This window comes from Proteiniphilum acetatigenes DSM 18083 (genome assembly GCF_000380985.1).
Lineage (GTDB): Bacteria > Bacteroidota > Bacteroidia > Bacteroidales > Dysgonomonadaceae > Proteiniphilum > Proteiniphilum acetatigenes.
This window is the reverse complement of record NZ_KB905696.1, coordinates 315,563-373,233: the sequence shown is the minus strand read 5'-3', so window position 1 is coordinate 373,233 and position 57,671 is coordinate 315,563. Positions and strand designations below refer to the sequence as shown.

At 41.9% G+C, this 57,671-nt stretch carries 49 protein-coding genes, 1 tRNA gene and 6 pseudogenes (2 of these 56 running past the window's edge); 19 read left to right on the top strand and 37 right to left on the bottom strand.

The window, feature by feature from the left end:
• The 4 genes from F597_RS0109995 to F597_RS21950 all read left to right on the top strand — a co-directional run.
• Positions 1–1,104 carry the 3' portion of an ABC-F family ATP-binding cassette domain-containing protein gene (locus tag F597_RS0109995; RefSeq protein ID WP_019539599.1) on the top strand. Its footprint begins 816 nt before the window's first position, so 1,104 of the gene's 1,920 nt are visible here — the last part of the coding sequence; its start codon lies beyond the left edge, outside the window; the stop codon is at positions 1,102–1,104.
• Positions 1,105–1,219: 115 nt separating this feature from the next.
• Positions 1,220–1,762 carry a 1-acyl-sn-glycerol-3-phosphate acyltransferase gene (locus F597_RS0109990; protein WP_019539598.1) on the top strand — a complete coding sequence of 181 codons (543 nt, stop codon included), beginning with the start codon at positions 1,220–1,222 and terminating at the stop codon, positions 1,760–1,762.
• Between the two features lie 121 nt (positions 1,763–1,883).
• Positions 1,884–2,378 carry a hypothetical protein gene (locus F597_RS0109985; protein WP_019539597.1) on the top strand — a complete coding sequence of 165 codons (495 nt, stop codon included), beginning with the start codon at positions 1,884–1,886 and terminating at the stop codon, positions 2,376–2,378.
• Between the two features lie 35 nt (positions 2,379–2,413).
• Positions 2,414–4,216 (top strand): HAD-IA family hydrolase, encoded by a 1,803-nt coding sequence (locus tag F597_RS21950; protein WP_019539596.1) that lies wholly within the window; start codon positions 2,414–2,416, stop codon positions 4,214–4,216.
• A 115-nt stretch (positions 4,217–4,331) separates the two neighbouring features.
• On the opposite strand, the gene dinB is transcribed toward F597_RS21950, so the two are convergent.
• The gene (gene dinB / locus F597_RS0109975; protein ID WP_081624357.1) at positions 4,332–5,417 is read right to left on the bottom strand and encodes a DNA polymerase IV; all 1,086 of its coding nucleotides are present in this window, start codon (positions 5,415–5,417) and stop codon (positions 4,332–4,334) included.
• 163 nt (positions 5,418–5,580) lie between these two features.
• On the opposite strand from dinB, the gene F597_RS0109970 reads away from it, so the two are divergent.
• Positions 5,581–6,204 (top strand): YiiX/YebB-like N1pC/P60 family cysteine hydrolase, encoded by a 624-nt coding sequence (locus tag F597_RS0109970; RefSeq protein WP_026327344.1) that lies wholly within the window; start codon positions 5,581–5,583, stop codon positions 6,202–6,204.
• A 64-nt stretch (positions 6,205–6,268) separates the two neighbouring features.
• Here F597_RS0109970 and F597_RS0109965 read toward each other — a convergent pair whose 3' ends face one another.
• From F597_RS0109965 to F597_RS0109935, 6 genes and pseudogenes are all read right to left on the bottom strand, one after another.
• On the bottom strand, positions 6,269–6,454 hold the full coding sequence (locus F597_RS0109965) for a hypothetical protein (protein WP_019539593.1): 186 nt from the start codon (positions 6,452–6,454) through the stop codon (positions 6,269–6,271).
• Positions 6,455–6,644: 190 nt separating this feature from the next.
• Positions 6,645–7,706 (bottom strand): winged helix DNA-binding domain-containing protein, encoded by a 1,062-nt coding sequence (locus tag F597_RS0109960; protein ID WP_019539592.1) that lies wholly within the window; start codon positions 7,704–7,706, stop codon positions 6,645–6,647.
• Between the two features lie 532 nt (positions 7,707–8,238).
• A complete protein-coding gene (arsB, locus tag F597_RS0109955; RefSeq protein ID WP_019539591.1) occupies positions 8,239–9,285 on the bottom strand; it encodes an ACR3 family arsenite efflux transporter in 1,047 nt (348 codons plus the stop codon).
• Positions 9,286–9,296: 11 nt separating this feature from the next.
• Positions 9,297–9,733, bottom strand: a pseudogene (locus tag F597_RS20520) (arsenate reductase ArsC).
• Between the two features lie 176 nt (positions 9,734–9,909).
• Positions 9,910–10,233 (bottom strand): ArsR/SmtB family transcription factor, encoded by a 324-nt coding sequence (locus F597_RS0109945; RefSeq protein WP_026327343.1) that lies wholly within the window; start codon positions 10,231–10,233, stop codon positions 9,910–9,912.
• A 292-nt stretch (positions 10,234–10,525) separates the two neighbouring features.
• The gene (locus F597_RS0109935) at positions 10,526–11,671 is read right to left on the bottom strand and encodes an aldo/keto reductase (protein WP_019539587.1); all 1,146 of its coding nucleotides are present in this window, start codon (positions 11,669–11,671) and stop codon (positions 10,526–10,528) included.
• A gap of 237 nt (positions 11,672–11,908) precedes the next feature.
• On the opposite strand from F597_RS0109935, the gene F597_RS0109930 reads away from it, so the two are divergent.
• Entirely contained in the window at positions 11,909–12,805 is an 897-nt protein-coding gene (locus tag F597_RS0109930; protein ID WP_019539586.1) for a helix-turn-helix domain-containing protein, read from the top strand.
• Here the strand turns inward: F597_RS0109930 and F597_RS0109925 are convergent.
• From F597_RS0109925 to F597_RS0109890, 8 genes are all read right to left on the bottom strand, one after another.
• Positions 12,802–13,146: a four-helix bundle copper-binding protein gene (locus tag F597_RS0109925; protein ID WP_019539585.1), complete on the bottom strand. Its 345-nt coding sequence runs from the start codon at positions 13,144–13,146 to the stop codon at positions 12,802–12,804. The two genes, F597_RS0109930 and F597_RS0109925, sit on opposite strands and share 4 nt — an antisense overlap.
• Positions 13,147–13,246: 100 nt before the next feature.
• On the bottom strand, positions 13,247–13,444 hold the full coding sequence (locus F597_RS0109920) for a CsbD family protein (RefSeq protein WP_026327341.1): 198 nt from the start codon (positions 13,442–13,444) through the stop codon (positions 13,247–13,249).
• Between the two features lie 86 nt (positions 13,445–13,530).
• Positions 13,531–14,226: an L-2-amino-thiazoline-4-carboxylic acid hydrolase gene (locus F597_RS0109915; RefSeq protein ID WP_019539583.1), complete on the bottom strand. Its 696-nt coding sequence runs from the start codon at positions 14,224–14,226 to the stop codon at positions 13,531–13,533.
• Between the two features lie 76 nt (positions 14,227–14,302).
• A complete protein-coding gene (locus F597_RS0109910; RefSeq protein WP_019539582.1) occupies positions 14,303–14,869 on the bottom strand; it encodes a Crp/Fnr family transcriptional regulator in 567 nt (188 codons plus the stop codon).
• A gap of 123 nt (positions 14,870–14,992) precedes the next feature.
• The gene (locus tag F597_RS0109905; RefSeq protein ID WP_044060178.1) at positions 14,993–15,694 is read right to left on the bottom strand and encodes a type 1 glutamine amidotransferase; all 702 of its coding nucleotides are present in this window, start codon (positions 15,692–15,694) and stop codon (positions 14,993–14,995) included.
• Between the two features lies 1 nt (position 15,695).
• Entirely contained in the window at positions 15,696–16,175 is a 480-nt protein-coding gene (locus tag F597_RS0109900; RefSeq protein ID WP_026327338.1) for a DUF6265 family protein, read from the bottom strand.
• Between the two features lie 219 nt (positions 16,176–16,394).
• Positions 16,395–17,585, bottom strand: coding sequence for an RNA polymerase sigma factor (locus F597_RS0109895; RefSeq protein ID WP_019539579.1), 1,191 nt, complete (start codon positions 17,583–17,585; stop codon positions 16,395–16,397).
• A gap of 154 nt (positions 17,586–17,739) precedes the next feature.
• Entirely contained in the window at positions 17,740–18,081 is a 342-nt protein-coding gene (locus F597_RS0109890) for a YciI family protein (protein ID WP_019539578.1), read from the bottom strand.
• A gap of 350 nt (positions 18,082–18,431) precedes the next feature.
• On the opposite strand from F597_RS0109890, the gene F597_RS0109885 reads away from it, so the two are divergent.
• Positions 18,432–19,565 (top strand): ATP-binding protein, encoded by a 1,134-nt coding sequence (locus F597_RS0109885; protein ID WP_026327336.1) that lies wholly within the window; start codon positions 18,432–18,434, stop codon positions 19,563–19,565.
• 70 nt (positions 19,566–19,635) lie between these two features.
• A pseudogene (locus F597_RS22870) lies at positions 19,636–19,779 on the top strand (SAM-dependent methyltransferase); the annotation flags it as partial.
• A gap of 10 nt (positions 19,780–19,789) precedes the next feature.
• On the opposite strand, the gene F597_RS0109880 reads toward F597_RS22870, so the two are convergent.
• The 6 genes from F597_RS0109880 to arfB all read right to left on the bottom strand — a co-directional run bounded on the left by F597_RS0109880 (position 19,790) and on the right by arfB (position 29,076).
• Positions 19,790–20,389, bottom strand: a complete 600-nt coding sequence (locus tag F597_RS0109880; RefSeq protein ID WP_019539576.1) for an NAD(P)H-dependent oxidoreductase — start codon at positions 20,387–20,389, stop codon at positions 19,790–19,792.
• Between the two features lie 173 nt (positions 20,390–20,562).
• The gene (locus tag F597_RS0109875; RefSeq protein ID WP_019539575.1) at positions 20,563–21,789 is read right to left on the bottom strand and encodes a TlpA disulfide reductase family protein; all 1,227 of its coding nucleotides are present in this window, start codon (positions 21,787–21,789) and stop codon (positions 20,563–20,565) included.
• 149 nt (positions 21,790–21,938) lie between these two features.
• Positions 21,939–23,468 carry a SusD/RagB family nutrient-binding outer membrane lipoprotein gene (locus F597_RS0109870; RefSeq protein WP_019539574.1) on the bottom strand — a complete coding sequence of 510 codons (1,530 nt, stop codon included), beginning with the start codon at positions 23,466–23,468 and terminating at the stop codon, positions 21,939–21,941.
• Between the two features lie 92 nt (positions 23,469–23,560).
• On the bottom strand, positions 23,561–26,758 hold the full coding sequence (locus tag F597_RS0109865; RefSeq protein ID WP_019539573.1) for a SusC/RagA family TonB-linked outer membrane protein: 3,198 nt from the start codon (positions 26,756–26,758) through the stop codon (positions 23,561–23,563).
• 260 nt (positions 26,759–27,018) lie between these two features.
• A complete protein-coding gene (locus F597_RS0109860) occupies positions 27,019–28,314 on the bottom strand; it encodes an O-acetylhomoserine aminocarboxypropyltransferase/cysteine synthase family protein (RefSeq protein WP_019539572.1) in 1,296 nt (431 codons plus the stop codon).
• A 348-nt stretch (positions 28,315–28,662) separates the two neighbouring features.
• Entirely contained in the window at positions 28,663–29,076 is a 414-nt protein-coding gene (arfB, locus tag F597_RS0109855) for an alternative ribosome rescue aminoacyl-tRNA hydrolase ArfB (RefSeq protein ID WP_026327335.1), read from the bottom strand.
• 161 nt (positions 29,077–29,237) lie between these two features.
• On the opposite strand from arfB, the gene F597_RS0109850 reads away from it, so the two are divergent.
• Together F597_RS0109850 and F597_RS0109840 are read left to right on the top strand one after the other, a co-directional pair.
• Positions 29,238–29,882: a response regulator transcription factor gene (locus F597_RS0109850; RefSeq protein WP_019539570.1), complete on the top strand. Its 645-nt coding sequence runs from the start codon at positions 29,238–29,240 to the stop codon at positions 29,880–29,882.
• Positions 29,883–30,265: 383 nt separating this feature from the next.
• Positions 30,266–31,471, top strand: coding sequence for an NAD(P)/FAD-dependent oxidoreductase (locus F597_RS0109840; protein WP_019539568.1), 1,206 nt, complete (start codon positions 30,266–30,268; stop codon positions 31,469–31,471).
• A 53-nt stretch (positions 31,472–31,524) separates the two neighbouring features.
• Here the strand turns inward: F597_RS0109840 and F597_RS0109835 are convergent, their stop codons facing one another.
• Positions 31,525–31,941 carry a Fur family transcriptional regulator gene (locus tag F597_RS0109835; protein WP_019539567.1) on the bottom strand — a complete coding sequence of 139 codons (417 nt, stop codon included), beginning with the start codon at positions 31,939–31,941 and terminating at the stop codon, positions 31,525–31,527.
• Positions 31,942–32,073: 132 nt separating this feature from the next.
• The gene (locus F597_RS0109830; RefSeq protein WP_026327334.1) at positions 32,074–34,032 is read right to left on the bottom strand and encodes a heavy metal translocating P-type ATPase; all 1,959 of its coding nucleotides are present in this window, start codon (positions 34,030–34,032) and stop codon (positions 32,074–32,076) included.
• A 280-nt stretch (positions 34,033–34,312) separates the two neighbouring features.
• Here F597_RS0109830 and F597_RS0109825 point away from each other — a divergent pair, with 280 nt between their 5' ends.
• Entirely contained in the window at positions 34,313–35,950 is a 1,638-nt protein-coding gene (locus F597_RS0109825) for an ATP-binding cassette domain-containing protein (protein ID WP_019539565.1), read from the top strand.
• A gap of 111 nt (positions 35,951–36,061) precedes the next feature.
• The gene (locus tag F597_RS0109820) at positions 36,062–37,660 is read left to right on the top strand and encodes an ATP-binding cassette domain-containing protein (protein WP_019539564.1); all 1,599 of its coding nucleotides are present in this window, start codon (positions 36,062–36,064) and stop codon (positions 37,658–37,660) included.
• Between the two features lie 12 nt (positions 37,661–37,672).
• Here the strand turns inward: F597_RS0109820 and F597_RS20515 are convergent, their stop codons facing one another.
• Positions 37,673–38,581 carry a metallophosphoesterase family protein gene (locus F597_RS20515; protein WP_019539563.1) on the bottom strand — a complete coding sequence of 303 codons (909 nt, stop codon included), beginning with the start codon at positions 38,579–38,581 and terminating at the stop codon, positions 37,673–37,675.
• Between the two features lie 203 nt (positions 38,582–38,784).
• On the opposite strand from F597_RS20515, the gene F597_RS0109810 reads away from it, so the two are divergent.
• The 3 genes and pseudogenes from F597_RS0109810 to F597_RS23110 form a co-directional block, all read left to right on the top strand.
• Positions 38,785–41,313 (top strand): TonB-dependent receptor, encoded by a 2,529-nt coding sequence (locus tag F597_RS0109810; RefSeq protein WP_019539562.1) that lies wholly within the window; start codon positions 38,785–38,787, stop codon positions 41,311–41,313.
• A gap of 18 nt (positions 41,314–41,331) precedes the next feature.
• Positions 41,332–42,168 (top strand): class I SAM-dependent methyltransferase, encoded by an 837-nt coding sequence (locus F597_RS0109805; RefSeq protein WP_019539561.1) that lies wholly within the window; start codon positions 41,332–41,334, stop codon positions 42,166–42,168.
• A gap of 143 nt (positions 42,169–42,311) precedes the next feature.
• Positions 42,312–42,440: pseudogene (locus tag F597_RS23110) on the top strand (site-specific integrase); the annotation flags it as partial.
• Between the two features lie 220 nt (positions 42,441–42,660).
• On the opposite strand, the gene F597_RS20510 reads toward F597_RS23110, so the two are convergent.
• The gene (locus tag F597_RS20510; protein WP_019539560.1) at positions 42,661–44,091 is read right to left on the bottom strand and encodes an IS1182 family transposase; all 1,431 of its coding nucleotides are present in this window, start codon (positions 44,089–44,091) and stop codon (positions 42,661–42,663) included.
• 374 nt (positions 44,092–44,465) lie between these two features.
• Positions 44,466–44,670: pseudogene (locus F597_RS23030) on the bottom strand (transposase); the annotation flags it as partial.
• Between the two features lie 160 nt (positions 44,671–44,830).
• On the opposite strand from F597_RS23030, the gene F597_RS0109795 reads away from it, so the two are divergent.
• Genes F597_RS0109795 through F597_RS0109785 form a run of 3 tightly spaced genes read left to right on the top strand, consistent with a single transcriptional unit; the run spans position 44,831 to position 48,316 of the window.
• The gene (locus tag F597_RS0109795; RefSeq protein WP_245542019.1) at positions 44,831–47,176 is read left to right on the top strand and encodes an ABC transporter permease; all 2,346 of its coding nucleotides are present in this window, start codon (positions 44,831–44,833) and stop codon (positions 47,174–47,176) included.
• Between the two features lie 19 nt (positions 47,177–47,195).
• Positions 47,196–47,696, top strand: coding sequence for a glycoside hydrolase family protein (locus F597_RS0109790; protein ID WP_019539558.1), 501 nt, complete (start codon positions 47,196–47,198; stop codon positions 47,694–47,696).
• A 26-nt stretch (positions 47,697–47,722) separates the two neighbouring features.
• Entirely contained in the window at positions 47,723–48,316 is a 594-nt protein-coding gene (locus F597_RS0109785) for a lanthionine synthetase LanC family protein (RefSeq protein WP_157279073.1), read from the top strand.
• Between the two features lie 285 nt (positions 48,317–48,601).
• On the opposite strand, the gene F597_RS0109780 is transcribed toward F597_RS0109785, so the two are convergent.
• Positions 48,602–48,686 (bottom strand) — tRNA-Ser (locus F597_RS0109780).
• 136 nt (positions 48,687–48,822) lie between these two features.
• Between F597_RS0109780 and F597_RS22860 the strand changes: the two are divergent.
• Positions 48,823–50,079, top strand: a pseudogene (locus F597_RS22860) (DEAD/DEAH box helicase); the annotation flags it as partial.
• Positions 50,080–50,664: 585 nt separating this feature from the next.
• On the opposite strand, the gene F597_RS0109770 reads toward F597_RS22860, so the two are convergent.
• The 10 genes and pseudogenes from F597_RS0109770 to F597_RS0109725 form a co-directional block, all read right to left on the bottom strand.
• Positions 50,665–51,219: a 2-oxoacid:ferredoxin oxidoreductase subunit gamma family protein gene (locus tag F597_RS0109770; RefSeq protein ID WP_019539555.1), complete on the bottom strand. Its 555-nt coding sequence runs from the start codon at positions 51,217–51,219 to the stop codon at positions 50,665–50,667.
• A 17-nt stretch (positions 51,220–51,236) separates the two neighbouring features.
• Complete coding sequence (locus F597_RS0109765; protein WP_019539554.1) at positions 51,237–51,998, bottom strand: thiamine pyrophosphate-dependent enzyme; 762 nt, start codon at positions 51,996–51,998, stop codon at positions 51,237–51,239.
• A gap of 123 nt (positions 51,999–52,121) precedes the next feature.
• Positions 52,122–52,283: a hypothetical protein gene (locus F597_RS22570; protein WP_019539553.1), complete on the bottom strand. Its 162-nt coding sequence runs from the start codon at positions 52,281–52,283 to the stop codon at positions 52,122–52,124.
• A 14-nt stretch (positions 52,284–52,297) separates the two neighbouring features.
• Positions 52,298–53,380, bottom strand: a complete 1,083-nt coding sequence (locus F597_RS0109755) for a 3-methyl-2-oxobutanoate dehydrogenase subunit VorB (RefSeq protein ID WP_019539552.1) — start codon at positions 53,378–53,380, stop codon at positions 52,298–52,300.
• 37 nt (positions 53,381–53,417) lie between these two features.
• The gene (locus tag F597_RS0109750; RefSeq protein WP_019539551.1) at positions 53,418–53,648 is read right to left on the bottom strand and encodes a 4Fe-4S dicluster domain-containing protein; all 231 of its coding nucleotides are present in this window, start codon (positions 53,646–53,648) and stop codon (positions 53,418–53,420) included.
• A 100-nt stretch (positions 53,649–53,748) separates the two neighbouring features.
• Positions 53,749–54,537 (bottom strand): Rossmann-like and DUF2520 domain-containing protein, encoded by a 789-nt coding sequence (locus tag F597_RS0109745; protein WP_019539550.1) that lies wholly within the window; start codon positions 54,535–54,537, stop codon positions 53,749–53,751.
• 21 nt (positions 54,538–54,558) lie between these two features.
• Entirely contained in the window at positions 54,559–55,050 is a 492-nt protein-coding gene (locus F597_RS0109740; RefSeq protein WP_019539549.1) for a gliding motility lipoprotein GldH, read from the bottom strand.
• Positions 55,043–56,209, bottom strand: a pseudogene (locus F597_RS0109735) (PSP1 domain-containing protein); the annotation flags it as partial. The gene F597_RS0109740 and the pseudogene F597_RS0109735, both read right to left, overlap by 8 nt.
• A gap of 174 nt (positions 56,210–56,383) precedes the next feature.
• Entirely contained in the window at positions 56,384–57,493 is a 1,110-nt protein-coding gene (gene holB / locus F597_RS0109730) for a DNA polymerase III subunit delta' (protein ID WP_019539547.1), read from the bottom strand.
• Positions 57,493–57,671, bottom strand: the end of a protein-coding gene (locus F597_RS0109725) for a methylenetetrahydrofolate reductase (protein WP_019539546.1). Its footprint extends 772 nt past the window's final position; only the last 179 of its 951 coding nucleotides appear in the window; its start codon lies beyond the right edge, outside the window — the gene reads right to left on this strand; the stop codon is at positions 57,493–57,495. Before F597_RS0109725 ends, holB begins: the two co-directional genes overlap by 1 nt.

Genomic DNA, 57,671 nt, shown 5'->3' with positions numbered 1-57,671 from the left:
ACCGAAGAATTTATAGAACGATTCCGTTATAAGGCGACTAAATCGAACCAGGTACAGTCACGTATCAAACAATTGGAGAAAATAGAGAGGATCGAGGTGGATGAAGTAGATAACTCCCGCCTCAACCTGAGATTCCCTCCCGCACCACGCTCAGGTTCCTACCCCATCGTCATGGAAGAGGTATCGAAAAGCTATGGAGATCATCTTGTTTTCAAAAATGTCACCCTTACCATCGAACGGGGTGAGAAGGTAGCGTTTGTAGGAAAGAACGGCGAAGGAAAGTCCACCCTCGTCAAATGTATCATGAACGAGATCGGTCACGGCGGAAAACTGGAATTAGGACATAATGTGAAGATCGGTTATTTTGCCCAGAACCAGGCGCAGCTGCTGGATGAGGATAGGACGGTATTCGATACCATCGACTATGTGGCAGTAGGCGATGTCCGCACTAAAATACGGGACATCCTCGGCGCCTTTATGTTTGGCGGAGAAGCGTCGGACAAAAAGGTGAAAGTCCTGTCAGGAGGTGAACGAAGCCGCCTGGCAATGATCCGGCTGCTTCTGGAGCCGGTCAACCTGCTTATTCTGGATGAGCCTACCAACCACCTCGATATCGCCTCGAAAGAAGTACTGAAAAAAGCGATCAGTGAATTCGACGGCACTGCTATCATCGTATCGCACGACCGCGATTTCCTGAACGGACTGGTGAGCAAAGTATATGAGTTCGGCGGAGGAAAAGTGACGGAACACCTGGGTGGCATCTATGACTTTCTGGACAAAAAAAAGCTGGAAACCCTGCAGCAATTGGAGCTCTCCACAACTGCGGCAGCTAAAATGGAGAAGAAACAGGAGCAACCGTCGGAGAGCAAACTCTCTTATCAGGAACAAAAAGAGCTGAACCGGAAACAACGCAAGTTGGAGAAGCAGATTGAAGAGGCGGAAAAGAAGATAGAAGCGCTTGAAAAGAAGATCTCAGAGATGGAAGCAACACTCTCCACGCCGGAAGGTGCATCGGATATGGATTTGCTGCAGAAATACCTGGACACCAAAGCCCGACTGGATCAGACAATGCATCACTGGGAACAGTTGCAGAATGAACTCTGACCTGCAAATCAAGGATGATGCTACGGTTGTACGGGGCCCTACGGCGACCCGAACCGGAACAATCCTTCAAAACGGACTCCTACAAGCATACTAACCATTAAAAGAAACTGAGAGAATGAAACGGATCAGTAAATTTATCTTCAATAAAATCCTCGGCTGGCGGGTCAGGGGCGAATTTCCCGTTCTCTCCAGATGCGTGATCGCCGTGGCACCTCATACCAGCAACTGGGATTTCCTGATAGCAAAACTGGCTTATTCCTCTATCGGCAGAACAGCCAACTTCCTTATTAAGGCAGAATGGTTCGTCTTTCCTTTCAACTTATTTTTTAAGAGTTTAGGAGGTATCCCGGTAACCAGGGAAAAGAATTCCTCACTCACCGATACCCTGGCATCGGAATTCAACCGACGCGACCAGATGCAATTGGCCATTACTCCGGAAGGGACACGTAAGCCGGTGAAAGAGTGGAAAAAGGGATTTTACTATATTGCATATAAAGCGGGTGTGCCGATATTGTTGGTCGGTCTGGATTACAGCACAAAGGAAGCCCTGTCTCTTGGGCTCATCCATCCTTCCGGAGATTATGAGAAGGATCTCAAGGAGATAAAATCCCGTTACCAAGGTATTCAGGGCAAGAAACCCGGGAATTTTTTACTATAGGATATCAAGGCAATCAAAAATCCCGCCTGTTTACCCAAAGTTTAACTCCATATTTAAGATGGATACTATGACACCGGAAACAAATTCTGATCTAAAAACCAGACTATCTCAGCGGATAGGAATGCAAGACATTCATGAAATCACCTTTCTTGTCCAAAATAATAATCAGAAAAAGCAGGAATTGTATGAGTGCCTTTTCGACAATGATGACCGTATCGGTTATAATGCAGCCTGGGTGATGACGCATTTCTCCTCAGGCGAAAATATATGGCTGTATGATAAACAGGATGAATTGATCGACGCCCTACTGGTATGTGAACATCCGGGAAAACGAAGGCTGATCCTCTCTTTACTGTTCCGGCAACCATTACACAATCCGCCACGGATCGATTTGCTGGATTTCTGCCTGGAACGGATGATCTCGAAGCGGGAACTACCCGGCGTACAGTCCCTTTGCATGAAGCTGGCTTATGAACTTTGCCGCCTCACACCGGAATTATTGCAGGAACTTAAAACAATACTCGAAATGATGGAACACGATTTAGTTCCCGCTATACGTACTGTCCGCAAAAATATACTGAAAGCCATGCCGAAAGGGAAAAGCCTGCAATCTTAACTCCAAAATATTACCTTTACCGAAAATTGCATTCAATGAACTACACTGCCTACCTATTCGATTTCGATTATACGCTGGCCGATTCATCGCAGGGGATCCTTATATGTTTCAGGAATGTCCTTGATCGTCGACAATTCAGGGATGTCACTGACGATGCGATCAAACATACGATCGGAAAAACCTTAAAAGAATCGTTTTCTATTCTTACTGGCATAACCGATCCGGAACAATTGGCGTCCATGCAAAGAGAATATTCTGAAGAGGCAAATATCCATATGAATGCAAATACGGTTCTCTTCCCCGCAACTATTGCTGTTTTAACCAGACTGAGGGGACAGGGAGTGCAGATTGGAATTGTTTCCACAAAATTCCGTTTCAGGATACAGAGCTTCCTGAAAGATTATTTCCCCAATGATTTTTTTGATGTGATCATCGGGGGTGAGGATGTAGAATCGCATAAACCTTCGCCTGAAGGTATATTCCTCGCACTTGAACGATTAGGTTGCACTCCGGAGAAAACATTGTATGTTGGAGACTCTCTGGTCGATGCCGAGGCGGCACAAGCGGCCGGCGTGGATTTCGCCGGCGTGCTGACCGGAATGACAACAGCCGGGGAACTACGAGCCTTTCCGCACCGGGTCATATTGACTGATTTAAACGATTTGCTGTTCCCTCCAACACGGAAAATTTGGAAAAGTATTTACCATAGATACTTTCAACTCCGGAAATGGGTCGCATTCCAAAGGATGATCCACATCAAACAGATCAGGGGACGTTCCATATCTGAGGCTGCTCCGAAAGAAACCACCATTTGTAAAAACTGCGGACACACATTCACCGGAAACTATTGTAATCATTGCGCCCAAAGCAAAGAAGTACAGCGATTCAACTTCCGGTCAGGTATTTTACACGCATTGGGCGGATTAAGTAATATCGACCGAGGTTTCGGATACACATTACTTGAATTGCTATACCGGCCGGGATACATGATCAATGATTTCATTGCAGGAAAACGTGTCCGGTATTTTCGTCCTTTTCAGACACTTTTTGTATTGGCTGCCGTATATATTTTGCTGATTCAATTTATTGATCCTGATGCATTAAAAAAGGAAAATACTGTTAAATCGACAAAACAACAGGAAATAATAGATGCCAGAGATCAGTTACAAATGCAGCTGGACACCATGCAAGATGAAACCGGTAAAAAAGTATTGGAACAAGCTATCAGATATTTAAACAGACCTGTTGAGTTGGAATCCGGTCAATCAGGTACCCAAAAGTCCCAACCGGGCCATGATGGGAAAGAGAATACTGAACCCTCTCCTGATTGGATAGATAACATTGTAGATAATACAGTACATATTTCTGAAAGAAAACTGATAGAAAATCCTTTCATACAAAGGGTATGGAATATTCTGAAGAATTGGGCACATGGGAACAAGGCCGTCAGCATCATTTTTACTCTTCCTCTTTTTGCGTTGGCTACCCGTATGGCTTTTCGCAAACGGGTCTATAACCGTCATTATAATTATACTGAACATATTTTTGTGCAAACATATATTGCCAGTCAGATACTGCTTGTCAGCAGTATTTATTTGTTATTTCGCGGGAAGGCTGAAGTTGGCAATTTATATGATCTTTCCCTTTTGGGTATCTTTGTATTGTTTGTATGGGATTATAAGCAACTTTTCCGTGGTACCTGGTGGCAAACTATCAGACGGACAATGTTGATGTTCTTTTATAGTCTTCTGCTCATTATTTTCATAGCAATCATTCTCGTTGTTTTTATCATCGCAGTGGCATATCTTCTAAAATTATTTGGCTTTGGAAATGGATAATGGACAATGGATAATGGACAATGGATAATGGACAATGGACAATGGTAATGACAATGGTAATGACACTCGGTAACTGGTAATTAGTAATTGGTAATTGGTAATTAGTAATTCTTAATCAGTCCTTAAAATCGAGTGACAACTGAAACCCATCAATCAGAGGCTGAGTTGAGTCGACATCTGCATTTTTCAAGGTAAGCCCCATCAGCCGGATCTTTTTCTCTTCCAGATCATCGACCTGTAATAACAGTTCTTTACCCAATTCGAACAACTCACGGTAGGTCTTGATATAATAGCTCACGGTTCTGCTTCGGGTTATGATGGTAAAATCGGCATATTTGATCTTCAGCGTGAGTGTCCTGGCAAGAAATTTCCGTTTCTCGGCCCTTCGGGATACTTCCCGGGCAATCTCATCGAGTGCTGCCAGCATATCCACAACTTCATTCAGGTCTTCCAGAAAAGTCTCTTCGGCACCCAGCGATTTACGGACTCTCTCCGACTCCACCTCCCGGTCATCTACACCTCTGGCAAAATGATAATAGCCAATCCCTGCCTTCCCGAACTCGCGTACAAGATCGACTTCGTTCCACTGCTTCAGGTCGTATCCCGTGTTGATACCCAGTTCCACCATTCGTGCCGCCGTCACTCTCCCTACCCCGAAAAACTTACCTATAGGCAATTTCTCTATAAAATCTTCCGCCTTATCCGGTTCAATGACGAACAGCCCGTCCGGTTTATTATAGTCCGAAGCGATCTTTGCCAGGAATTTATTGTAGGAAACACCTGCAGAGGCAGTAAGGCGCGTACGGTTAAATATCTTTTGTCTGATCTCCTTCGCAATCATGGTCGCAGAACGCAATCCCCTATGGTTCACCGTCACATCAAGAAATGCCTCATCAAGAGAGAGAGGTTCCACCTTATCGGTATATTCAAGAAAGATCTGCATGATCTGGTTGGAGACGCTTCGGTAGACATCGAACCGGGGCATAACAAAAATAATATGAGGACATTTGCGGAGAGCCGTCACCGAAGCCATCGCCGAATGAACCCCATATTTACGTGCTTCATAACTCGCCGCCGCGACCACACCCCGTTTTTCACCATATCCCACCGCTACAGGCTTACCCCGAAGTTCGGGATTATCGCGCTGTTCAATGGATGCGTAAAAAGCGTCCATGTCGATATGGATTATTTTTCGGTTCATAGTAGCAAATGTAGTTTCAATTTATTAAAAATCAAAAAGAAAGAGAGAAAATAATTCAGATTTCAGTTCTGACAATTCCGGGTTTTCGACTATCAAGGTTTCATATTTGCAGGGAAAAGATTACCTTTGAATAGGAATGGTTTTATTTTCGTGTTTTATCAGAATGAAAAGAAGAAATATTATACTTTTTTGCTGTTTATTGGTATTGTCATATTCCTGTTCCAACAAGAATGAGATCAGGGATGGGGATCTTTTATTTATAGTGGCAGAGGATCACGGACTCTCCTCTGCCATCAGCCGGGTAACACAAACGGAAATGAAAACAAATTACGAACATGTCGCCATTATCCGGATCGATTCGGACACTATTTGGGTACTGGACGCTTCCCCGAAAGAGGGCACACGAAAAATATTATTGAAAGATTTTATGGATGAGCGGGGATCTGCCGTTTATCGTTACAGGTTAAAAGGTGAATATAGCAATAGTATCAACAGAGGATGGCCTCTGGCTGAGGAGATGTTAGGAAAACCCTATAATTTCTCCTATGTATGGAATGATACAAGCCACTATTGTTCAGAATTTATCTACAGGATGTTTGAAAATGACTCGATCTTCAAGTTGAACCCCATGACTTTTATCGATCCGGAGACAGGAGAATTCGATGCCACCTGGGTGGCACATTACGACAGCCTTGGAATGGCAATTCCGGAAGGGGAACCGGGATGCAATCCCAATGGATTGGCTGCAAGCGACAAACTGGAATTCTTAGGCCGGTTTCACCTTTGAGATGAATTGCCGGCCCTCCCGGCACTTATTCTATCTTTGACCCGGGAAAAATCAATATCCCCGATCAGGCCAGCAGGTATCTGAAAGCTTCATACACCAGGAATGCCGGCCATACAATCGCTTTCAGGAATCCCAGCACTCCCATCCAAAACGTCGTGGCGGTGGAGATAAAATAGATAGCTGCACCTATCAGCCCCAGTCCATAGACGGCATCGCTCGAAGAACCTGTTTTTCGCGTTTTCTCACACATAATAGTTGTATTTTATATTATTGATAATTAATATATTACATATCAACTTCCACAGTATGTAATCGCTACAAATTTAATCAAAATTTGGTAAAATAATCCAATTAACAAGTCTATCATTTAAAATCAAGCGCCGGAAATGTCCAAATTACGACGCCCCATTCTACATTCATAAAGATGAACCAAAGGATTACTATTCTTTAGAATAAAAACTCTCCAAGCGCTTTATTTCGGATTTGAAGAGGTCTTGTTTTCTTTTAGGTGTCTTTTCGAAAAAAGAGAGTTCTATGCGGGGAGAACCTTTTTGAGTGACTTTCCTCCATGAACCGATAATCTCCCCATTCAGTATAATCGTAGGGGAAAAGAGGCCGTTTTTTGTCATCACTTTACCATAGTGTGTGTCATCAATTATTTCGGAACGATCTTTATAACTCACTACAAATTCATCGAACGGAGGAAGCAACAAAGCATAGTTCTCATCCGCAGGTGGATTTTTAACATCGTTTTTCATCCAAAAATCGCGTCCGTTTATTGTCTCGCAAATAAAGTCTGCCTTTATCATTTCAATGGCTTGTCGGCATTGTGTCATAGTCAATCCCGACCACCAGACGAAATCATGGATGGTAGCCGGACCGTGGCTGGTAAAAAATCTCCGTGCCAAATATTCTAGTTCCTCTTCTTTGCTCAGAGTTTTCCGACGGGGAACCCACTCTTCAAACAGAGTGAAAGTCTGCTTATTTCCTTTTAGCCGGCCGTTAATCAGGATTCCTTCCATCTCGGCATAAGATATGGTTAACTGCAGGTGTCCGTCATCTAATATTATATCCTGTTCAAGCAAGGCATCTCCGATTTCCTGTTTAGTCAGGTGCTTCCCTCCTATCAGGACCCTTTCCAGTACAGGTACAGCCCGGTATATCAGAGACTCGTCTGCACCGAATGTTTTCGCATAGGAACGATAAATGGGTTTCAATCGTGGATTGGAAAGGTCGAACATCCAGTGAATATCTTCTGCCGACACAAAATGCCAGGTCGGACGTAAAATATGGGTACGGATAATCTTCCCTGCGTTCAATGCTTCGTCAATATCCTTTACATTCCTGTTTTCCAGGCGTGTACCAATCGCCCATTTAGCCATATCAAGCGCCTGGGACTGCATAGCTCCCATCCATGATACGATTTCGTGAGGATCTCCTATTTCATGGGATAAAAGCAACTGGTTATATAAACGGATATTGAGTAATTCTGACCTGTTCATTTGTATCTCGATGAATGCGTTTTGCAAATTTACAATTTAAATCGGGAAAACATCATCAATCTCATTCTGAGTTTAGACAAGACGGTAGACCTTGTGCATTTCCTCACCTTGTGCATTTCCTCACGACACATGCTCTCATCAGAAAATAAGCCGGAACAGAAACTCATTTTAAGTGAGTCTGCTTTAACCATATATACTATTCGTTCTTAATGCGGACGTTTAATGAATTTCTTTCTTTACATTCAAAGATACTGAATGTTTGAAAAATAGCAATGATCACACCTTAAAAACCTTTACTTTTACCAATTTCCAGTTTCAGTTTAACCTTTTCCCTATTACTTCCTGAAACTTCCTCTATTTTCTCTTGAATAATCTATAGGATATCCTGTCAATAATATTGCTAATTAGCTATGCTGCTTTACACCAACCTCTTGTCTCGTTGTCATTTATTCTTTATCAAAAGTTTAATTGAAACATGAAAAACATCAATAAAGTTTTATACTGTTCTATTTACGTAGAGCAAATAGAACCACTAATATATTACTTTAAACCATTCTCGTGTATTGTTCGCTATCCTGACAAGCATAAGCATAACAGGAACTTCGACTAATACTCCGACAACCGTTGCCAATGCCGCACCTGACTGCAGCCCGAAGAGTGAAATGGCAACAGCAACAGCCAGTTCAAAAAAATTGCTTGCTCCAATCATTCCTGCAGGTGCAGCAATATCATGGGGCAGTTTCCACCATTTTGCCCATCCATATGCTACAAAGAAGATGAAAACGGTTTGTATTATCAATGGGATGGCTATCAACAGAATATGCAGGGGATTATTTAATATGGTTTCTCCCTGAAAAGAAAAAAGAATGATCAGCGTAAGTAAAAGTCCGCCAATAGTGAAATTATTGAACTTATTGATAAAAACGTTATTGAAATATACTATCCCTTTTTTCTTTACCACGGTAGTACGGGTGATAACACCCGCCAGGAGGGGTATTACAATAAAGAGAAGTACTGAAATTATTAATGTATTCCAGGGTATGGAAATTCCGCCTATCCCCAATAAAAGCGCTACAATCGGTACAAATGCCACCAGTATAATCAAATCGTTTACAGCTACCTGTACAAGTGTATAGGCTGCATTTCCTTTGGTGAGATAACTCCATACAAACACCATGGCCGTGCAGGGCGCAGCTCCAAGCAATACGGTCCCGGCCAAATAATCTTCCGCTAATTTAGACGGGATGAATGCTTTGAATATTACAAAAAAGAATAAATAAGCTATCCCGAACATGGTAAAAGGCTTAATCAACCAGTTGGTAATACAGGTGATGATGATCCCTTTCGGACGTTTACCCACATCCTTGACGCTCTGGAAATCAACTTTGAGCATCATTGGAAATATCATTAACCATATCAAAACAGCTACCGGAATTGATACATTGGCATATTCAAACTTACTCAACGTTTCCGGGATGACCGGGAACCATTGTCCTATAGCAATCCCTACGACAATACAAATAGTCACCCATATGGTAAGGTATTTTTCAAAAACACCTATCCCTTGTTTCTTCTCCATTCTACTTATTATCAATTATGGCTGGATAACTCCGGCTTAATCTGATTTATATATAATTCCTGAAAACGCATCTTTATCTCATCCCTAACCCGTAGAAATTCATCCTTAACAAACTCAGGGGTTCCCGTAGCTTCGGAAGGATCATCAAACCCAATATGTAAACGATGTTTTACCTTGCCGGAAAATACCGGGCAGCTCTCTTTCGCGCTATCACATACCGTTATTACATAATCCCATTCCTGATCTTTGTATTTCTCAATACTCTGCGGAACGTGGTTACTGATATTTATACCTATTTCAGCCATCACCTGAATAGCCATTGCATTCACTTTTTCTGCAGGTTTGGTTCCTGCAGAAAGACTTGTAATGTATCATCAAAAGAGTGTAAGAAACCGTGAGCCATCTGGCTTCTGCAACTATTGCCGGTGCAAAGAATTAATATCTTCATTTGTTATATATTTTTTCAATTAATACAAGAAATATAATTGTACTTACCCTATTTGCTTACGACTTTCTGAGCTCCATTCATACCTTGAGCATCCTGTATCGAATACTTTTATTTTCATACAATTATAAATCGTAATTCGCCGAACAACAAACATTCTCATTAAAAAATATATGCTATTAACAGCATATATCTTTTGTGGCATATACACTAAAAAGGTCTGCGAACAGCTTACTGGCTATTTCCCAGTTCTCCTTATTAATGCAATACCTCACTTTTGGGGTTTCTATCTCCCCCTGAATTAAGCCTGCTTCCTTGAGTTCTTTCAGATGCTGGGATACGGTAGCCTTTGCTATCGGAAGTTCATCATGAATGTCACCAAAAAAACAACTTTCCTGCGATGCTAAAAATAGCAATATCGCAACACGGGTAGGATGTCCCATTGCCTTGGCAAAACGGGCGATAATCTCCTGTTCTTTAACGTTATTATTACTCTTTATCATCTGAAGCCCCATTAAATTGTTCGTAAAATTACGAACAATATTTTTAATGAGCAAATTTTCAATCTATTTTTTTTACGATTTTCTCAACATGATTGCCTGTAAATTTACTGAAATACAGCGCTTCGTCTAACTCATTTACTTTAATCTCTGTTGGTTTTTCAGCTATTGCCTTTATATTTTTGGTACGGGAGAGACAGACAATGAATGTTTAACTCCTCATCTGTTACATCTTGCCCCGTCTTCTTCTGAATATCAACAACTATCAATAGATTGATATATTCTAATTTTTTCTTCATTTATTCTCTTGTTGAGGATAGCCTCCTGAATAACGCTCGCCTACAATTTCTACTGTTGACAGATCATCAGCCAGTTTTTTCAGTTCATCGGGGGTGAATTTATATTCTGCCGCCCACATATTTTCCTGTAAATGGGCCAGTTTGGTCGTCCCGGGAATAGGAACGATGAATGGCTTCTGTGCCAGTAACCATGCCAGAGCGACCTGCGCTACGGTCAACCCTCTATGGTCACCAAACTCTTTCAGGATATCGATAATACCCCAGTTAGTAATGATATTTTCCGGCTGATACCGAGGTAACCCTGGCCGGTTATCATTATCGGGATTATAGCGGGTACGTTCGTTGATATACCCCGTAATAAGCCCGCGACTCAACGGACTATACGGAACAAAACCTATTCCCAGTTCTTCACACAGATCCAACACCTCGTTTTCAGGTTGACGTGTCATGGGGGAATATTCGCTTTGCAGTGCAGTCACAGGTTGTACCGCATGAGCCTTGCGAATAAGTTCAATACCATCGATGGTGTGGTTGAAATCTCTTTCACTCATTCCGAAATATTTCACCTTGCCTTTGGCAATCAGATCTTTTACAGTTCCGGCAACCTCTTCAATCGGCACATTAGGATCGACACGGTGTTGGTAGAGCAAATCAATATAGTCTGTCCGCAAACTTTTCAGCGAATGATCCACTACCTGTCTGATTCTGTCAGAACGACTATCAAGTCCTAATTCGGGTCTACCATCCTTGAATCCAAATTTGGTAGCAATAATAACATTTTGACGCACAGGCTCAAGTGCCTCCCCTACTAATTCTTCGTTGACTAATGGGCCGTAGGCTTCCGCTGTATCAAAAAAATTAACACCTATCTCCACAGCCCCTCGAATCATAGCGATCATCGCCTGTCTGTCGGGAATAAAACTCCGGTGATAGCTCATTCCCATGCAACCCAGTCCAAGTGCCGTCACTTCAAGTTCTCCCAATTTTCGGGTAGGGATATTTGTTTTACCGGTATTTTTTCCCGGTTCTTTATCAGCGGTCGATTGACTGTTACAACCTGAACCAAGTCCAATTGTACCGAACGCCATTGCAGAAGTAGCCAATGCCCCTGTAGTAATAAATTTGCGGCGATTTACATTCATACTTTTATCTTTTTCTATTTATAATTATAAATTGATGTGGATAACTATCCTTTTTGCAAATCAATGTTATAAAAACTCCTTTATCTCCAATTACCCATAACACAAAATTAGATTTAATTTCTCCACTTATCCATAGATAAATTACGGTTTCTTATACCATTATTACTGATTTAAGATATTGCATTACACTTCTTTGAATAAAAAACCATATTTTTGCCATGGTAAAAAGTTAAGAATATGACTAAAATTTTGAAGCTGGATTCTATTCAGGATTATCTTCATTTTCTTGGGATAGAAACGCTCCACTCGCTTATCAGTGTGATTGATTTCTCGACAGTAAAACCTTTGCGGCATATACGGAAAAATTATGGCTTCTATGCGGTGTTTCTAAAAGATGTTGATTGCGGCAACTTGCAGTACGGGCGCAACTATTACGACTATCAGGAAGGGACACTGGTATTTGTATCTCCCGGACAGATTGTAGGTAATGACGATACCGGGGAGGAGTACCAGTTTCAGGGATGGGCATTACTGTTTCACCCAGATTTGCTTCGGGGCACGTCTCTCGCTACCAGGATGAAAGAATATACATTCTTTTCGTACGAAGCCAACGAGTCGCTACATATGTCTGAACGTGAAAGGCATATTATCCTCAATTGCCTTAAAGAGATAAAAGAGGAGTTGGAACATTCCATCGACAAACACAGTCGATCCATTATTACAGCCAATATCGAAGTGTTTCTCAACCACTGTATGCGTTTTTACGACCGCCAGTTCGTAACACGCGAATATGTGAATAAAGATACTCTAAGCAGTTTTGAACAGCTACTCAACAGTTATTTCGAAACAAGTAAACCAGAGACAATAGGACTCCCGTCCGTGCAATATTTTGCGGAACAACTACATCTGTCTCCCAATTATTTTGGAGATCTGATCAAGAAAGAAACAGGTAAAACAGCACAAGAATATATTCAGCTGAAGTTGATAGAAAAATCAAAACAGAAACTTTCCGACTCCACCAAAACGGTTAATGAAGTCGCTTATGAGTTGGGATTCAAGTATCCGCATCACTTCAGTCGGTTGTTCAAGAAGGTGGCCGGTTGTTCTCCGACAGATTTCCGGTCACAGAATTAATGATGGTATCCTGCCATTTTCCGACATTCATCGGCGCATTTCCTGCAAGCCTCAGCACATTCCCGACAGTGATCGTGGTGAGAATGTTTTTCACATTCAGCTGCACATTGGTCGCATATTTCAGCGCATAGCCTGCATATTTCTTTCGACTTATCGCTGCCCAAACTCATCAATTGGGCGGCGGCATAACATATTGCAGCGCATTCCATATCCGTTTGGATACATTTTGCCATCATTTTCACGTCTTCCTCTTTCGTACATGAAGAAGCGCAATAATTACACGTGCTTGCACAGGCAAGACAAGCGTCAATACATGATTTATAATCCTGATATGCTGTCATAACTTTTGATTTTTTGGTGAATGGGTAAAGGTGTATTCGATAAGATAATAAGGGTAATTGCTCCGGTGGCAACTACCCTTATCGCTATAAAGTATCTGATTTAGAGTTTGTCTATTTGCCGGTTAAACCAGTCTCGGATTTCATCTCTGGCTTTACCGGTTTTTTGTTGGATTCTTCCATACAGTTCTTCTTCTTGGCCTTCTTCGTAAAGAAGATCGTCATCTGTCAGATCAGCCCATTCTTGCTTGGCACGACCTTTCAACTCATTCCATTTTCCTTTAAACCTTAAATTATCCATAACTATAGCCTTTAAAAGAGTTTCTTCATTGAAAGCTCTGTATATAAACAAGGCCAACTTTATGAATGTTCGTCTCTTCAGGCTCCTTAACCAGGTTCCATTTTATTTAACTTTTCTCTCCTTATAAACCAAAACTGGCAGGTGTTTCCTGTCGCAAAAGTAACCGGGCGGACAAATTGCATCCCGTGTCTTTCGTGATCGATACCGTTTATCCAAGCCAAATCCATTTCACACAGGATCGGCTGTAATTCTCTCCTGTCAAGCACTTTGAGAGTTTCATGGAACAGGCATCTTTTGATATGCAATACATAACCATATTCGTCGTCTATCGGGCGCTCAAACTCAAAGCTATTTCCGAAGTAATTCTCTTCCCTGTCTTTTGACGACTGTACAAGAGTCCGGAACGGATCCGCTGATTCGTCAAACTGTTTTTTTATTCCATGTACAAGATAGTTATACATAGGCTTATTGATACAATTATCAGTCAAAAGTATAGCCTTATTTTCTGTAATACCTAATGCTAAAAATGATTCAAAAGTAGCTACAGTTGTCAGTACAAAGGAAACATTACCTCTATCGGGATCACTTGTTATCAAATGTTCCACTCTATGCAGAGCACTCTCAAATTTTTGATAATAAATATCTCTGAATTTACTTTGTTCTCCATCATTTAGCACAGACTTCTCCTGCAAATAGCCAAATACACCCTGTTCGATCCAACGATAACTATCCATAGGCGAAAATGAATGTTTCTCGTCTTTAAAAAAGTTTTCTTTTTCCATGTTCTTAATTTGTTGATTATGACACAAAGTTATCATGGCTGAAAAAGAAAAAAGTTGCTCAATGGCAACTTTGCTATTATCGGACTTTTTTTCGCAGGCGGCTTAGTGAGTGTCGGGTTACACCAAGCATCGAGGATAAATCTTTCTGTTTGGTTCGTTGAATAAATTCAGGGTGACGGAATAATTTCTCGTATCTGTCCTGTGCTGTTTGAGCCTGAAATGATTTGACGGATTCGATCAGCTTAATAATGATTTGTTCCTGATTGTACAAGAGAAAATCCTTCCACCAATCATATTCTACTAATAGTCTCTCCATATCGGTTTTAGTTATTTGCAGAATTTCAGTATCTTCTATTGCAACAATACAGTATTTCGAAGAAGAAGCACCGGTATAGCTTTCCAGTTCGGTAAAAAAGTAATTATCAAATGCAAACCAACTCGTATATTCCTTTCCATCATTCAAAAAGAATATCCGCAAGGCTCCCTTGTTGACGAAATAATAATGACGACAAACCGTATGAAAATTGAGTAATATTTCATTCTTTTTCAGTTGCCTGCAATCAAAACATGCAGTTAATACGGATTCGTCAGGTATAAGACGAGGATTTGCCTTTTTGAGTTGTTGTATCAGTTTTTCTATCATAATTCAAAGCCAGTGTTACCATGTCGTAGCTTTGTCTGCAATACAGTACGAAGTTATTGCCTGTAATTTATTCCCGTAAAATTCATAGATATCATAAGTGAAAACGCAATCTAACTTTTCACACTATCCATCCAGTAAATTCTGCAAAATCCCTTCCATTATCCAATTGCAGTTATCAGCATAGATCATTGTTCCGGTTTTTATCTGCTCTCTGGTTTGTACCCAAGGGTTTTCACAGAGCTCATCGGCACAGTTTTCCGATATTAACCCGACCGTTTCTTCCGTTACTTCCAGGTGAAATTGCAGACCTATTACATTTTCATTGTAATAAAACGCCTGGTTGGTATTGGCGTCGGATGAAAGCAGGTTGAGTCCTTCCTTCGGTATTTCAAACCTGTCGCCATGCCAATGAAAAACGGTCGGATTGTCTTTGAACAACTCGTAAAACCATCCTAACTGCTTACTTTCTTGCGTGCACATTACAGGAAACCAACCGATTTCCTTATGTGCAGCTTTATCTACGTTAGTACCCAGACACTCAGCTATAAGTTGAGCGCCCAGACAAATACCCAATACTCTTTTACCGGATTGAATGCAGTTACTGATAAATGCTTTTTCTTCCTTCAACCAGGGGAAAGAGTCTTCGTCATATACACCCATCGGTCCGCCCATAACGATCAATACGTCTATATCTTCCGCTTCGGGCAAATGATAGCCAGATTCGTAAAAACGGGTGGATGCAATCGTGTGATTATTTTTCGTCAACCAGTTTCCAATATAACCCAATCCTTCAAAGGGTACATGCTGCAGGGAATGTACTTTCATATTACCTTTCAAATATAAACGGGATTTTTATTTCATCGTCTGCAATCTCCGCATTCAGTATATTATCTGTTTTCCAGTACCTGATCGTTTTAGGGAATTCATTCTGCCTGTTCTCACAAGTAAAAGAATTGTTTTCATAATCGATCACTTTGAAATCGGTAGATTCCTTATCACCCTTCATTTTCACCTGATAATACCAAACTCCATCAATGGGTGACAGGACCGTATTCTCTTTCCAAATCGTATCGTTATCTCTTAATGTAAAGCTCTCTCCTATATAAGTTGAGTCGTTCTCCTTTTTCCAATTTTCAAAAGTCCTTTTTCCCTCCTCATCATTGGTTCTATTCCATTCACCAAGTAAAAAATCAAAATCATATCCTGTATAGGATAGTGGTTTATTTGAGTTTTCGCTCTTATTGGAAGAACAGGCAATCATAAAGAGGGAGAGAAAGAGGATCATTATTCGGCTGATTGTTTGCATTTTATATCTATTTTAAAAGGGTTGTTATAGATATTGAACTCTAAACTGTCGGTTGTCGACAGTTTAGAACCGGAGTTTCAATTTATTAGGAACATCTGCAAAGTCGTTTTTGTTTTGTTGATTCAGAAAAAATCGTCAGATTTATATAAAGGAGATCAACCCGGCAAAGATGACCGGAGATTGCTTTGCAGAACGAGTACAAAACATTGCTTAACAGCGCTATATGCGATTATCCCCTTTCAGGCGATTGATCTCTTTTTGTAATGTTTGTTTTTCCATTTTGGATTTTGTAAGCCGGATGGCTTGTTCATATTGATTGACAGCCTTTTCAATATTTATATCGGCATACAGGTAACCCAACAACTCGTGATAGTGGTTGTTACCCGTAAGATTCAGCTTTTCTGCTTCAACAATGGCTTTTTCGTGTCCGTACACTTTAGCGAAAGCAAATGTCCGATTCAATGCAGCAACAGGAGAATATTCAATCAGAATGAGTTGATTATACAATTGCAGAATGTGCTGCCATTTGTTTTCATCAGCGGAGGCTGTATGCCAGTATGCAATACCCGCCTCAAGATGATATTTCGAGATTTCATTTCCATTGGTAGCACTTACCAGATAATAATTGGCCCGTTCAATCAGTGATCTATCCCAGAGACTTTTATCCTGTTTGTCGAAAAGAACGGTTTCTCCACTTCCATCTATCCGTGCGTCCAATCGTGAACTTTGAAAACACATCAACGCCAGTAGGGCATTGGTTTGAGATGTATCGGTTAAAGAATTTTCAGTCAATATAAGAGCCAGCCTTACAGCTTCGGAACATAACTCTTTCCGGATTAACCGATTATTGGTTTTGGAGAAATATCCTTCATTAAACAACAGGTATAACGTTTTCAAAACAATATCCAAACGCGATTTTATTTCGGCTTCACTTAAAGGCTTGATTTGAAAACTATCATTGCGGAGATTGGTTCTTGCCCGTTGTAACCGTTTCTTCATGGTTTCGGTTTTAGTCAGGAAAGCATTGGCAATTTCCTCCACGCTAAAACCACAAAGGATTTGCAACGCCAGACAGATTTGGGACTCCACTGAATTGACAGAATTGCAAACCGCAAAGATCATCGCCAGTTGGCTATCGGAAATAGTTTGATCGTCAAAATCAAAATCCTGACCTGCATCATCAGGACCTTTGAGTTTCACTGTTTCTCTGACTTCTGTTTCAAAAAAGGCAATACGTTTGAGATAATCTCTTGCCTTATTTTTAGCAACTGCATAAAGCCATGCTTCAGGATTTTCGGGAACACCATCAATTGCCCAGTTCTCCGATGCTTTCAGAAATGTATCGCTTGCAATATCCTCAGCAACCTCGATATGCTGTAAACCGAAACGGCTGCATAGCACAGCTGTCATTTTCGCATATTCCCGTCGGAATAAGTGAGGCAAAATTTCATTATACGATGGGATATCTCGCATGGAAGGATTTCAAACTATTTCATTTATTGTAAAAGTACAAAACAGCCGATATTGAGTTGGCTGTTTTGTCAAAAATTTCTCAACAACAGGATTAATCCCGTTTTAACACCTCGCGCACTTCAATATTTCCGCCGATTTTATAAATCGGATTGGCTTTTGCCATTTCCACCGCGTCATCGATGTTCTCTGCTTTTACCACTACATAGCCACTGATAAATTCTTTAATTTCAGTATAGGGTCCGTCCGTTACCAAATTACCTGGTTTCACGGTTTTGGCGCTCCCCTCCACAGGCAACAAGGTGTTACCTCTGTCCGCCAATTTATTCTGCGCAGCAATGCCGGCTAGCCAGTTCATCCGCTCCTGCATCTGTTCGGGAGAAGGCTTGAAATCCGAAATGTCTTTCAATCTAAAAATCAATACAAATTCTTTCATCGTTCAAAAATTTTATTGTTACTACATGATAATAACGATTGGTTTTTGGATATAGGGACAAATTTATACTGTTTTTTCAAGGAAGCATCTCACAGGGATAATATTTTAAATTTGTAGACTAATTTAGAGATAATGTAAACTCGGTTAGTTATGGTATATTTTAGATGTAAACTTCGTTAGTTAAACCTCCTAATATCTGTCAACCTTTTTCAGTTAAAGGCAAACCAGACCGGGAATTTAGATCATAATCGAAAGATTACGCCTAATATTTAGATTATAATCGAAAAATTACGCCTATATTTTAGAATAGAAAGTTTTTTTGCTACTTTTGAGGTTTAAATTGGTTAATTATGAAACTTCGGGATTTACAGCAAACTATTCAGAGCAGTTGCTTTAAAGGGAAAATCATACTTCTTTTAGGTGCTCGTCAGGTGGGAAAAACGACATTATTGAAAGAGGTCATTTCTCAAATTGACATACCATCCATCTGGTTGAACGTAGATGAGGCTGATATTTTACAGGCTTTTGAAACGGCAACCACCAGCACACAACTATTACAACTGATTGGAAAAAACAACAAACTGGTTGTAATAGATGAAGCCCAACAAATTACGGATATTGGCAAAAAACTAAAATTAATTTACGACACTAACCCCGATATCCAGATTATTGCTACCGGGTCCTCTTCTTTTGATTTACAGAATAAGATGGCAGAACCACTCACCGGGAGAAAACGAACATTTTATCTGTATCCTCTTAGTTATAAGGAAATAGCACAGGATCAGTCTGTTCTGGAAGCGAGAAGACTTTTGGAAACACGGCTGATTTTTGGCTCATATCCTGAAGTAGTAAACAATCCGGGTAGTGAAAAGAGTACACTTATTGAGATTGCGAATAGCTATCTGTATAAAGATATCCTGAAACTGGACAATATCCGTAAGCCTACTCATATTGAAAAATTGCTACAGTCTTTGGCGTTCCAGGCTGGCAGCGAAGTCAGCTACAACGAATTGGCCCAAACCATCGGGAATATAGATACTGCGACAGTAGAAAAATACATTGATCTACTTGAAAAAGCGTTTATCATATTTAAATTACCTGCTTTAAGCCGAAACCTGCGCAACGAAATTAAAAAAGGGAAGAAGTATTATTTTTACGACAATGGTATACGCAATGTACTTATTAATAACTTTTCCGGTATTGATTTAAGACAAGACAAAGGTGCCCTGTGGGAAAACTTCCTGATTTCGGAACGGATAAAAAACAATCACTATCAGGGACGATATACCAATATGTACTTCTGGCGAACGCATGATAAGGCGGAAATTGACTACATTGAAGAAGAAGACGGATTGCTGAGCGCTTTTGAATTTAAGTGGAAAGCACAAAAGGTTCGTTTTGCCAATTCCTTTCTGGAAGCATATCCTAACCACGAGACAGCAGTAATCAGCCGAGAAAATTTTGAACACTTTGTCGGCTTGTAATTATAATCATAACCTTCCAATCTCATATTTTGCCATCTTGAAAGAGCCTTTTAATAATTTGACCGTCGGCGGCAAATCATCTTTAAACCAGATTGAAACAGCTTTATTGGGCAACATAACGGGAAAGAAAATTCTGCACCTGCAATGTCATTTCGGGATGGATTCTATCTCACTATCCAGAATGGGTGCAAGTGTCGTGGGAGTTAATCGTTCATTAGCCCATACTAAATAGTCCGGATCACATTTTCCATATCCAGACGGAATTTAGGGGTTATCGAGGGCTGGTTGGCATCTTCTTTATCCCTGTAACCGATAGCGACAGCAAACAGTGTTTTGTACCCGTCCTGTTGTAAAATACGATCGTACGCTTCCGTTTGGATCCCTTCCATCGGGGTGGAGTCAATTCCCATGCTTGCACAGGCACTCAAAAAGAATCCTAAAGAAAGATACACCTGACACGATAACCACGATTTAATTTCCGACTCACCTTTGGGTTTTACCATACGGTTATAATAACCAGCCTTTTCAGATCCCAAAAGGGTAAGATTCCCGTTCTCAAAATCTCCCACATTCTCAATCACACTGAAAACAACTATATGACTGGCATCATTGATTTTCTGTTCGTTATGATAGGACACCTTCGACAACTCGCTCTTCGTTTTCTCCTCCGAAATAAAAGTAAATTTCCATGGCTGGCTGTTTATCGAGGAGGGACTTAATCGCAGGATCTCCTTCAACTGTTCGATCGTTTCATCGGCGATTTTCCCATTTGGATCATATTTTTTGGTGGTGTATCTGCTCTTTGCAATATCTAAAAAACACATATCATTAAAATTAAATTATACTATATTTTTTGCAGATACAAATATAGTGAAAGTTGAGAGGTAAGCCAAGCTTGCTTGAGCTTATCCGAGGTGCATCCTATATTCTACAAATATAACCCTAGTACACCTCCCGGCACAACAAAAAAGAATGATCAGGTGTAAAGGCCGCTACGTCATTCCGACAAAAGGCTATCTATCAAAGAATTGAAATCCTTCTTAAACTCTTCATAGAAAAGTCCCGTTGCCGGGCCGTTGAAACCGGTATGTATTTTACGCACTTCTCCTTTCTTGTCGATAAACAGCGTGGTAGGATAACTTGAAAAATTCTCCACTTCGGGAAGTGTATTGGCTACGCTTTCTCGTCCGACTTCCCCGCCAAACAGAATTTCGTAATTTGTACCGTATCTGTTCTTTAACCGGATCAAAGCGGTCTTCGCATAGTCGAAATCGTTCTTGCGCTCAAAAGCGATTCCTATAACCTCAACACCTCTGTCTTTGTTCTCATCATACCAGGGCGCCAGAAACTCCATTTCATCCAGACAGTTGGGACACCAACTTCCGAGAATGGATACGACCACTACTTTACCGCGATAGCGTTCATCGCTCAATGATATGTTCTGACCCTCAAGATTCGGCAGGTTGAAACCAAGGGAACTGTATCCCGGCTTTAATTTGGCCAATGAATAAGGATCTGCCAATTCGGCGTAATCATTTCTCGCACCAATGATTTCCGTCACGCCACGGGTAGTATAAAATTTCCCGTTAAAAGCCGAATCGTTTGAAAATTGAATCTCAATAAGGTATGGGCTTAAACCGCCGAAAGCAGAAAGATCAACACCCGATCCGGTATAGACTCCTTCCAGAAAACGCAAATCTCCCGAGTTAGTAAGGATAGAACCGGTTACAACATTCTTTTCCGATTTAAAAACTCCCACATTACGGGTCGTATCGCCTTTTTCACTGATGAAAAGTACATCCCATTTCCCATCGATACGGGTATCAGGTGTTATTTCAGCCGGACTAAAACGTTCTTTCACTCCGAATGTAGCATGGAATGGAACTCCGGGATCGTTCTCGATATAGTTTTTAATAAATTTTCCTTCGATAGCATCACCGGAAATAATCCCTTCTATATAAGCATCATAAGCTGCAATAGGGATGATAATCGTATCGGATTGAAAGCGGACGCTATCTAATTTCACCCGTTCCACGCCGTTCAGCAATGTAACCGAAGCTGTATCTGTACCGGCATCACTGACTTCAAAGAGAAAAGGAGCTTTCTTATTTTCTGCAACGGAAAGTTCCCCCTTCCAGATTCCGTTTTGCAAGGTATTTTGCTTTTGGCAGGACACTATCAAAAGCGCTGCCAATAAATAAACCGTCCATTGAATTTTTAGCATGATTTTTTCTTTTTTATTTAGAGAATATAAGATGCGCCTCGGAAAAACTCAAACGAGTTTGGTTTTTCGCTCGGCTTTCATTATATTTTACAAAGCTAAGAAACTGTTTTCAGTTTTACGAATGTCCGTTTTAAAAATTTCCTCAACGATCATTTGAAAACCCACAACCTGGTTTCAATTACGTCATTCCCCTGGGCTGCTATTGCATCCTGATAGCTTTGCAGATTGACGGTCTGCTCTTTGATTGGATAATATAATCTGGACGGAACGCCTCCATCACCGAACAAAGGTGAGAATGTATAAGTGACCGGCTGACCTTCAATCACTCCTGAAAAGATCACATCATCCTTTTTTATCAGGAAATCGGGATAACCGGTTCTGCGATAATCACTCCACGCTTCGAGAAACTGGGTGAACAGGGCAATATATTTCTGATTCAGCACATTCCGCTCGTTGGCCGGCGGCAGTTGCGACACATAAGCATTTATATCAGCAGAGGCAACACCCCATTTTTCGAGAGATGCTCTTACTCCGTTCACATAGTTAGCCTGACTCCAGTTATTGTATTCGGAGATTAAAAACTCCACTTCGGCATATTCCAATAATACCTCTCCATAATCAGCGGCGCTGTAGATACTTCCGGGAAGGCTGACATCACCTGCCGCAAAACTGCCTGCCTGCGCTTCAGTCAACCCGTAAGCCAATCCTTCATAAACACCAAGGTTATTTACTGATGCGTACTTACTTAGCCGCGGATCAGCAACCGGGAGCTGGTTGTTTTCACCTTTCAGCAAATCTATAAATGGTTTCGACAGGGCAAAATCGCGCCTGTTTGCAGTGACAGTAGCACGATAATAAGGTGCCTCGTTGGGTGCAGCGGCGGCATACTTGTAAACAGCATTGTCCGCATTGCTTGTGAACACGCCTTTCTCTAACGCATCGGCAAAATGTGATTGATAAAGGGAGTTGTTTTTTGTCTTTAAGCGGGTGGCAAACCGCAACCGCAATGAATTGGCAAACTTTGCCCATTTCGCATTGTCGCCACCATAGATAATATCCGATACACCAAACGTTCTCTCTTCCGAATATTTCAACAAAGTATCGCCCGCTTGTTTGAGTTCGTTGAGGATATCCGTATAGATCTTTTCCTGCGAAGCATATTTGGGCGTAATATTATCGGGATTCTGTTGCAATGCCTGAAAATCGGGATCATCGCTGCCGTAAGAATTATAAGGTACATCGCCGAAGATATCGGTGAGCGCATAGTATGCATACGATTTCAGGACACGACTGATCGCTATCTGGTTAGCATTCCTGCCCGCTCCGTCCGCCGTGACCAGATCTTTGGTGGCAGGATCAGTGTTCAGGTTGATAATTTCCTGCAGATTGTTCAGCACACTGTACAATCCGCTCCAAATATCCGCCGAATAGCCGAAAGGAATATCATAACGCGATTGGCTGGTATAGGTAATCTGGCTGATCTGTTGGACAAACAATGCCGAACTTCGTAACGATGCCTGTTCGCTTCTCACATTATCAGTCAGATGCTTTTGCGCCGTTGAGATCAACGAGGTAGTCGGAACCGACGAGGGCCGGTTAGGGTCGATATTCAGGTCTTCATCGATGCAGGATGTAAATCCGATTGCCGACAGGATAAAAAGTATATATAATGGTTTCATATGATTATTTTATTTCGGTATATGGAATTATTGATTTGCTAAATATCTTGAACTTTAAATTTTGAATCTTAAATCTTGAATTTTGAATCTATTTAAAACTTAATACTCAGATTAATTCCGTAAGTAAGAGGAGTCGGCATATTTCCGCCTTCAATTCCCTGTACGTTTCCACTGCTGTTCGTGAGTTCAGGATCGATAATTTTACTTTTCCTGTACAGGTAAAACAGGTTGCGTGCATAAAGCGAAGCCCCGATACTTTTAACCGGCGCATTTTCGGGTAATCTGAAATCATATCCTAACGACAATTCCCTGAGTTTAATAAATGTGGCATCGAAAATATCGAATGCTGTCGGCCCGTTGTAATGGTTTCTTGCCCATGCCTGCGCTGTCACATTTTGTGTGTTCTGGGCTGTATTGGTTACCGAATAAGTTCCGTCAGGATTGAATGTTACATCAGCAGTCACACCATCAGCGACAACCCCCGTTTCACGGATTCCATTGGCTGCCGTTTCCGGTAGGATTCCCGAATACATCGCCACCTTATAAGTTTGCGAGAAGAATTTACCTCCCACACGGGAGTCTATCAGGAAATTGAACCGCAAGTTCTTATACCGCAATCCGTTTTGGAAACTCCACAGGAAATCAGGTAAAACGCTGCCAAGTGGCACCAGTTGTTGTGTACGCATATAAAGTCCATCGTCACCGATCACCTTTTGTCCATCAGGAGCATACACGAAATCATAACCATACAATTGTCCGTAACTTTCACCCTCCTGGGCAACCAGACTGACCAGTGAAGTACTTAAATCGAGACGGCTTACGGCATCGGAAAGTTCGATGATCCTGTTGCTGTTTTTAGAGTAATTGACTGAAAAATTCCAGTCAAGATCGCGGGTTCTAACCGGATTCACTCCAAGAATCACCTCAACACCTTTGTTATTGATCTCACCGGCGTTAATCAACTTTGAAGAGTAACCGAACGCGTCGGAGGTAGGAAGCGAAATAATCTGATTGCGACTTGTATTGTTGTAATAAGTGAAGTCGATACTCAACAGGTTTTTGAACAGTTGGAGTTCTAACCCGGTTTCAAGTGAAGAGGTAATTTCGGGTTTGAGATTCAGGTTGTTCAACTGGTCCGGTAACGTATAGGCAATATTCCCGTTAATGGGTGTGATAGCCTGATATACTTTATAGAGCCGATAGGGATCGGTATCGTTCCCAACCTGCGCCCATCCCAAACGGTATTTTGCAAACGACAGCCATCTTTGTTCTCTCAAACCGGGTAGTTCACTCAGGATAACCGATGAAGTTACCGAAGGATAAAAATAGGAATTATGCCCTACAGGCAAAGTCGAGGACCAGTCGTTACGGAATGTACCGTCGAGATAAACAGTACTTCTCCATCCATAAGAGACACTTCCGAAAACAGAAGAGAGTTCTTTTTTGTATAATCCTGTTTCAGGGCTGATGACTGTAGAGGTAGCGTTATTCAGACTGTAGTAATTAGGCACAATCAATCCGCCCGAAGTAGATATATCGCTGATACGACGGTTCCTCTGTAGGAAGTTTGTCCCTAAATTGGCAACCAGTGAATGGACATCCCATGAACGATTGAGGGTAGTCAATAATTCGTAATTAAATTCGCCATACTTTTGGCTATATTCCTGGTACATGGATTGCGAACGGGAATTATACGCAATCCTGTCCTGAAAGTTGTACTGAAAAACATCGGCATAAATACGGCCGGTCACCGAAAACCATGATACGGGGGAGACTTGTATTCCGAAATTTCCGTACAATCTGTCCCTGTCTTCCTCAAGATAACTCTCATAGGCAGACCAGTAGGGATTGTCGATATATTTTGTCTTTTCATCTTCAACCGTGTTTCTATAACCGGTACGGTTCCATGCACGGGGCGTTCCGTCCGGGCGTTTGTATTCACTCAGTTTCTTGTAATCCACCTGCACCGCTCCCCATTGGTACGCTTCGAGGATGATATTCCGGTTGGATGCACCTGTCCACGGACGGCCTTTGGATACCGTCTTCAGGTAATTGGCACTTGCAAAGAACGAAACATATTCTCCGTCCACGTTTCCGGAAAGAATAAGCGAGTTCTTGTCGAGTGAAGCATTCGGAATAGTTCCCGTTACGTTTTTATTGGTGAACGATACCCGGAAAGCAGAATTTTCATTTGATTTGGAGAGCGAAATATTGTTTGTATTGGCAATCCCGGTTCTAAAGAAATAATTCACATCGTTCTCGGGATATACCCATGGTTCCGGTCTCAGGTATTGATCCGGATATTCGGGATCGAGATTGTACCAGTGCAACACAGGGGTACCGTCTAATTTAGGCCCCCAGCTTTCGTCGGCAGCATAATCCACTATATTATAGGTCTGGCCGTCGATGGTTGCCGTGGCAAAACTCATATTATACCCGCCACCGTATAATTTCTGGCGTTCCGGCAATCGTACCACATTTTCAAATTCCAGACCGGTATTGAGTTCAATAGCAATCTTACCGGCACTACTCTCTCCTTTTTTAGTGGTGATCAGAATCACCCCATTGGCAGCACGAGAACCGTAGAGAGCAGCTGCAGACGGACCTTTCAGCACGTTTACAGAGGCAATATCATCCGGATTAATATCCTGAATAGTACTACCGACATCTTTCCCTGCACTGCCGTGGATTGTAGAGGAGCTGTTCAGATCGCTGTTATCCAACGGAACACCATCAATAACATACAAAGGTTGGTTGTTTCCGGTGATGGAATTAATTCCGCGTAAGGTTATTCGTGAAGAACCACCAAGGTTACTTCCACCCGAGATAACCTGCAACCCTGCTATCTTACCGGAAAGGGCTGTCAACGGATTCGTCGGCCGCGTCTGAAATGCATCGGATGAAACATTCTGCACCGCATAACCAAGCGCTTTCCTTTCTCGGGGGATATTCAGGGAAGTAATCACCACTTCGCTCAATGTCGTAGTGCTTTCCTGCAGGATGATATCGATTCTTTCCGATTTTGATACCTGAACCTCCTGACTTGTAAAGCCTATGTAGGAAAATTCAAGGACTGTTCCACTTTCAATATTTATACTGTAATCACCGTCAATATCAGATACCGTTCCTACCGCGGGATTACCCTTATCCACAATGGTAACACCGACAAGCGGAATTCCTTGCGGATCAGTCACATTTCCGGTAACGGTAACCGTGCCTCTATTCTGTGCCGAAAGACTAAGCACAAAGAGGCTGAGAAATAGAACTAGACTTGCTTTGATAACCTTCATCTTCTTTCAATATTTATGTTAGAAAAATATCTTTAAATTCTCTGTTTTAATAGTTTGTGGAGTTTCTCTTCTAACTGTTGACTACAAATTGTTACCTATAAAAAACGGCTGACTCATTTTACTGATCAGCCGTTTCTTTTTATATACCTATGTACATAAGAGATACCGACTGTCGGGTAATTTGCGACAATTCATCATCGTGATATGCATACGCTTAGCGTTGAACAGGTACATCCGGTTGTTATTTAAAGGGTTTATTCTTAAATTTTGTCAAGTGCCTGCTGCAGGTCGGCTTTGATATCTTCGATATTTTCAATACCCACAGAAATACGAAGTAATCCGGGTTCCACACCGCTTGCTCTTTGGGCTTCAGGCGATAATTGTTCATGCGTAGTAGCTGCCGGATGAATGATAAGCGACTTAGCATCTCCAACGTTGGCAAGATGGCTTAACAACTGTACACTATCGATCAGTTTATCAGCATCCTCAGGTGCACCTTTCAATTTGAATGTAAGCACGGCTCCCGGTCCTTTGGGGAAATATTTCTGTGCCAAAGCATAATATTTACTGCTCTCCAATCCCGGATAGTTTACATATTCTACCTTCGGATGCTGCTCGAGCCATTCGGCCAGCGCCTGCGTATTCTCCACATGACGTTCCAGACGAAGCGACAGGGTTTCCAATCCTTGTACAAGGAGGAAAGAATTGAACGGGCTGATCGTATTTCCCCAATCGCGCAATCCTTCTACCCGCGCACGGATATTGAAAGCAATATTTCCAAACGGGCCATTCGCACCAAATACATCCCAGAAAACCAATCCATGATAGCTTTCAGACGGTTCGGTGAAGGAAGGGAATTTACCATTTCCCCAGTTGAATTTACCGCTATCCACAATCACTCCTCCAAGGGAGGTCCCGTGGCCGCCAATCCATTTGGTAGCCGACTCTACCACTATTGCCGCACCGTGTTCTATTGGACGGAAAAGATAACCGCCCGCACCGAATGTATTGTCCACGATCAATGGAATATCGTGTCGATGGGCGACCTCGGCAATGGCATCGAAATCGGGAATATTCAGTTCCGGGTTACCGATCGACTCCAGATAAATGGCTTTGGTATTATTGTCAATCAGTTTTTCAAACTCTTCAGGATTTTCATTGGGAGTAAAACGAACTTCAATACCCAATCGCTTGAACTGCGATTTGAATTGATTATACGTCCCACCGTAAAGGAAAGGAGTCGAAACAAAATTATCTCCCACCTGTAAGATATTATTCAGCGCGATAAATTGCGCCGATTGTCCGGAAGAGGTGGCCAATCCGGTCACACCACCCTCTAAAGCTGCCACGCGTTTTTCAAAAACGTCGGTCGTTGGATTTTGCAAACGGGTATAGATATTCCCGAATTTGCGAAGTCCGAAAAGATCGGCTCCGTCCTTTGCATCTTCAAACACATAGGATGATGTCTGATATATCGGTAAAGCACGGGCATGCGTTGTTTTATCCACTTCTTGTCCCGCGTGTACCTGCAGGGTTTCAAATTTATAATTGCTCATATTGGTAATGTTTTAAATAAAATACAATGTGTAAATAGAAAAATATTGAAGTTTTGCGATTGCAAAAAGGGTATGTAGAATTGCAGGTGTGCTGTCAGCAGCACATTCGGCTTAACGGGAGAGAAGCCTTATGGAGGTTGTTTGTATAGGGAAGAGAAGCAAAATAAATGTCTGTCGTTTTCATTATTTTTTTACTTTTAGTCTTGTTTAACGATGCAAAGATAGGGCAAGGGATAAAGTATGGCAATACCATAAATATAGTATATTTAAAAAAGAGTATCGTAGGGAGATATTTTTCGTTCTAAAGATGGATAAGTAGAATAGCATATCCGAAAGATTCGAAAAAATCTACATATCAAAATCACCGGAGCGGAGGCGCTTCTTCCCGGATTGTTGTTTTTTATCATCCAACCGTTTTTGTATGGATTGAAATGTCGGTTTGGTCGCAATCCGTTTCATTTCCGGTTTCAGGGCCTGACGGATAAGAAGCCGGAATTTTCCTATTGCTGTTTTTTTGTTCAGCCACTGGGTGCGTTCGGAATCGCTACTGACCTGCAATACTCCGTTTTTATTGATACGGTTGGATAATTTCCCGAGGATCAACTGTTTCTGGACATCAGTAAGGGCTTCCGAGGCGTTCACATCGAACGAGAGCACGACCTTCGAGGCTACTTTATTCACGTTCTGTCCCCCACTGCCACTACTCCTTACAGCAGTAAAAACACATTCCCCGACCACCTTCTCTATATCGATATCCATCATTACTACGGTTTGAAAACTGAATCACAAACATAATAAAAGCCAAGACGAGGCCCATCTTATGTTCTGCAAATATAACCTTATTTATACAAAAACTGAGCTTCCATAAAGGATGTTTTGAAACTTTTGTTTAACTTCGTAGTCAGTTCATTCAGAATAATAAAATGCGTACTTATCTCATCGCCGATAATCAGGATATTACACGGGAAGGACTTATATCTGTACTTAGATCACAGGATATGAAAAACCGTGTGGAAACGGCTCGTACCCGCAGCGAGCTGCAGGCACGATTGCGCAGCTATCCCGAATCGGTTGTGATACTGGATTACACGCTATTTGATTTTGTTTCCGTCAATCAACTTTTAAACATGAAGATGGGAGCAAAAGCATCGTCATGGATTTTGTTCTCTGACGAGTTGGAGGAGCGTTTTTTACATCAGATATTGTTGATCGATCCCAGTATCAGCGTAGTGATGAAGCACAATCCACTACAGAATATCCTCGATGCCATTACCTGTGCCACCTACGGTGAAACCTATTTATGCGATATTGCAGAGTCGGTACTAAAGGACGGAAACTTTCAGAAAAAAGAGTCGGATACTCTGACCCCCTCAGAGAAGAGTATTCTGCGGGAAATAGCCCTCGGGAAAACCACTAAAGAAATAGCTTTTGAGAAACACCTCAGTTTCCATACCGTAAATACCCACCGCCGGAATATTTTCCGGAAACTGGCCGTAAATAATGCGCACGAGGCCACAAAATATGCGCTGCAAGCCGGTTTACTCGATTTAATGGAGTATTATATTTAGAACGAAGAGACCGCCAACAATTTATAATCGAGATTATCGGTCGTAAGATCAAATTCCAGTGCGTGGTTTTCCTTAATACCGGATTATATTGTAACTTTTACTTTACATTACCCCATTTATCGTCATTTTTTTCTGACTCCACGACTACCACTACTACGAACATTTATAGTTTAATATTACAACAAACTAAATTACCGAAATGTTGTTATAAGAAAAATAAGTTTAAATTTTATTCATTCTTAAAAAATCAAAGCCTTATGAATACAGAAAATTTAAGTAACCATGCCGCCATTGACAAATTGAAGGAACTGATGGATAAAATCGACATCGGCAGGGAAGGGAAATTGTACTCATAATATATTACCACTTTAATACCAAGTAATATGGATGTAAAATCTAACGAACCATTCTGGTTGGTAAAGAACGGATTACTGGCATCTTATCCCTCGCTTCACAATGATGACGAATGCGACGTGCTAGTGGTTGGCGGCGGTATTACAGGCAGTTTGATAGCACACCAATGTGTTGGAGAAGGATATAAAACGATACTGATAGACAAGCGCGAGGTATGCAACGGAAGTTCTTCCGCTACCACCTCAATGCTCCAATTCGAGATTGATACTCCTTTGTATAAATTGATTGAATTAGTCGGCGAGAAAGGAGCCGTAGCAAGTTACGATGCTTGTTACAAGGCAATAGACCAATTGGGAGAAATTGCTTCGAAGATAAAATCGAAAGCCGGTTTCAAGAAAAAAGACTCACTCTATTTTGCCGCCTTTAAAAAAGATATGGATTGGCTCAAGAAAGAACTTGAAACAAGAAATAAGGCCGGATTTGAGGGAAAATGGCTCGAAGCAGAAGAAATCCTGAAAAAATATGGTATACACGGAACATACGGAGGCATTCTTTCTAAACAGGGAGCGAGCATAGATGCTTTCTGCCTGGCACACGAGTTGTTGGAATACAATCACAAGAAAGGATTACAGGTCTATGATAAAACCGAACTGACCAGTGTCGAGTACAAAAGAGGGTTCAATCACTGTACGACTGCTACCGGAGCGGTTATCAAAGCGAAAAAGGTCGTCTATTGCGTAGGTTACGAAGCCGTCAATATGATCAGGGAGAAGTTCGTGGACCTGCTCAGTTCCTATGCCATTATTTCGGAAGTGGACGAAAAACTCTACTGCCAATATAAAGATATACTCATCTGGAATACAGCAGATCCTTATTTATACATGCGTACTTCGGATGACGGCCGTTTCCTGATTGGAGGCGAAGACGAAGAATTCCGGAATCCATCCAAACGTGATGCACTGATCGGCAAGAAAGAGGAAAAGCTGGTCCAAGCATTCAAAAAACTGTTTCCCGATAAATCATTCTATTCCGATTTCGCATGGGCAGGTACTTTCGGCGAGACCAAAGACGGCTTACCCTACATCGGTGAACACTCCGATTTCAAAAACTCTTATTTTGTCTGTGGTTTTGGCGGCAACGGTATCACCTTCTCCGTAACTGGAATGGAGATGGTCTCCAACTGGCTTAAAGGGAAAAAGCATTTGTTATCACCCTATTTTGCTTTTGGACGCTAAGCAGTTTATGGAATATAAAAAAGCCAGTTTGAATTATTATTAACCGGAATTGTTTACCGGACGCACTGCGCACAAACTCCTTTCATCACGAAATTAACATTCTCAAGACGAAAGTTCCGGGGTAAAGGTATATCAGGGATGGAAATACTTTCCATACAGTAAGTGTTTCCACATTTATTACAATGGAAATGTACATGAAGGTCGCCAAGGGAGCATTGGCAATCGTCACGGCAGACCGAATATTTAATGGAGCCGGAACCGTCGTCTATGCTATGGATCAGATGATGTTGATGGAAAAGGTTTATCGTTCGCGATAGCGTAGACTTATCGACTGTTCCCATTTCACCCTCCAGATCGGAAAGGCTGAAAGCTGAATCATGATGAAGCATGGCTTCCAATACCAGCATCCTGATGGCGGTCGGCTTTATTTCCCTATGGTGAAGTATCTTTTCTATATGTTTCATATCCATAATTTACCAGTTCAACTTTCGCAAGTTGGTTTATTGCAACTAATGTATTTGTGAAAATATAGTTACTAATTATTATCCAATATAAGAAAGTATAAAGATAACCATTCTAGTCCGACTAAAAGCAAGATAGCACTAAAACTTCTTTCGCATGATACGGATGGCATTGAGTATAGCCAGTAACGATACGCCTACATCTGCAAATACCGCTTCCCACAAAGTGGCCAGTCCTCCGGCTCCAAGAATTAGCACGATAAGTTTAACACCAAAAGCCATTGTGATATTCTGTATTACGATCTGGCGGGTAGCTTTGCCAATACGGATCGCCATAGGGATTTTAACCGGCTGGTCGGTCTGAATGACTACATCTGCCGTTTCGATAGCCACATCACTCCCCAAACCTCCCATCGCGATACCCACATCACTCATAGCCAGCACAGGAGCATCGTTTATTCCATCTCCCACAAAAGATACCTTATTGCCCGGATTAATAGAAAGTTCCTCAAACCGTTGTACCTTGCCTTCGGGCAACAGATCTCCGTAAGCACGGTCGATGCCCAACTCTCCGGCCAACTTCGAGACGATAGCTTGTTTATCACCCGAAAGCATCACGATATCTTTTATCCCGGCTTTGCGTAACTCTTCGACCGCCACTTTTGCATCCTCCTTAAGCTCATCGGCTACAACAATGTACCCGGCATACTTCCCATCTACTGCACACAAAACAGTAGTTTCGGGAATATCTGCCACTTCCGGAGGATAAGCGATACCATTGGTCTCCAACAGTTTCATGTTTCCGGCTAGGATCTTCTTCCCGTCGAGTTCAGCCTCCAGACCTTGTCCCGCCACCTCTTTGACATTTACCGGTTGTGCAAAGGGTATTCTTTCTTTGGGTACCGAAGAAACAATGGCTTTGGCTATCGGGTGGTTGCTCTGCGTTTCCACAATAGCCACGGCGTGCAACAATTCTTCTTTCGAAAAACCCTCTTCGGGAATGATATCCTGTACCTCGAATACACCTTTGGTCACCGTACCGGTCTTGTCCAACACCACAGTATTGATCCTGGTAATAGCATCCAGATAATTGCCGCCTTTGAACAGAATCCCCTGACGCGATGCGGCACCGATCCCGCCGAAATAACCTAATGGTATACTGATCACCAATGCACATGGACAGGATATCACTAGAAATACCAATCCACGGTATAACCAATCATTGAACAGATACATAAACTCAGGGTCAATCAGCGACCACATCCAGGGCAATACCACAATCAGCACAGCCAACATAGTGACAACCGGGGTATAGATACGGGCGAATTTACGGATAAACTGTTCGGCCGGAGCCTTACGTTCAGTGGCATTTTGCACGAGTTCTAAAATACGTGCAAGCGCACTTTGCCCGAATGGTCTGGTTACTTTTATCCGGCAGACGCTATCCGTAGCGATCATACCCGCCAGTACCTCTTCCTCTTTTTTGATATTTCGGGGAACACTTTCACCCGTCAGCGCAGAAGTATTGAACGATGCCGAATCAGTGAGCATAATACCGTCCAACGGAACCCGTTCGCCGACCTTTACCTCGACCGTTTCACCTACACTGACCTCTTCAGACAAAACTGTCTCAATACCATTATCCCTGATCACAGATGCTTTCTCGGGACGGACATCAAGTAATGCCCCAATATTTCTCTTGACCCGATTGACAGCCGCTTGCTGGAATAGTTCCCCGATGGAATAAAACAACATGACCGCTACGCCCTCCGGGTACTCTCCAATAAAGAAAGCCCCGATTGTGGCAATACTCATCAAGGTGAATTCATTGAAAATATCTTTTTCCTTCATGGCTTCCCAGGCTTCTTTTAATACGGGAATACCTACCGGAAAATAGGCAATAAGGTACCACACCAATCGTACCCATTGATTTTCGAAGAAGGAAATATTCGTAGCGGACATGGTTATTCCACCAATCAACAACACAAATGATATCACAGCTCTTGTAATGGGGCCTTTCTGAGATATCTTATCTGTTTTATTGGCGCTTAAAGTGGCCGGAGTTACCGAACAAGAGCCATTACTACAACAATTTGCCATAATATCGTATTTTGCTATTCAACTTTCGAAAGTTGAATAATTGTCACTAAATCATTCTCTGAATTTTTTCGACTTAATCGTATATTTTCATCTGATGTACTCGCGAAAGTTCAGTTTTAATATATCTAATGCAAAAGTACAACCAATCCGGTGCAACTGGGTTGCAATCTCCCATAGTCTTATTCGTTTTGTGGCTTTTATTTGCCTAAAATAATTATCTTTGCTGATAATAAAACCCATTCAATTTCAGCAAAAGGGAAATTAAGATCACAGATAATTAATGAGTTCAAATCAGGAAAGCGCTTCACAATGGCTGGGTAAGAGGATAGCAGAAGCAAAAGGAGCATATTTAGCTGCCTCGGTATTTACCGTTATTAGCGCGGCATCTTTTGTTGTTTTTTGCTGGTATTTGTCGGAATTCGCTGCAGCGTGGGTCGACAAGGGGATTGTACAACCCCATAGATTGCTGTATGCATCACTGTTTCTCACCGGCAGGTATGTTTTCGCCCATTTTGCTTCACAGTTCAACTACAATGCCGGCAATATAATCGTTTCCAAAATCAAGAAAAAAATATATCCTCTGTTACTTAACAACAGCCAACTGGACTCCACCTCAAGCGCTTTGTACGTTACGAGGATAAGCGACGACCTGAAGCCTTTTTACGCTTTTTTTATCCCCTATTCCGTGGCTACGGCTTTGGTCAGTACAGTGTTATTGATCGCCTGTTTCTGGATTGAAAGATGGGTAGGGATTATATTACTGGTATCGTTGCTGGTCATCCCCATGCAGATGGCGGTCATCGGTATAGGCGCTGAAGCGCTTCACAGAAAACATACCAATCTCTTCCTTAAATATTCAGCTGTGTTTTATAACCGTCTTCAAACCATTGCGGAGATCGTCAATCTGGACAACTTCAAAGCACAGTACCGCTTTTTATCGGGAAAGAGTAAGGAACTGAGTAAAGCGACAACCAGTGTCATGCGGGTTGCATTCCTATCGTCCACAGCGCTGGAACTTTTCGTTACAATTGCCATTGCCGCTATTGCCATTTACCTGGGGATGAGCTTACTTGGGATTATGCCCGGTCCCAATTACGGGAAAGGTTATGATTTCGGTACTGCATTGTTTTTGCTGACTATTACACCTTATTTTTTCTTCTATTTGCGGAAATTCGTAGGTGCTTATCACGACCGGAACAAGGCTTTGGCCTCGGCAGAACTATTGATGCCGATACTGAACCAGGAGATCATCCCTCCTTTATCCGACCTAAATGAAAAGATCAATAGTTTTGAGATCAAAGGTTTGCATTTTGCTTATCCCGATTCGCCGGTCAAAGTGCTGAATAATATCAACCTGCAACTGCCTGTAAAAGGATTGGTATTGGTGAAAGGTATTTCGGGTTCAGGAAAATCCACCCTGCTGAAAATCTGCACAGGTAGCCTGTTCCCGCAGGAGGGTATGGTTTCAGTCAATGGCAAGGACAACGAGTGGTCTCACCAGTGGTTAAAAGAGAACTCGTCGTATATGAACCAGTTTCCATTCATTTTCGACGGAACGCTGCGATACAACGTCTTCCTTGAGAAAGAGGCAGAGAAACAGGCCTGGTATCCTGAATTCCTGGACAAGATACTTGCTAAAAAGGAGGATGGATGGCAGACCGAATTGAGTCATAACGGAAAACAACTTTCGGGTGGAGAAAGACAACTGGTGACGCTTGCAAGGATGATGTTACATCCCAGGCCGGTAGCGATCATGGACGAACCGACGGCCAATTTGGATAGCGATACAATCGAAATCATTCTTCCTCAAATTGTTAAATTGGCCGAAGAGCGGTTGGTAATTGTTGCTTCGCACGAGAAAATGTTCGACGCTGTGGCCGATGTCACATTAAACTTAAACTGGGGGGAACAGATTTAATGTGCCAATATGCCAATGAGAATAATGTGAATAATAGAACTGATGGGACAATGGGACTAATGAGCCGCCCGATATCTCATTCAATTATGGTCAAAAAAGTAAATTAACCGTATGCATAAGTTTGTTGTAGAACATATATTGCAACCCTTCGCAGGTAAATGGGTAAGAGGTTTCTTGCTGCTCGCCCTATGGACGGCGGCATTTATAGCCCTTCCGGCTATCTCGGGGTGGTTTCTGGCCATCTGTAGTGTAGCATTCATCACGGCCAGCACCACATTCTCCTATCTGATCCCGTCTGCCATCATCCGTCTATTGGCGCTGCTACGCACTGCGACAAGGTATTTCGAGCGGATAGAAAATCACAAAACCACCCTCGACGCACAGCAGCGTATCCAGTTAAGGATATTCCGGGCGGTAGCTAAATTTCCCTATTTCAAGAAACAGGTCAACAACAACTCGACATTGTTGGAGAACAGCACACAAGGTGTTGAACAGATACTGAATTACATCCTCTTATGGCTTTTACCGCTCACGGCATTGGTAGTTACCCTTATCATCTACTTTGTTTTTCTTATCCTGTTCTCACAGGTCATAGCCATAGAGTTTTTGATTTCTGCCGCCATACTCCTGTTCATTGTCCCCCAACTCTTTTTCCGGAAAAACGGAAAACTCTACAAGTCATTGAAAACATATCGGGACGAAAACAACCAGGAACTTATCCAAAGTTTCCGGGGGCGGATAGAGATCTCAAAATACAATATGGAGGAAAAGGTGATCGGACAATACGAGCAAAGATTGGGACAACTTGAACGATTGGAAAATAAACTACAAACCAACTCATTCTATCTGCAACTGATTGCCGGACTCGGATTTAGCTATATAGCCGCTTTCCTTCTCTGGAATTCGGGTAATTACGGTATTGAGGCTTCCACCGCCATCGGGATATTCTTTGGTATCATGGCACAGGCCGAATTATCGGAGATGCTTTTCTCAGGAAAATCGGAAAAAAGCTCGGTCAAGCAGCAGATCAGTGATGTGGAGTCGATTATCAAGCAAGGTGAACAACCCGTTGAGACGGTACAGGTAAGTTCTGCCCTGGAAAATCTAACCCTGAATGGTGTAAGTGCGAAAATCCCCGATACGCCCGTACGCACTGCTGATGTGTCGTTAGAGATTAAAAAGGGAGAATGGATTGCACTCTTTGGCGAAACGGGAAAAGGGAAGACTACCCTGCTGAACAGCCTTTTTTACCCTGAATACCGGCGTAGCGGCTCATTGACCTGGAACAATAACAAGGAGTTGACTCATTTACCCGTGCCTGAAGCTGTCTATGTCACTCAAAAAGCCTATCTGCTTACCGGCACCTTACGTGAAAATTTCGAAGGCTATCCAGATGAAGCGATTGAACAGGTATTGAAAACAGTCGATCTCTCAAGCTGGCGGTCATCACTTCCCGATGGTCTGGGAAGCTGGCTGGGTGAAAACGGCGAAACGCTGAGCGGCGGACAACGGAAGAAGTTACTGTTGGCACAGGCACTTCTCAAAGAGCCGCAACTGCTGGTCGTTGACGAACCCACCGCCGGTATCAGTTCCGAAAACGCAATTGATATTTTCCGTAATATTAAATCACAGTACCCTGACATCACCATTCTGATGGCTACCCACCTGAAAGACTTTGAAGGGGTGGTTGATAAAGTGGTAAGAATTTAAGACAGAGTTTCTTTATCTATTTTCCTGTTTGTTGGCTGCCTCCCAACCGTAATCAATATAATTCCATGACATATTCCCCTCGTTATCCACCCGGACGAGCATATATCCCTCTTCGGTATCGAGCAGCGGACCTCCCCACCATCCTGCAGAAACAGCTCCACCTGTCACAAAATAAGTATTGTTCACCAACAACTCTTCATGTAAATGCTGGTGTCCCTGAAGAATGACTTTCAAATTATAATCCAGCAGGATATCCCATACCTCCTTGAAATTGGAGAACATATCCGCATCTTTGACTACGCCTTCCATAGCAGGGTAATATAGCGACTGAAAAGGAACATGCGTAACAACCACCAGCGGAGTTTCCCGGGATATGGTTGCCAAATCGGATTTTAGCCATTCCACCTGTTCGGGACCTACGCAGTATTTCCCCGTTGAATCATTGATTTGCACGCTGTTTAATATCACAAAATGAACTCCCTTGTGATCAAAAGAATAATAGGTATCACCAAAATATTTTTCGAAAAATTTAGATCCCGACACATCGGGTTCATTATTAAACGTATAATATCTATCATGATTACCAATAGTTAAATAAGCTTTTACGCCGGATCCGGTTACGGCCAATTTAAATACGCTCATGAGAGAATCGGCTCTGAGTGAGTCCTGAGGTTGTAAGTGATCCAGATCTGCAAGGTCACCGCCAAAAATCACAAAATCTATGTTTTGCGATTTTGCATGTTCTAATGCCTGTTTTAGTCCGGCAGCACTGACATCCATATTATTGCTGTTCATATGCACATCTGTCAGAAATGCAAAACTGAACGCTACTTCTTTTCCCGGGTTGCTGTTTTTTCCGGAATTTTCTGTACAAGAAAGGAATAAAGCTATTAACGAAATGGCAATAATTAATTTTTTCATATGACTATTCTATTTTTTCCGGGATATGTTTCACACCCATTTCATCTTGATATTCATATTCAATATTACAAAGTTAATTCAAATAAATATTGTTAGTACTAAAAGAAGCTTTTATATTACTTTCAATAAATGATGAAATACGCAATTACATTTTTTGATAGTTTAATTTTACTTACATTTGCATTTTATTAGAATAATATCGTATGCGAATTTTTCAAGCAATAGTATCCAATCTTCTTTCATTTAGTTATCCACCGGATTTACAGCAATTGTTCCTTAATAGATTTTTATCAAACCTTTTCGTTATTCTGATACTGCTCTTCTTTCCGGCAGTCACAAATATCTTTGCACAAAGCAACGGAGCTTCATCAATCTATCAGGTAAAAGGCCGGATTATCAGCAAGACCGACAATACGCCCGTAGAATTTGCCAGTCTTGTTTTATATAATGCAAATGACAGTACACCTGTCGATTATACAGCTACCAATATCTCAGGAAATTTCAGCCTTACACCCAAGGACAAAGGAGGGTATTTCATCGCGGTCAGCTTTATCGGATATGAACCACTCAAAACCAGTCCATTTGAAATTTCAACTGAAAAAAGAAAAATTGTATTACCCGATATCCTGTTAGAAGAGAGCGAGCAACTCTTATCTGAAGTTGTGGTAACGGGACGCAAGCGACAAGTCGTATATAAGCTGGACAAACAAGTGATCGAAGCGGCAGAATTTCTCTCTGCTGCGGGAGGCACTGCTGCAGACATTCTGATGCAGACTCCTTCAATTCGTGTAGATGCAGAAGGTGAAATAACCTTCCGAGGTAGTTCCGGGTTTAAAGTATATATCGACGGAAAACCGGGTTCCTTGAACGGTGCTGCCGCCCTGGAACAAATCTCTGCCGGACAGATCGATAATATTGAAGTGTTAACGACTCCCTCGGCAAGAAACGATGCGGATGGTGCGGTCGGTATTATTAACATCAACACAAAGAAAAGTGATATAGAAGGATGGAGCGGAATGGTCAATCTCATGGGAAGTTCCGTTTGGTCGCGAAATATAGATTTCCTGCTTACCCTCCGCAAAAAAGATTTCCGGTGGCAATTATCAGGTGAAGCGTCACGCCGCTTTGTTTTGAGTGATTACGATCAGATGAAGACGATCATCATGCCGGATTCATTGACAACAGACCATTCCACCGGGTTGAGGAAAAGACATACAGCATGGTATTATCTTACCTCATCGTTCGACTGGTTCAGGAAAAATACCATCTGGTCCGCAGGTATTACAGGAGGTTACAGAGACCGCTGGAGAGGCGGAGAGCTTCATTACGAAGACACATATGAATCTGTAGCTACAGGAGAAAAAACATACGGATCATTCAACGGCAAGGATTTCGTAAACCTGTACGAATATCACTTAAGAGGCGACCTGGGCGTGGAACATAACTTTCCAAATAGAAAAGGGCATAAACTGACAGCCTCTTTATATGGATTATACGAAGGAGGTGCAATGGAAAATTTTCAGACCGACCTATGGGACATGCAGGGTAAACAGGTACAAGGGCATCGTGCATGGGAATATGAATACCGGTTTACCGGACAGGTAAATGCGGATTATGTCTATCCTTTTGATAATGAAACCGGAAAGTTCGAATCTGGCTACCAATTGTTTTCATATACGGAAGACGGGGATTATACGATTGATATGTTTGACCCCCAACAGGATGAGTTTGTCCGCCGGGACGACCTGTACAACAAATACCTGTTTCGCCGGGATATACATGCAATGTATGCATTGGTATCCGATGTACACGAACGCTTCGGATACCAGTTAGGTTTACGGGGAGAATACACCTATCGTAAACTCGGGAACAACTTCGAATGGGCACGTCATAGTCGCCACCGTTTCGACCTCTTCCCGTCGGTACATGTTTCCTATACTTTAAATGATCATTCACAGATACGGGCAGCCTATACACGCAGGATTACTCAACCGGAACTGTTTTACATGGAGCCTTATGTGGTATATGTGGACTATAACACAGCCCAGATGGGAAATCCCTTTATCAAACCGGAATACACAAATTCTGTGGAGACAGGCTATAATTATAATTTTAAGAATGGCAATACGATTTCCGCTACGCTCTTCCACCGTGCCCGTAAGGATAAAATCGAACGCCTCCGGGCCCCTTATCATTCAAGTGTCACACTCGATTCTATGGCAAATGTCGGTAACGACTATTCCACCGGTCTGGAATTAGCCGCGAACCTGCAATTCAATAAGTACTGGAACCTGGACGCAAACACAAGTTATTATTTCTATAGGATAAAAAACCAGTTTAAGATAGATGATGACGAGGAGAGTTGGAACTGGCAGTTAGCCATAAACAATAACTTTGATGTAGCAAAGAATACACGCGTTCGGCTGGAAGCCTATTATGTAGGACCGATGGTGAGTACACAAGGACGTGTAGACGGATTTTTCTATCTGAATATCGCTGCCAGACAGCAATTCCCAAAACAGAAATTAACGGCCAGTCTTGTAGTCAGGGATATTCTCTCAACTGCAAAGTATATCAACACACGTTCCGGCATCGGAATGGAAACGCTTACTAAAATCTATCCGCGTTCCCCGTTGTTTACAATGACATTGACCTATACTTTCAATAATTTCAGACAACAGCGAAAAGCAGAAGGTCCCAATCACGATATGTTTGAGGGAACCAATAGATAAATTTCTAACATAGAAACAATGAACTCTGAACAGAATTATATAGAAATAAACCGACAATCTTGGAACAACAGAACTGATATACATCTAAAATCTGAATTTTATGACCTTGATGGATTTCTGAATGGAAAAACTTCTCTAAATGATATTGAATTAAGCTTGCTTGGTGACATAAGAGGAAAAACAATTTTGCATTTGCAATGTCATTTCGGGCAAGATACGATTTCGTTAAGCAGGCTTGGTGCAGACGTTACAGGTGTTGACTTATCAGACAAAGCTATTGAAAGTGCAAGGCAAATTGCAAAGGATACCCATTCAAATGCAAAGTTTATTTGTTGCGACATTTACGACTTACCAAACCATTTAGACGAAAAATTTGATATAGTTTTTACAAGCTATGGCACTATTGGTTGGTTGCCCGACTTAAACAAGTGGGCAAAAATTGTTTCTGAATTTCTAAAACCAAACGGACAGTTTGTGTTTGTAGAGTTTCACCCTGTTGTGTGGATATTTGACGACAATTTCGAGAAAATCAGTTACAGATATTTTAATTCAGGAGCAATTATAGAAACAGAAAGCGGTACTTATGCTGACAAAAAAGCAGATATAACCCAATCATATGTAATGTGGAATCACAGCATTAGTGAAGTGCTGAACAGTTTAATAAAAAACGGCCTTGAAATAAAATCGTTAGACGAATTTGATTATTCACCTTACAATTGTTTCAACAAGACAATAGAATTTGAGCCAAGAAAATACAGAATAGCCCATTTAGACAACAAAATCCCAATGGTGTATTCAATAAATGCGACAAGAGAAAACAACAGCTCATATCGCATTGGCAACACCGAGGATTAAACGAAGGTTGAAAGTTTCTTTATGGAATAACATTGATAAGAATACAAAATAAAAACAAAACATCCAACTTTACATTTCTAGATGTAAAATTGGGTATTAATCTTTTAATTCTCGGATTATCATATATTTGAGGAGGGAGAGAGTCTGAACCCGTACGGGAAGTCTATTATAAGGGAAATCAGCGGATTGATGAAGCAGCACCTAAATACGCTTTATTAGGAACACATGCCAGACGGAACATATCCAATTGCGTCCGCAGTGCGGTCGCAATTCAACTGGTCGCAATATAAACTCCTTATGCAGATTGACAATGAGGACAAAAGAGAATACTACGTAAGCATTCGGCAGTCTGTGCAAAAACTCTATTTTTTAGAAATTCCCTATTAATGGGATCAAGGGCTTGTTACCGTGTAGTTTATTTAGATTTGAGGGCAAAGTAGGCTTGTATCTTGTTTCGCTGCTGCAAATTAAAGAATGAGTAGGAAATGTAGGCTAAACTGCGTGTTGGCAAGGCAAATAATAATATTCCCTTAACCTTCTTTTGAAATCATCGCCGAAAATAGTCATGCATCGCCGAAGGTTATAAATAATCATCAACAGGTTCACTTCACTCAGGACATTTGCCTTGCCTCTCATTAAAGTATATGTAAAACCCCACTGTCGTTTAAGAACGCCGAAGGGATGTTCTATTATTTGTTGGCGAAGCTTATAATAATCCTTATTTCCCTTTACCCTAAGATTGTTCTCATCAATAATATCCTGGTATTCACTCCGCTCGATTACCCGTCCGAGCTTGTTTTGAGTACATTTCTCCCGGATTGGACAGTCTGTACATGCTTTGGTCTTATATATCTTTGACTTGTAATTGGGACGGTGTGACCAACCTTTATACGCCGTCATTTCTTTTCCATCCGGGCATATATAATAATCTCCTTCCTTATAGTAAATGAAATGGGAAAGTGGATAGCAATTTTTGCTGGGGGAAGTACTGGGCATAGGTGAGGAATATGTGGTTATGCCGGCTTGCTTGCATAGATATAACTGGTCTCCTGTTGTGTATCCGGCATCGCTGAGTGTTTTAAAACGTCCTAACCCAAGCGCCGCCTTTATATCCAATGCAGCTTGTGCAAGTTCCCGTTTATCGGTTGATTCTCCTATATGGGCGTGTACAAACAACTTATGTTTACCATCAGTGGCCGCCTGGATATTATAACCAACACCGGAAATATTTTTTGAAGACATCAGGTTACGGGAATCCGGATCGGTAAGACTGATCTGATTTTCACCATTTTCCTTCAAGGCTTTATCAAGTTCCTCGTACTTCTTTTTTCTGGCCAAATGGGAAACAATCCTCACTTTTATAAGTTCCTTGTCCTTCGCATCGGACTCGTTTAACTCTTTCTCGTATTCTTCTATTTTCCTGTCTATGTAATCAATATGGCGATCTATCTTTTTTTGGTTGAAGTTATTCCTCAAACCGTCTTGAGCAAATATCTTGAAAGAATCAATGGCGATTGTCTCTCCTTCTATTATATCCAACTCTTTAAGCATGAGGACAAATCTTCTGAAAGAAGCCTTAAAAGCATCCGCATTTTCCTTCCGGAAATAGGCTATAGTGCGGAATGAAGGGGTCAGTCCCCTTAGCAGCCACCATAATTCAACGTTTATCTTACGGGAGTATGCCATTTTTCTGGATGACCTGATGGAATGTTTATAACCGTACAAATAAAGCTTCAACAGTGTGGAGGGGTTATAAGGAGGACGTCCTTCTTTTTCCGGATTTGCATGTTTGAATCCTGGTTCATCCAAGGACAACATATCTACAAAAAAGTCAATTACTCTTGCCCAGGAATCTACCGGAACAACTTGTTCAAGCGAAAGGAATTGTAACTGATTGCGGTCTTCACCAAGAATGTGATTCATTATTCTAACGTTTTGAATACACGTTAAATATACAAAAAATAGTTTGAACTAGAAAGTTATTATCCTATTATTTTGAGTTTTTGCACAGACTGTCGGGGGCTTACGTATAATTAATATGTAAATGTTCTTTCATATAAAAAAAACAATTATCTTTGCCCGGTCTGGAAACAGCAATTTATTTCCCAATCACAATGAAAAATCAATAAATAAAAACACTACTGTCCAAAGAAATTTCCCCATAGGTTCAGTTGAATTGAATCGGGATTATTCATCGAACACTTTGGTTTAACAAACAGTTCACCTGAAGGCTTCCTCTCAAAGAGTACTTAGCCTATGACGGACGGTAAAATATAGAGTTCTTAATCAACATGAAACATCTTCTTCTTTGCAATAGCAAGCAGCAGGTAATTGCAGATGGCAATCCATATCTGAGAGTAAAACTGCATTCTGGCTCGTTCCGTAGAACGACTTAATGTGCAGATGTTGCTTAATCCATTTGAAGAAACATTCCACTTGCCAATGTCCCCTATAAAGTTCAGCAATAGTCAGGTAAGAATGTGTAAAGTCGTTGGTCAAGAACCGATAGACATTTATTCGGCTATAATTAGTCCCTTTATGCAATAACATAAATAGAATGAGAAATTATTACATCATAATAATTACTTTTTATAGGTATTAACAAGGGTATCCATAATAAACTTATATGATATTTCTTTATCTCAAAATCTATTTCCGCAATATGTGGAAATATAAAGTACAGTCGTGGGTTGGTATTCTAGGTTTGGTGTTTGGCTTAGGGTGTTTTGTCTATGCATTTTATTGGCTACGTTACGAAACGTCGTATGATAGTTTTTATCCGAATGCCGCGCATATATATCGAGTCTATTCTGTGGAAAAACAATCGGGAAAGGTAAATGAGTACGTTCCAGGAATTTTGTCAAGAAAACTGCATGAATACTTCCCGGTTACAGAATTTTCTACCGGATTTGTTCCCGATAAAATTGACTTTAGAATCGGTGTTATGCCTGATATGCAGTTAAATACAATTTCTGCAGACAGTTCGTTTTTTCAGGTTTTCCCGCAGGTATTTATTCACGGTGATACAAAGCAACCGTTGAAAGTACAGCACAATATGGTTCTCACCGAAACCGTGGCTATTCGCTTGTTTGGCGATGCGGAAAAAGCCATAGGGCAGCAGATTACAAATTTATGGTCTGAGGATTATGGACCTTGTACGGTTACTGCGGTTATCAAAGACCCACCGCCAAACACCAATTTATCGTTTGAGGCACTTCTTAATTATCCAGATATTCAAAATGTTGCGATTTCAGGAATGCCTGAGGCGGAACAATGGCATTTGTTCAACAATGAAATGTATGTCAGGTTTCATCCCTACGCAAACATAAACGAACTGTCAGAACAACTGCGTGATTTTACTTCACAAATTGATGGCAATGCCAATATTGAACTGAGGATACTGCCTATAAGCGCCATCCGCCACCACTTAAATACCGACTTGCCGTTTACATTAAATTTTATACGGATTATTACTGCCGCCGGAATATTGTTGTTGTTCAGTGCACTATTTAACTTTTTTAATTTGTATATCGAGTTTTTCCTCCAACGAAAAAACGTTTTCCGTCAACATGCCATACATGGTGCTAAACAACTGCGGATAACGGGGCAGATATTATTTGAGATGACACTTAGTATAATCCTGTCGTTGGGATTTACATTTTGCTTTGTTCTCCTGCTTCGTCCCATGTTTTCCGGGCTGTTAGATATTGCGATGCCTGTGTCGAAATTGATTTATCTTTTTGTTTTGTGTGGAACAGGTGTGATGGTTTTGATCTTATTGATAGGTCTGATTCTTTTCGGGTGGTTAAGCCGGATGATCATTCGCCACTTGTCGAAAAGAAATACAACAAGAAAACCAACGTTTCGACGTATTACTGTCAGTTTGCAATTGGCAGTCAGCATTGTATTTATTACAGCTTCTTTAGTAATCATGATGCAAATGCGTTTTCTCAACCAAAAAGATTTGGGATTCAATCATAAGGGAATTATACAGTTGTCCGGTCCCCAGGGGCTGTTTTCTTTATATCGTGAATCTTTGATGAATGAACTTACAGCTATCCCACAAATTGAAAGTATTACTGCAACCGCTTTCGAACCACAGCACAACGCTAATTGGATGGGTACCTCTTTAATGAATTCTGAAGTAGAATGGATAGGCAAAGACCCATTCGACAAGCATGTTTTCCAACATGTCTTTACCGACAGCCAATTTGCCGAAACTTTCAGATTAGACATGGTAGCAGGAAAATGGTGGGAAAAAGGTGAAAAACGAAAAGTAGTCCTTAATGAAGAAGCCGTTAGGGTGATGGGATTGAGTGAACCGGTAGGTGCCATGATTTGCATGTCCTATGCTTTTTCTTCAATGGGATTGAAATGTCAAGAGTACGAAGTGGTTGGCGTGGTAAAAGATTTTCATACGCTATCGCTTCGCAATCAAATCTATCCAGCTATCTACAGCGAAATGATGTCAGATAAATGGTATGTCCGCGTTGTATCCGGACAGGAGCAGGATGCGATTCAGAAAATCACTACTACCCTTTCTAATATTGATTATCGTTTGACTGATACTCGTTTAATGCCGCTCAAAGAATTATACGACCAACTTAATTCTTCGGAACAAGCCGGGTTAAAACTGTTTTCCGTATTAGCGACGGTTAGCCTGCTGATTTCACTATGCGGTATTTATACTACAGCCGTTTCCGCAGCTCAACGCCGTCGCAAGGAAATAGCCGTCCGAAAAGTATTCGGCGCCCGAGTAAGCGATATCATCCGTATTTTTTTCCGCGAATATACCATGCAAGTAATTATAGCAGGCGCCATAGGGTTGCCGTTGGCAACATACGCAATGCACAGATGGTTGCAAGGATACGCCTACCGTACAAACATCCCCTGGTGGTTACTTACAGGGCTTATTACAGGAGTAGTCGCAGTAGTTTTGCTCACTGTGCTTGGGCAAGTACTGAAAGTAGCCAATAGGAATCCGGCAGGTGTAGTAAAATCAGAATAATATTTAGATAATTGGGGACATGACACTTACAGAGAAAGATTTTTATTACTTGGATAGAAATAAAATAGAAAATTTAGTCACTTTGATTTATGATAAATTATCAAGCAATAAAGAGAAAATAATAGATCACGAACTTTATTCGGGAAAATTAGGTTTGGTCTTGTATTATTTTTACTATTCTCAAATTCAAAATAAAATCATTGATGAAGATATAAAATTATTAGATGAGATATTGGACAATATTTCGACTTTAAATATAAAAGCAATAGATGACATATTTTTATTTTCTCATTTAGGTTTAGTAATCCAAACATTGTTGGATGAAGATTCATCTAAATTTAGTCAATATAAAAGTTTATTACTGGATATAGACAAAATATTATTTCCATATATGGAATATTGGGTGAATAATTCAAATTTTGAGTTTTTAAGGGGTGGTACTAATATTGCATTATATTATAGTTTGAGAAAAAGAGCAAAATATGTATCAATCTATATTGATGGTTTATATAGAAAATAGATGAATACATTCTCAGCAATGCAAATTTGAATTACGGCATTGCACATGGGATATCCGGAATAATTTTATATTTAGTAAATTTTCCTTTGACATGTCAACGAAATGAAGTAACTAAAATCAAGGAAATATGCACAAAATGTATAAATCGCCTACTTGATGCCAATAATCCAAACAATGGTGATATTTCTCTTTTTAGAAGAGATGAAATTACACGTACTTATGATACTAAGTTAGGCTGGTGTCAAGGTGATTTGAGTATTGGTTACATGTTGTCTAAAGTTTATACACAATTCCCTGATATCGTGCCTGTAGAAAAGTTGAATTACATTTTGGACAGGACTTTAGTAAGAAGCAATAATGAAAATATTGCTGATTTTTGCTTATGTCATGGAGCCATAGGCATTTCATTGTTGTATTACTTGCAATACAAAGAAAGAACATCTGAAAATTATCTTTCGATGTTTACGTATTGGCTTAAAAGAGCGATAGAATTATATCAAAGCGGAGTAAGAAATCCAATCTACAAAGAATATGGATTGGGATTAGGATTGTTATTGGGGGAAGTTGGCATAGGATTATACTTAATTGGGCATTTCTTTTCAAATAGAAAAGAACTTTAAACGTACTCTTCATAACATTCATTTTTAAATTACAAAATTACTATTAATAACTAAAAATGAAATGTTTACAGCACAGCCAAATTGCGACAACACTAAGCCAAATTCGGACTTTTTGTGACCTGTTTTGTCAGTTTTGGAATAGGTCACGAATTGGTCACAAAACTATGTCTTTTTTTGGCTTTTTAATGGCTTTCGCCACAGACAAAAAGCACTAAAAAAGTCCTACAATCATCTGATATTGTAGGACTTGTCTGCTTTTTGGTGCCTGTTGTCTTAGGCTTTCAGCGGAGAGAGAGGGATTCGAACCCCCGGAAGCTCTCACTTCAACGGTTTTCAAGACCGCCGCGATCGACCACTCTGCCATCTCTCCTTGCAATTTCTCTGAAAATGCGAGTGCAAAGGTATAATTATTTTCGGAAAGAAAAAATAGCTTTGTCACATTATTTTTCACCGATTTAGAAAAAATCAATTATTCATCGTATCTTTGTGTAAACTATCAATGAGTCATGTTATTTACCGAACTTCCCCTTTGTGATACCCTGCAGGAAGGCCTGCAGGCAATGAACTTCAGAGAGACTACCCCAATACAGGAGCAAGCTATTCCCGTTATCCTTGAAAAAAAGGATGTAATTGCCTGTGCCCAGACCGGTACAGGAAAGACTGCAGCTTTTCTGCTGCCTTTGCTGAATAACCTGCAGACTGACGCACACGATGAAGGGAAGATCAATGCCATCGTGATGGCTCCGACACGAGAACTGGCCCAGCAGATTGACCAGCAGATGGAGGGTTTCTCCTATTTCACACCTTTCTCTTCGGTCGCAGTGTATGGTGGTAACGACGGAGAAGCGTGGGATATACAGAAAAGAGGATTGATGAGCGGCGCCGATGTGGTAATCGCTACGCCGGGAAGGCTTCTGTCGCATATCAATCTATATAATATCGATTTTTCGGGGGTGAAGTACTTTATCCTGGATGAGGCAGACAGGATGCTGGACATGGGATTCCATGACGATATCATGAAGATTGAAAAGCTGCTTCCCAAAGAACGGCAGACCATCATGTTCTCGGCTACCATGCCGCCCAAGATACAGCAACTGGCAAAGAGCATCCTGCGCGATCCGGTGGATATCACCATTGCCATTTCCCGTCCGCCTGAAACAATCCTGCAATCAGCATACATCTGCCATGAGGCGCAGAAGATCAATATTGTCAAGTATCTCTTCAAAGAGAAAGCGCCCAATAAGGTAATTCTCTTTTCCGGTTCAAAACAGAAAGTGAAAGAGATTGCCAAGATATTAACACACATGGGATTGTCGGCCGGAGAGATGCACTCCGATCTTGATCAGTCTCAGCGCAACCATGTGATGCATGAGTTCAAAAATGAACGGGTAAATATCCTGGTGGCGACTGATATTGTTGCCCGCGGTATCGACATTGATGATATCACCCTGGTAATCAACTTTGATGTACCTTACGACGCGGAAGATTACGTACACCGTATCGGCCGTACGGCCCGCGCCGGCGATTCGGGTATGGCCATCACCTTTGTATCACCTGATGAGCAATACCGTTTCTCCAAGATCGAAGAATTTCTGGGGAAAAGGATCTACCGGATTCCCGTACCATCTGAATTAGGCGAGACACCGGAATATAACCCTGTCCGTGATAACAGAAGAGGCGGTACATCCTCTCGTTCATCAAAAGGAGGTGGAAAAAAAGGGAAAGAATCAGGTAAGAAAGGCGGAAAATTGTCGGGAGGAAAACCTGAGAAATCAGGAGACTCCGGAAATGCGGAAAAACCGGAAAATTCAAGAGGATCAGGAAAAAGCAACAAATCACGTCCGGATCGGAATACCCGGAAAGAGGACGGAGCGCCTCGACCGGAGAGACAAACCCGGGAAAATGAAGTATTACATCCCGAAGGCAGTTCACAACAAAACGAGGCACCTCGTACCGAGAGAAACCTGAAAGAAGGACAAGTATCACGAAAACAAGGTGCACACAAGAAACAGCGTGGACCTAAAAGAGAAGGAACTCCACAACAACAGGGGGTGTCCGGAGAAAGAGAGCAGGGATCATTCCGGAAACAAAGTAACTCAGAAAGCCTCCGTAAACAAAGGACACCACGGAATTCCGATTCTCCGGCAACAGATACTTCCAGGAAAAGTCCATCTACGAGGAACTTCTCAGATACAAAACGAGTTTCGGCACCCCAAAAAGCTGATGTAGCGTCGGAACAGGCTACTGATGGAAAGAAATCAAAAAGGTGGAGTTGGTGGCCATTTGGGAAGAAATAATGAAGCCGGTCTGACAAAAATCAGCCCGGCTCCAGATTGGGATAATACTTATTACACCGCTTTCTGCTCCAGTTGGATGATCTCCATCCCCCGAAGAATAGCCTCTTCGTTCATGGGCAAAAGTTTATGATGCCGCTCCGGGAGAGACTTTTTCAGGCCTTCCATCACATTTTCAACATCCACCATGGGCGATATTTTGAGCAATCCTCCCAAGACGATCATATTGAATACCTTGGTGTTGTTCATTTTCATCGACTCATCCATTGCATTGATACGAAATACGTTAATATCATTTCGTTCCACTTTCTTGTGGATACCGTACCCGTCGTAGATCAGTGCTCCACCCGGTTTCACTTTATCCTCGAATTTTTCGAGCGAAGGCTGGTTCAATACAATCGCAATATCATACTTGTTTACCACAGGCGAACTGATGGGTTCATCGGAAATAATGACCGTAACATTGGCGGTACCGCCCCGTTGCTCCGGTCCGTATGCCGGAAACCATGATACTTCTTTATCCTCCATGATTCCCGAATAGGCGAGAATCTTCCCCATCGAGAGCACACCCTGCCCTCCAAAACCTGAAATGACTATCTCCTGTAACATTATATCTTGTTATTGCTTTAGATGTTTTTCAAATCGCCAATAGGAAATACCGGAAACATATTGTCCACCATCCAGTCGTTCGCCGCGGCCGGGGTCATTTTCCACCCGGCATTACAGGTAGAAACTACTTCCACGATAGAGGTTCCTTTTCCTGCCATGGAATTTTCAAAAGCAAGCTTGATCATCCGCCTCGTCTTTTTTACAGCTGCTGCAGTATGAACACTAACGCGGGTAGCAAGACAAACGCCATCAAGGAGCGCCAGCATATCGAGTATCTTCAGAGGGCCTCCCATAGTTTGTACATCACGTCCGTCGGGACTGGTAGAGGTCACCATATTACTCAGGGTCGTGGGAGCCATCTGTCCTCCTGTCATTCCGTAGATACCATTATTAATAAAGATGATGGCTATATTCTCTCCACGATTGGCAGCATGGATAGTTTCCGCAGTACCGATAGCGGCCAGATCACCATCGCCTTGGTAAGTAAATACCATTCTGTCGGGTAATAACCGTTTGACGGCCGTTGCCAATGCGGGCGCTCGTCCATGGGCAGCTTCCTGCCAGTCGATATCGAGGTATTTATAGGCAAAAACAGCACATCCCACCGGTGCAATACCAATGGTCTTTTCCTGTAAGCCCAGCTCTTTGATCACCTCTGCAACCACTTTATGCACTACCCCGTGGGAACACCCAGGACAATAATGCATATGATTGTCGTTCATCAACTCCGGTTTTATATAGACCAGATTTTCAGGACTTACTATATCGCTTGCATTCATACGAATTTTTTATTGGGAAATTAGAAATTGGAATTAAGAACTAATAAATTAGAAGTGGAGAATCTATTTTTAATTTTTCACTTTTCATTTTTAATTTACAATGTCGTCTTGGCCCTTGGTTCTTTATTTTTTTGAGAATCTATATATAAGATAAAACAGGATGGCTGCTCCCCCAAAATACCAGGTGAGTTTCATATCCTGATTAGAAGAGAAATAGACTATTATTGTTGCCAGAAATGCAAGCATGAACAACACCATGAATATATTTCTTATTTTGGGATCCATATTTTGTAATTTATCTATTTGACCACTTTTTCTTTTAACGCATCAAGCACACTATCGGGCGTAGGTACGATTCCTCCCAATCGTCCGTAGTGTTCCACGGGTATTCTTCCGTTCACCGCAAGGCGCACATCCTCCACCATCTGTCCCGCATTGAGTTCCACAGTAAGCATTCCCTTTACCTTATCTGCATAACTATGCAATATCTTACCGGGGAAGGGCCACAGAGTGATGGGTCTGAGAAGTCCCACTTTAATACCTTCTTCCCGAGCCATTTCAATCGTCTTTAAACAGATGCGTGCTGCGGATCCGAAAGCGACCAACAGGTAGTCGGCATCGCTGCATTTTACCTCTTCATAAAGCACTTCATTCTCTTCCACGACACGGTACTTTGCCTGGAACCGCTCGTTATTCTTCTCCATCAGTGCCGAATCGAGTTCAAGGGACGTAATGATATTAGGTTCCCTGTCCGGTGTTTTTCCGAGGGTTGCCCACGGACATTGTGCCCTGACCTCGTCATCAGTTCGTCTACGCCGGAATTCGGGGAGTCTTACTTTCTCCATCATTTGCCCGATCACACCATCGGTCAGTATCATAGCCGGATTGCGGTACTTAAAAGCCAAGTCAAAACCGAGCGCCACGAAATCGGCCATCTCCTGCACAGAGTTGGGGGCAAGGGTGATTAACTTGTAATCTCCATGCCCACCCCCTTTCACCGTCTGAAAATAGTCGGCCTGTGATGGCTGGATCGTCCCCAGACCGGGACCACCCCGTTGCACGTTCACAATCAGGCAAGGTAATTCGGCTCCAGCCATATAAGAGATTCCTTCCTGCTTCAGACTGATACCGGGGCTGGAAGAGCTGGTCATAGAGTATTTACCGCAGGCAGCACCTCCATAGACCATGTTGATGGCAGCCACCTCGCTTTCGGCCTGCAATACCACCATCCCTGTCGTTTTCCAGGGAGCGGCTTCCATGAGTGTCTCAATTATTTCCGACTGAGGAGTGATGGGATAACCGAAATAACCATCCACCCCATAGCGGATAGCTGCATGGGCAATAGCTTCGTTTCCCTTCATCAAAGAAATTTCTTCTGACATAATATTAGTTTTGTTACTATTCTCTTTCGGAAAGTGATCATACCACCTTCTTCCGATAGACCGTTATACATCCTTCCGGACATACAAATCCACAGTTCGCGCATCCGATACATTCGTCGGGATTCTTCATATATGCATAGTGATACCCGCGATCATTTACTTCGCGCGGCTGTAAATCCAGCGTATCGGTAGGACATGATACAACGCAGAGATTACACCCCTTACAACGATCGGTATTTACCTCTACATAACCCTTGACTTTACCCATTATTAGATGTGGTTTTAATTGTCTGTTACAAAAGTAACAGTTGTTTTTCAAGAACTCAATTTTTCTATGTTAATTTTTCACCTTATGTTAATAGATTTCATCAGACATTCTGAGTCTCATTCGCTCCTCGATTTCCAGAAACTTTATGAATACTGCTACTTAAAAGAGAATAAATTTCTCTCTTCAGGGGATCTTTTAACAACTCCAGGTGTTTTTGCATTACTTTCTCATCGAACCGGACGGCAGGTCCGGTCTGGGCGGCCTTAGGCTCCATCACTGTCACTTTCGCAGCTGTTTCGTTAATCAATGGATTCAGCAGATGAAACGGAATTTCCTCTTCACTCATTATTTCCGACGCAAGCGTATACATATGATTGGTAAAATTACAGGCAAAAACGGCAGCAAGGTGCAGGATACGCCGCTTATCTCCGGAAAGGAAATGGACGTTCCCTGATATCGTTTCCGCCAGTTCTTTCAATAGAATTGCGGTTTCATCACTCTCTCCCTCTATAAACAGCGGGATATCCTGAAAATTCACCTCTCTCTCCCTGCTGAATGTCTGTAACGGGTAAAGGGCTCCCCTCTTCTTATGCGGAGAAAGCACTGAAACGGGAATGCTACCCGCTGTATGTGCCCATATACCTGTGGTCGACGGCATTTGGGCTACAATCTCCGGTAATATATCATCTTTTACAGAAAAAATATAAAAGTCGGCAGTACAATAGATATCCTCAAGATTGTCAATCGGCTCAGCTCCCACCCTATCAGCAAGCAATTCCGCATTCTCTGACGTACGGCTGTACACCTGTACAATCCCGTTACCAACTCCTTTCAGTGCCATAGCCATATGGGTAGCCACATTTCCCGATCCGATAAAAACGACCTTCATAATACGTCCGATAAAATATTATCAACTTTTCCCGCTCGTCTCAATGATCTTAATTCCTACCTTCTCGACTCCACGTAACTGGTCTTCATCCATCCCCTGGCGGATTGTCAGTCGGTAGTTGTATACTGAATCCCGTGGGATGAAAGTTCGATAAGGCAAAGACAGTTGGTTCAATCCTCCGGCACCGCCTCCCAGCCATTTTCCGTATTCATCGGCCAGAAGACAGCGAAGCGTATCTGTATGGGCAAGAGAATCTGTCAGATTCTGATCTATAAGCAACCAGAGATCGCGATAAGGATAACTGAGATTGGTCGTCAACTCCACCGTCACATCATATCCCGCACCGGAAGAGGGCACTAATGAGTCTATCGCAAAAATAAGCACAGAGTCCCGATACCACTTTCCATTTTCAATATGGTGAAACCGGGAATAAACCTCTTTCCCCGAGCAGGAGGCAAGAATGGTGAAAAACAGGCCGGCAAATAGTATAAAGATATTACTCTTTGTTCTCACCCGGAGATTTTCTGTTTCTGGGTTTTCTGTTTTCTAAGAGATTATCAGGCCGTCTTTTACGGGGTTTCCGTCTTCTCTTACCCTGATTCTCCCCCTGATCATCGAAACGGGTAATGCTTTGGTCTCCAAGGATATCTCCCGGATACGCTCCGTTACCGTCGGATTTTTCCTCCGTTTCTATCGTCAATTTCAGTGGTTTTTCCCCGTTTTTGTTCATCTTGATGATCTCGAATACGCGATCTTTAGAGATCGTCACCAAATTGACAGCATTGTGTTTGTCGGAAGAATAGGTCATCCTGCCGGAGAAAACATCGGTCTTGAAATGGTAGTAGCTGGCATCTTTCGTTTCGAGTATAATTTCACGTGAAGGCAGTGCACGTTGCGCCTCCACATAAGCATCTACTTCGTAGTTCATGCAACACTTCAGCTTTCCGCATTGTCCGGCCAGTTTCTGCGGATTGATAGAGATATCCTGGCACCTGGCGGCAGAAGTAGAGACCGACACGAAGTTCGACATCCATCGGCTACAACACATCTCACGCCCGCAAGGGCCAATTCCGCCAATGCGGCCGGCTTCCTGACGTGCACCTATCTGCTTCATTTCGATCTTTACCCTGAATTCGGAAGCCAGCACTTTGATCAGCTGACGGAAGTCAACTCTCTCGTCCGCAATATAATAGAAAATAGCTTTGTTGCCGTCGCCTTGGTATTCCACGTCGCCTATTTTCATTTTCAAGCCCAGTTCTTCGGCTATCTCCCTGGATCGGATCATGGTGGACTGTTCACGTGCTTTTGCCTGTTCGTACTTCTCCAGATCAGCAGGGCGCGCTATCCGGTAGATCCGCTTCAGTCCTCCGTTAGCATCGTCCCGGAAGTTGTATTTCTTCATCTGCAACTCGACCAGTTTTCCGGTCAGTGTTACAGTACCAATATCATGTCCGGGTAAGGCTTCTACGGCCACTATATCACCCTGTTCAAGTTGAAGGTCATTACTGTTGATATAATAGCCTTTACGCGTGTTTTTGAACTGAACCTCCACCATCTTTGTTGCTTTCTGCAACTCGGGGAAATCGTGTAACCAGTCGTAGACATGGAGTTTATTATTATGACGGGTACATCCCCGGCAACTCTTCGTATTTCGTACGGTTGTCGCATTCAATGGTGCGATATCCGCTAATTTATCCGCTAATTGTTCTTTGTCCATATATTAAACCGCCTTGTCGTTCCCGGCGGGAGAATTGAATTTGAATTAGCAATCGACACAGTCAAAATCTGTGCAGCTAAATCTTGAATTTTGAATATTAAATTTTAAATCTAAATGCAAGTTACAAAATTATTTTCTTAAAAACATCGTTACTTTCAGACAAAGATCAAGGAAAATAATTTTTGCATTACCATTTTGTTCAATCTGACGGTAAGCAAGCGAAAACTCATCGCTCAACGCTTCTATATTTTTTTCGTTGATAAAGGGGGCAAAACGCTCGCCGAACTGCCACTCGTCACTGTTCAGGTAGACCATTTCCGGTTCATGGAGGTTACTCACAAAATATTCCCTGAACAGCCTCAGCGAATAGAGCAAAAAACTTTTCTGCATCTCCCGCCCAATTCCTGCAATCTCAGTGGCTATCTCTTTTATGGCTTTGATCTTACCGGCAAAAGCATTACGCATCATTTGCCTGAACAGTTCAAAAAAATACTCCGTATGCTCCGAAGCCTGTATGATCTCAATGGCTTTGGTGAAACTGCCGTTGGCTATATGGGCTGTCGACCGGGCCTTTTCAACATCCAGCCCGAATTTCTGTTGCAGAGCCATCACCATCTCATCCTTTTCGATAGCACGGATATGCAATGGCTGGCATCGCGACCAGATGGTCTGCAGTACATTTTCCCGGTCCTCCGAGATCAGGAGAAAGATAGTATGTTCGGGTGGTTCCTCAACCAGCTTTAATAATTTATTGGCGCATGCCTCGTGCATCTTTTCAGGCAGCCATACTATCATGATCTTATAAGGCGCTTCATATACCTTAAGATTAAGTTTGCGGATGATTTCATCACTCTCTTTCGAGTAGATGATTCCCTGCGCATTTTGTGCATCAATAAAGTTAAGCCAGTCGTTGAGATTGAAATAACGGTGTTGGGACAGGAATTCACGCCATTCCGGCAGATACTGGTCACTCACCTTTGATTTCACCACAGGGAAAACGAAATGAAGGTCGGGATGGGCCAGCTTATCGAATTTATGACATGAAGGGCATTCTCCACAGGCATCTTCGGCATCCCGGTTACTGCAATTCAGATATCTGGCGTAAGCAATGGCCAAGGGCAACTTCCCCACCCCTTCCGGACCGTAAAAGATACGGGCATGCGGAATAAACCCCTGTCGCACCGAATTGATCAGGTGTTCTTTTACATCGTGGAGCCCTATGACATCGCGAAAATACATCAGTATATCTCCCCTGCTACCCTCCGGACACTTTCGGTAGCCATCAATGAATAGAAATGAATACTTAGAACATTATTCCGGATCAGTTCCTTACATTGTTCGATGCACCATTCAACCCCGACCTCTTTCGCTTCCTCATCATTTCTACATTTACGAAGGGCCGTAGCCAGTTCTTCGG

Coding starts and splice junctions, on each gene's coding strand:
- F597_RS0109990 (WP_019539598.1), top strand. CDS start 1,220: ATGAAACGGATCAGTAAATTTATCTTCAATAAAATCCTCGGCTGGCGG.
- F597_RS0109985 (WP_019539597.1), top strand. CDS start 1,884: ATGCAAGACATTCATGAAATCACCTTTCTTGTCCAAAATAATAATCAG.
- F597_RS21950 (WP_019539596.1), top strand. CDS start 2,414: ATGAACTACACTGCCTACCTATTCGATTTCGATTATACGCTGGCCGAT.
- dinB (WP_081624357.1), bottom strand. CDS start 5,417: ATGAACCGAAAAATAATCCATATCGACATGGACGCTTTTTACGCATCC.
- F597_RS0109970 (WP_026327344.1), top strand. CDS start 5,581: ATGAAAAGAAGAAATATTATACTTTTTTGCTGTTTATTGGTATTGTCA.
- F597_RS0109965 (WP_019539593.1), bottom strand. CDS start 6,454: ATGTGTGAGAAAACGCGAAAAACAGGTTCTTCGAGCGATGCCGTCTAT.
- F597_RS0109960 (WP_019539592.1), bottom strand. CDS start 7,706: ATGAACAGGTCAGAATTACTCAATATCCGTTTATATAACCAGTTGCTT.
- arsB (WP_019539591.1), bottom strand. CDS start 9,285: ATGGAGAAGAAACAAGGGATAGGTGTTTTTGAAAAATACCTTACCATA.
- F597_RS0109945 (WP_026327343.1), bottom strand. CDS start 10,233: ATGATAAAGAGTAATAATAACGTTAAAGAACAGGAGATTATCGCCCGT.
- F597_RS0109935 (WP_019539587.1), bottom strand. CDS start 11,671: ATGAATGTAAATCGCCGCAAATTTATTACTACAGGGGCATTGGCTACT.
- F597_RS0109930 (WP_019539586.1), top strand. CDS start 11,909: ATGACTAAAATTTTGAAGCTGGATTCTATTCAGGATTATCTTCATTTT.
- F597_RS0109925 (WP_019539585.1), bottom strand. CDS start 13,146: ATGACAGCATATCAGGATTATAAATCATGTATTGACGCTTGTCTTGCC.
- F597_RS0109920 (WP_026327341.1), bottom strand. CDS start 13,444: ATGGATAATTTAAGGTTTAAAGGAAAATGGAATGAGTTGAAAGGTCGT.
- F597_RS0109915 (WP_019539583.1), bottom strand. CDS start 14,226: ATGGAAAAAGAAAACTTTTTTAAAGACGAGAAACATTCATTTTCGCCT.
- F597_RS0109910 (WP_019539582.1), bottom strand. CDS start 14,869: ATGATAGAAAAACTGATACAACAACTCAAAAAGGCAAATCCTCGTCTT.
- F597_RS0109905 (WP_044060178.1), bottom strand. CDS start 15,694: ATGAAAGTACATTCCCTGCAGCATGTACCCTTTGAAGGATTGGGTTAT.
- F597_RS0109900 (WP_026327338.1), bottom strand. CDS start 16,175: ATGCAAACAATCAGCCGAATAATGATCCTCTTTCTCTCCCTCTTTATG.
- F597_RS0109895 (WP_019539579.1), bottom strand. CDS start 17,585: ATGACAGCTGTGCTATGCAGCCGTTTCGGTTTACAGCATATCGAGGTT.
- F597_RS0109890 (WP_019539578.1), bottom strand. CDS start 18,081: ATGAAAGAATTTGTATTGATTTTTAGATTGAAAGACATTTCGGATTTC.
- F597_RS0109885 (WP_026327336.1), top strand. CDS start 18,432: ATGAAACTTCGGGATTTACAGCAAACTATTCAGAGCAGTTGCTTTAAA.
- F597_RS0109880 (WP_019539576.1), bottom strand. CDS start 20,389: ATGTGTTTTTTAGATATTGCAAAGAGCAGATACACCACCAAAAAATAT.
- F597_RS0109875 (WP_019539575.1), bottom strand. CDS start 21,789: ATGCTAAAAATTCAATGGACGGTTTATTTATTGGCAGCGCTTTTGATA.
- F597_RS0109870 (WP_019539574.1), bottom strand. CDS start 23,468: ATGAAACCATTATATATACTTTTTATCCTGTCGGCAATCGGATTTACA.
- F597_RS0109865 (WP_019539573.1), bottom strand. CDS start 26,758: ATGAAGGTTATCAAAGCAAGTCTAGTTCTATTTCTCAGCCTCTTTGTG.
- F597_RS0109860 (WP_019539572.1), bottom strand. CDS start 28,314: ATGAGCAATTATAAATTTGAAACCCTGCAGGTACACGCGGGACAAGAA.
- arfB (WP_026327335.1), bottom strand. CDS start 29,076: ATGATGGATATCGATATAGAGAAGGTGGTCGGGGAATGTGTTTTTACT.
- F597_RS0109850 (WP_019539570.1), top strand. CDS start 29,238: ATGCGTACTTATCTCATCGCCGATAATCAGGATATTACACGGGAAGGA.
- F597_RS0109840 (WP_019539568.1), top strand. CDS start 30,266: ATGGATGTAAAATCTAACGAACCATTCTGGTTGGTAAAGAACGGATTA.
- F597_RS0109835 (WP_019539567.1), bottom strand. CDS start 31,941: ATGGATATGAAACATATAGAAAAGATACTTCACCATAGGGAAATAAAG.
- F597_RS0109830 (WP_026327334.1), bottom strand. CDS start 34,032: ATGGCAAATTGTTGTAGTAATGGCTCTTGTTCGGTAACTCCGGCCACT.
- F597_RS0109825 (WP_019539565.1), top strand. CDS start 34,313: ATGAGTTCAAATCAGGAAAGCGCTTCACAATGGCTGGGTAAGAGGATA.
- F597_RS0109820 (WP_019539564.1), top strand. CDS start 36,062: ATGCATAAGTTTGTTGTAGAACATATATTGCAACCCTTCGCAGGTAAA.
- F597_RS20515 (WP_019539563.1), bottom strand. CDS start 38,581: ATGAAAAAATTAATTATTGCCATTTCGTTAATAGCTTTATTCCTTTCT.
- F597_RS0109810 (WP_019539562.1), top strand. CDS start 38,785: ATGCGAATTTTTCAAGCAATAGTATCCAATCTTCTTTCATTTAGTTAT.
- F597_RS0109805 (WP_019539561.1), top strand. CDS start 41,332: ATGAACTCTGAACAGAATTATATAGAAATAAACCGACAATCTTGGAAC.
- F597_RS20510 (WP_019539560.1), bottom strand. CDS start 44,091: ATGAATCACATTCTTGGTGAAGACCGCAATCAGTTACAATTCCTTTCG.
- F597_RS0109795 (WP_245542019.1), top strand. CDS start 44,831: ATGTGGAAATATAAAGTACAGTCGTGGGTTGGTATTCTAGGTTTGGTG.
- F597_RS0109790 (WP_019539558.1), top strand. CDS start 47,196: ATGACACTTACAGAGAAAGATTTTTATTACTTGGATAGAAATAAAATA.
- F597_RS0109770 (WP_019539555.1), bottom strand. CDS start 51,219: ATGTTACAGGAGATAGTCATTTCAGGTTTTGGAGGGCAGGGTGTGCTC.
- F597_RS0109765 (WP_019539554.1), bottom strand. CDS start 51,998: ATGAATGCAAGCGATATAGTAAGTCCTGAAAATCTGGTCTATATAAAA.
- F597_RS22570 (WP_019539553.1), bottom strand. CDS start 52,283: ATGGATCCCAAAATAAGAAATATATTCATGGTGTTGTTCATGCTTGCA.
- F597_RS0109755 (WP_019539552.1), bottom strand. CDS start 53,380: ATGTCAGAAGAAATTTCTTTGATGAAGGGAAACGAAGCTATTGCCCAT.
- F597_RS0109750 (WP_019539551.1), bottom strand. CDS start 53,648: ATGGGTAAAGTCAAGGGTTATGTAGAGGTAAATACCGATCGTTGTAAG.
- F597_RS0109745 (WP_019539550.1), bottom strand. CDS start 54,537: ATGAAGGTCGTTTTTATCGGATCGGGAAATGTGGCTACCCATATGGCT.
- holB (WP_019539547.1), bottom strand. CDS start 57,493: ATGTATTTTCGCGATGTCATAGGGCTCCACGATGTAAAAGAACACCTG.